The sequence below is a fragment of the Mesorhizobium sp. BHbdii genome, assembly GCF_053848045.1.
This window is the reverse complement of sequence record NZ_JBSPKX010000012.1, coordinates 1-52,302: the sequence shown is the minus strand read 5'-3', so window position 1 is coordinate 52,302 and position 52,302 is coordinate 1. Positions and strand designations below refer to the sequence as shown.

General features: G+C 60.8%; 41 protein-coding genes and 16 pseudogenes. 31 read left to right on the top strand and 26 right to left on the bottom strand.

Annotated features, from left to right (window positions below; all coding sequences use genetic code 11):
• The first annotated feature begins 205 nt into the window (after positions 1-205).
• Entirely contained in the window at positions 206-1,048 is an 843-nt protein-coding gene (locus ACWTU8_RS30020; RefSeq protein ID WP_455850982.1) for an aldo/keto reductase, read from the top strand.
• 24 nt (positions 1,049-1,072) lie between these two features.
• Here the strand turns inward: ACWTU8_RS30020 and ACWTU8_RS30015 are convergent.
• The 3 pseudogenes from ACWTU8_RS30015 to ACWTU8_RS30005 form a co-directional block, all read right to left on the bottom strand.
• Positions 1,073-1,918: pseudogene (locus ACWTU8_RS30015) on the bottom strand (aminotransferase class III-fold pyridoxal phosphate-dependent enzyme); the annotation flags it as partial.
• A gap of 151 nt (positions 1,919-2,069) precedes the next feature.
• Positions 2,070-3,147, bottom strand: a pseudogene (locus ACWTU8_RS30010) (IS5 family transposase).
• Between the two features lie 64 nt (positions 3,148-3,211).
• Positions 3,212-3,607 (bottom strand): annotated as a pseudogene (locus ACWTU8_RS30005) (IS630 family transposase); the annotation flags it as partial.
• Between the two features lie 53 nt (positions 3,608-3,660).
• Between ACWTU8_RS30005 and ACWTU8_RS30000 the strand changes: the two are divergent.
• From ACWTU8_RS30000 to ACWTU8_RS29920, 17 genes and pseudogenes are all read left to right on the top strand, one after another.
• Positions 3,661-4,180: pseudogene (locus ACWTU8_RS30000) on the top strand (ATP-binding protein); the annotation flags it as partial.
• Between the two features lie 79 nt (positions 4,181-4,259).
• Positions 4,260-4,466: pseudogene (locus ACWTU8_RS29995) on the top strand (IS110 family transposase); the annotation flags it as partial.
• Between the two features lie 832 nt (positions 4,467-5,298).
• Entirely contained in the window at positions 5,299-6,075 is a 777-nt protein-coding gene (locus ACWTU8_RS29990) for an aminopeptidase P family N-terminal domain-containing protein (RefSeq protein ID WP_455850981.1), read from the top strand.
• Positions 6,072-6,137 (top strand): annotated as a pseudogene (locus ACWTU8_RS29985) (hypothetical protein); the annotation flags it as partial. The gene ACWTU8_RS29990 and the pseudogene ACWTU8_RS29985, both read left to right, overlap by 4 nt.
• Positions 6,136-6,510 carry a M24 family metallopeptidase gene (locus ACWTU8_RS29980; protein ID WP_455850987.1) on the top strand — a complete coding sequence of 125 codons (375 nt, stop codon included), beginning with the start codon at positions 6,136-6,138 and terminating at the stop codon, positions 6,508-6,510. The pseudogene ACWTU8_RS29985 and the gene ACWTU8_RS29980, both read left to right, overlap by 2 nt.
• 23 nt (positions 6,511-6,533) lie before the next feature.
• Positions 6,534-7,283, top strand: coding sequence for an aspartate racemase/maleate isomerase family protein (locus ACWTU8_RS29975; protein WP_455850986.1), 750 nt, complete (start codon positions 6,534-6,536; stop codon positions 7,281-7,283).
• 93 nt (positions 7,284-7,376) lie between these two features.
• Positions 7,377-8,429, top strand: a complete 1,053-nt coding sequence (locus ACWTU8_RS29970; protein ID WP_455850980.1) for a CobW family GTP-binding protein — start codon at positions 7,377-7,379, stop codon at positions 8,427-8,429.
• A complete protein-coding gene (locus ACWTU8_RS29965; protein WP_455850979.1) occupies positions 8,426-10,081 on the top strand; it encodes an amidohydrolase in 1,656 nt (551 codons plus the stop codon). The genes ACWTU8_RS29970 and ACWTU8_RS29965 overlap by 4 nt, the downstream gene beginning before the upstream one ends.
• Before the next feature lie 139 nt (positions 10,082-10,220).
• Positions 10,221-11,801 (top strand): AMP-binding protein, encoded by a 1,581-nt coding sequence (locus ACWTU8_RS29960; protein WP_455850978.1) that lies wholly within the window; start codon positions 10,221-10,223, stop codon positions 11,799-11,801.
• A gap of 40 nt (positions 11,802-11,841) precedes the next feature.
• Entirely contained in the window at positions 11,842-13,047 is a 1,206-nt protein-coding gene (locus ACWTU8_RS29955) for an acyl-CoA dehydrogenase family protein (RefSeq protein ID WP_455850977.1), read from the top strand.
• Between the two features lie 27 nt (positions 13,048-13,074).
• Positions 13,075-14,163 carry an acyl-CoA dehydrogenase family protein gene (locus ACWTU8_RS29950; RefSeq protein WP_455850976.1) on the top strand — a complete coding sequence of 363 codons (1,089 nt, stop codon included), beginning with the start codon at positions 13,075-13,077 and terminating at the stop codon, positions 14,161-14,163.
• 73 nt (positions 14,164-14,236) lie between these two features.
• Positions 14,237-14,347, top strand: a pseudogene (locus ACWTU8_RS29945) (IS30 family transposase); the annotation flags it as partial.
• A gap of 822 nt (positions 14,348-15,169) precedes the next feature.
• Complete coding sequence (locus ACWTU8_RS29940; RefSeq protein ID WP_455850975.1) at positions 15,170-15,769, top strand: autoinducer binding domain-containing protein; 600 nt, start codon at positions 15,170-15,172, stop codon at positions 15,767-15,769.
• Positions 15,670-15,897: a helix-turn-helix domain-containing protein gene (locus ACWTU8_RS29935; protein WP_455850985.1), complete on the top strand. Its 228-nt coding sequence runs from the start codon at positions 15,670-15,672 to the stop codon at positions 15,895-15,897. Before ACWTU8_RS29940 ends, ACWTU8_RS29935 begins: the two co-directional genes overlap by 100 nt.
• Positions 15,898-15,980: 83 nt before the next feature.
• Complete coding sequence (locus ACWTU8_RS29930) at positions 15,981-16,649, top strand: acyl-homoserine-lactone synthase (protein ID WP_455850974.1); 669 nt, start codon at positions 15,981-15,983, stop codon at positions 16,647-16,649.
• A gap of 293 nt (positions 16,650-16,942) precedes the next feature.
• The gene (locus ACWTU8_RS29925) at positions 16,943-17,266 is read left to right on the top strand and encodes a transcriptional repressor TraM (RefSeq protein ID WP_455850973.1); all 324 of its coding nucleotides are present in this window, start codon (positions 16,943-16,945) and stop codon (positions 17,264-17,266) included.
• A 322-nt stretch (positions 17,267-17,588) separates the two neighbouring features.
• Positions 17,589-19,244 (top strand): MFS transporter, encoded by a 1,656-nt coding sequence (locus ACWTU8_RS29920; RefSeq protein WP_455850972.1) that lies wholly within the window; start codon positions 17,589-17,591, stop codon positions 19,242-19,244.
• A 49-nt stretch (positions 19,245-19,293) separates the two neighbouring features.
• Here the strand turns inward: ACWTU8_RS29920 and ACWTU8_RS29915 are convergent, their stop codons facing one another.
• Together ACWTU8_RS29915 and ACWTU8_RS29910 are read right to left on the bottom strand one after the other, a co-directional pair.
• A complete protein-coding gene (locus ACWTU8_RS29915; protein WP_455850971.1) occupies positions 19,294-19,983 on the bottom strand; it encodes an autoinducer binding domain-containing protein in 690 nt (229 codons plus the stop codon).
• A 92-nt stretch (positions 19,984-20,075) separates the two neighbouring features.
• Positions 20,076-20,386 (bottom strand): annotated as a pseudogene (locus ACWTU8_RS29910) (TrbI/VirB10 family protein); the annotation flags it as partial.
• Positions 20,387-20,391: 5 nt separating this feature from the next.
• Here ACWTU8_RS29910 and repC point away from each other — a divergent pair.
• A pseudogene (gene repC / locus ACWTU8_RS29905) lies at positions 20,392-21,585 on the top strand (plasmid replication protein RepC); the annotation flags it as partial.
• Positions 21,586-21,656: 71 nt separating this feature from the next.
• On the opposite strand, the gene ACWTU8_RS29900 reads toward repC, so the two are convergent.
• Together ACWTU8_RS29900 and ACWTU8_RS29895 are read right to left on the bottom strand one after the other, a co-directional pair.
• The gene (locus ACWTU8_RS29900; RefSeq protein WP_455850970.1) at positions 21,657-21,791 is read right to left on the bottom strand and encodes a hypothetical protein; all 135 of its coding nucleotides are present in this window, start codon (positions 21,789-21,791) and stop codon (positions 21,657-21,659) included.
• An 80-nt stretch (positions 21,792-21,871) separates the two neighbouring features.
• Positions 21,872-22,557: pseudogene (locus tag ACWTU8_RS29895) on the bottom strand (recombinase family protein); the annotation flags it as partial.
• A 100-nt stretch (positions 22,558-22,657) separates the two neighbouring features.
• Between ACWTU8_RS29895 and ACWTU8_RS29890 the strand changes: the two are divergent.
• From ACWTU8_RS29890 to ACWTU8_RS29880, 3 genes are all read left to right on the top strand, one after another.
• Positions 22,658-23,419, top strand: coding sequence for a hypothetical protein (locus ACWTU8_RS29890; RefSeq protein WP_455850969.1), 762 nt, complete (start codon positions 22,658-22,660; stop codon positions 23,417-23,419).
• A gap of 91 nt (positions 23,420-23,510) precedes the next feature.
• Complete coding sequence (locus ACWTU8_RS29885; protein WP_038655373.1) at positions 23,511-23,849, top strand: antitoxin Xre/MbcA/ParS toxin-binding domain-containing protein; 339 nt, start codon at positions 23,511-23,513, stop codon at positions 23,847-23,849.
• Positions 23,850-23,858: 9 nt separating this feature from the next.
• A complete protein-coding gene (locus ACWTU8_RS29880) occupies positions 23,859-24,428 on the top strand; it encodes an RES family NAD+ phosphorylase (protein WP_455850968.1) in 570 nt (189 codons plus the stop codon).
• 27 nt (positions 24,429-24,455) lie between these two features.
• Here the strand turns inward: ACWTU8_RS29880 and ACWTU8_RS29875 are convergent.
• Positions 24,456-25,685: pseudogene (locus ACWTU8_RS29875) on the bottom strand (site-specific integrase).
• Positions 25,686-25,810: 125 nt separating this feature from the next.
• Here ACWTU8_RS29875 and ACWTU8_RS29870 point away from each other — a divergent pair.
• From ACWTU8_RS29870 to ACWTU8_RS29860, 3 genes and pseudogenes are all read left to right on the top strand, one after another.
• Positions 25,811-26,818, top strand: a pseudogene (locus ACWTU8_RS29870) (DUF1403 family protein).
• Between the two features lie 2 nt (positions 26,819-26,820).
• Positions 26,821-27,512, top strand: a pseudogene (gene scpB / locus ACWTU8_RS29865) (SMC-Scp complex subunit ScpB).
• A 33-nt stretch (positions 27,513-27,545) separates the two neighbouring features.
• Positions 27,546-28,037 (top strand): hypothetical protein, encoded by a 492-nt coding sequence (locus ACWTU8_RS29860; RefSeq protein ID WP_455850967.1) that lies wholly within the window; start codon positions 27,546-27,548, stop codon positions 28,035-28,037.
• Between the two features lie 649 nt (positions 28,038-28,686).
• Here the strand turns inward: ACWTU8_RS29860 and ACWTU8_RS29855 are convergent.
• The 8 genes and pseudogenes from ACWTU8_RS29855 to ACWTU8_RS29820 all read right to left on the bottom strand — a co-directional run bounded on the left by ACWTU8_RS29855 (position 28,687) and on the right by ACWTU8_RS29820 (position 36,046).
• Positions 28,687-29,631, bottom strand: a pseudogene (locus tag ACWTU8_RS29855) (IS630 family transposase).
• An 18-nt stretch (positions 29,632-29,649) separates the two neighbouring features.
• A complete protein-coding gene (locus tag ACWTU8_RS29850) occupies positions 29,650-31,113 on the bottom strand; it encodes a helicase HerA domain-containing protein (protein WP_455850966.1) in 1,464 nt (487 codons plus the stop codon).
• Positions 31,114-31,278: 165 nt separating this feature from the next.
• Entirely contained in the window at positions 31,279-32,448 is a 1,170-nt protein-coding gene (locus ACWTU8_RS29845) for an SIR2 family protein (RefSeq protein WP_455850965.1), read from the bottom strand.
• A 111-nt stretch (positions 32,449-32,559) separates the two neighbouring features.
• Positions 32,560-33,552 (bottom strand): annotated as a pseudogene (locus ACWTU8_RS29840) (3'-5' exonuclease).
• Between the two features lie 116 nt (positions 33,553-33,668).
• Entirely contained in the window at positions 33,669-34,343 is a 675-nt protein-coding gene (locus ACWTU8_RS29835) for a hypothetical protein (RefSeq protein ID WP_455850964.1), read from the bottom strand.
• Positions 34,333-34,650 carry a hypothetical protein gene (locus tag ACWTU8_RS29830; RefSeq protein ID WP_455850963.1) on the bottom strand — a complete coding sequence of 106 codons (318 nt, stop codon included), beginning with the start codon at positions 34,648-34,650 and terminating at the stop codon, positions 34,333-34,335. The genes ACWTU8_RS29835 and ACWTU8_RS29830 overlap by 11 nt, the downstream gene beginning before the upstream one ends.
• A 2-nt stretch (positions 34,651-34,652) precedes the next feature.
• Positions 34,653-35,237, bottom strand: a complete 585-nt coding sequence (locus ACWTU8_RS29825) for an RES family NAD+ phosphorylase (protein ID WP_455850962.1) — start codon at positions 35,235-35,237, stop codon at positions 34,653-34,655.
• 2 nt (positions 35,238-35,239) lie between these two features.
• Positions 35,240-36,046, bottom strand: a complete 807-nt coding sequence (locus ACWTU8_RS29820) for an antitoxin Xre/MbcA/ParS-like domain-containing protein (protein ID WP_455850961.1) — start codon at positions 36,044-36,046, stop codon at positions 35,240-35,242.
• A gap of 336 nt (positions 36,047-36,382) precedes the next feature.
• Here ACWTU8_RS29820 and ACWTU8_RS29815 point away from each other — a divergent pair, with 336 nt between their 5' ends.
• The 4 genes from ACWTU8_RS29815 to ACWTU8_RS29800 are packed head-to-tail and all read left to right on the top strand — an operon-like array spanning position 36,383 to position 40,161.
• Entirely contained in the window at positions 36,383-37,009 is a 627-nt protein-coding gene (locus ACWTU8_RS29815) for a hypothetical protein (protein ID WP_455850960.1), read from the top strand.
• Complete coding sequence (locus tag ACWTU8_RS29810) at positions 37,006-38,382, top strand: 7-cyano-7-deazaguanine synthase (protein WP_455850959.1); 1,377 nt, start codon at positions 37,006-37,008, stop codon at positions 38,380-38,382. The genes ACWTU8_RS29815 and ACWTU8_RS29810 overlap by 4 nt, the downstream gene beginning before the upstream one ends.
• Positions 38,322-39,572: a helix-turn-helix domain-containing protein gene (locus tag ACWTU8_RS29805; RefSeq protein WP_455850958.1), complete on the top strand. Its 1,251-nt coding sequence runs from the start codon at positions 38,322-38,324 to the stop codon at positions 39,570-39,572. Before ACWTU8_RS29810 ends, ACWTU8_RS29805 begins: the two co-directional genes overlap by 61 nt.
• Complete coding sequence (locus ACWTU8_RS29800; RefSeq protein ID WP_455850957.1) at positions 39,547-40,161, top strand: hypothetical protein; 615 nt, start codon at positions 39,547-39,549, stop codon at positions 40,159-40,161. Before ACWTU8_RS29805 ends, ACWTU8_RS29800 begins: the two co-directional genes overlap by 26 nt.
• Positions 40,162-40,334: 173 nt before the next feature.
• On the opposite strand, the gene ACWTU8_RS29795 is transcribed toward ACWTU8_RS29800, so the two are convergent.
• Both ACWTU8_RS29795 and dgt read right to left on the bottom strand, forming a co-directional pair.
• On the bottom strand, positions 40,335-41,177 hold the full coding sequence (locus tag ACWTU8_RS29795; protein ID WP_455850956.1) for a hypothetical protein: 843 nt from the start codon (positions 41,175-41,177) through the stop codon (positions 40,335-40,337).
• Positions 41,174-42,598, bottom strand: coding sequence for a dGTP triphosphohydrolase (gene dgt, locus ACWTU8_RS29790; protein WP_455850955.1), 1,425 nt, complete (start codon positions 42,596-42,598; stop codon positions 41,174-41,176). The genes ACWTU8_RS29795 and dgt overlap by 4 nt, the downstream gene beginning before the upstream one ends.
• An 803-nt stretch (positions 42,599-43,401) precedes the next feature.
• Between dgt and ACWTU8_RS29785 the strand changes: the two genes are divergently transcribed.
• Positions 43,402-44,079: a transposase gene (locus tag ACWTU8_RS29785; protein ID WP_455850954.1), complete on the top strand. Its 678-nt coding sequence runs from the start codon at positions 43,402-43,404 to the stop codon at positions 44,077-44,079.
• Positions 44,080-44,475: 396 nt separating this feature from the next.
• Positions 44,476-46,437 carry a putative bifunctional diguanylate cyclase/phosphodiesterase gene (locus ACWTU8_RS29780; protein WP_455850984.1) on the top strand — a complete coding sequence of 654 codons (1,962 nt, stop codon included), beginning with the start codon at positions 44,476-44,478 and terminating at the stop codon, positions 46,435-46,437.
• Positions 46,438-46,466: 29 nt separating this feature from the next.
• Here the strand turns inward: ACWTU8_RS29780 and ACWTU8_RS29775 are convergent.
• The 8 genes and pseudogenes from ACWTU8_RS29775 to thiC all read right to left on the bottom strand — a co-directional run.
• A pseudogene (locus ACWTU8_RS29775) lies at positions 46,467-47,629 on the bottom strand (NAD-dependent succinate-semialdehyde dehydrogenase).
• A gap of 88 nt (positions 47,630-47,717) precedes the next feature.
• The gene (locus tag ACWTU8_RS29770) at positions 47,718-47,939 is read right to left on the bottom strand and encodes a hypothetical protein (protein WP_455850953.1); all 222 of its coding nucleotides are present in this window, start codon (positions 47,937-47,939) and stop codon (positions 47,718-47,720) included.
• 173 nt (positions 47,940-48,112) lie between these two features.
• The gene (locus tag ACWTU8_RS29765; protein ID WP_455850983.1) at positions 48,113-48,856 is read right to left on the bottom strand and encodes a hydroxymethylpyrimidine/phosphomethylpyrimidine kinase; all 744 of its coding nucleotides are present in this window, start codon (positions 48,854-48,856) and stop codon (positions 48,113-48,115) included.
• Positions 48,853-49,458 (bottom strand): thiamine phosphate synthase, encoded by a 606-nt coding sequence (locus tag ACWTU8_RS29760; RefSeq protein ID WP_455850952.1) that lies wholly within the window; start codon positions 49,456-49,458, stop codon positions 48,853-48,855. The genes ACWTU8_RS29765 and ACWTU8_RS29760 overlap by 4 nt, the downstream gene beginning before the upstream one ends.
• Complete coding sequence (locus tag ACWTU8_RS29755) at positions 49,455-50,228, bottom strand: thiazole synthase (protein WP_455850951.1); 774 nt, start codon at positions 50,226-50,228, stop codon at positions 49,455-49,457. Before ACWTU8_RS29755 ends, ACWTU8_RS29760 begins: the two co-directional genes overlap by 4 nt.
• Positions 50,229-50,232: 4 nt before the next feature.
• Positions 50,233-50,430, bottom strand: a complete 198-nt coding sequence (gene thiS / locus ACWTU8_RS29750) for a sulfur carrier protein ThiS (protein WP_455850950.1) — start codon at positions 50,428-50,430, stop codon at positions 50,233-50,235.
• Positions 50,399-51,406 (bottom strand): glycine oxidase ThiO, encoded by a 1,008-nt coding sequence (thiO, locus tag ACWTU8_RS29745; protein WP_455850949.1) that lies wholly within the window; start codon positions 51,404-51,406, stop codon positions 50,399-50,401. The genes thiS and thiO overlap by 32 nt, the downstream gene beginning before the upstream one ends.
• A 4-nt stretch (positions 51,407-51,410) precedes the next feature.
• Positions 51,411-52,302 (bottom strand): phosphomethylpyrimidine synthase ThiC (thiC, locus tag ACWTU8_RS29740; protein ID WP_455850948.1); only part of this gene is annotated, 892 nt, incomplete at its 5' end.

Sequence of the window (52,302 nt, the reverse complement as noted above, 5' to 3'; positions counted from 1 at the left end):
GCCGCAACCGGGGTTGCCCCCGGTTTCGGAGGTAGTCGGATGACGAACTCGTTGTCGCGCAGGGCAGGGAAAATCTCTATCGCGCGGCTCGGTTGCATTAACCTTGGCAGTTTACAGGATAGCGGCTAACTAAGGAGCCGCTGCTCCAAGCCATCATGGATATCAGCGCGGATGCGATCTCATTAGCAGATAGAAAGGGCAATTCATGAAGACTTCGTCCTTGGTGCTTGGGGGGCATTCCTTTATTGAGCAACTCGGTAATGAGCCTAGGCCATCGGAAGAGATGCAGTGCGACATTGTGGAGGCCTGCCTCGATAACGGTGTTCATTGGTTCGATACCACTTATCAGCCAGAGCGGGTCGCGCTGGGCAAAGCGCTCGCCCTTCTGGGACGACGTAACGAAGCCACAATTCTGGCTTGGAACTTCTTTGATACCTTTCGATCAGGTGAACCCGTGGGAACGCCAGACTACTACAGGGAGCACCACATCGAACTCATTCTCGAGCAGCTTCGGACAGACTATGTGGACGGACTGATCGTACATGAGCTCGACGATGCGGACGAGAATGCCCGCCAGGAGCAACTCGCCTTGTCTTGGGTGGAGAAAGGCTACGCAAGATTTCTAGGCTTATGGGTTTCGAGAGCTACGACGGAGACGTCCGAGCGGCTGAGTTCGCCCAATCCATACCGCTGCGTTGTTGCGCCGCACAACATTGTTGAGCCTGGCGCAGCTTCGCTTTTTAGCATCTGTCGAAGTCACGACATCGAGTTTTTCGCAACCTCGCCATTCGGGCGTGGTTGGGCGCTAGATCGGCTTGTGGCGAGTGCAGTACGCTTAACCGCCGGAGACCAAGCGGCAATACGTTCCCGGCTTGCCAATCTGATGCTTCGGTATGCACACTTTCATCCAAAGTCAGATCGTATTGTCGTGTCAATGAGACGCCCAGAGTGGGTGCAAACAAACATAGACATCGTTCGGCAGGGTCCACTGCATACTGAGGAACTGGACTGGCTCGAAGCGGTCAAAAACGCCGCATCGCCAGATTGAAGTATGAGCGGGTGATCTTCCCCCGGTACCGGTCGCTCGCACATTCTCGAAGCGCAGATCCTTGCTAAACCGCGCAATCTTCTCCGCCTGCATCCGCGACAGGGCGGCCACGCGCGACGCCACCGGCTCATCGTTCCAGATGCCGATATTGGCAAGCGCCGCCGCGCAGGCGATGGGATTGGCTGTGTAGGAGCTCGAATGGAAGAAGGTTTTTGCCCGATCCTTGGAATAATGCGCACGAAAAATCGCGTCGGTGGCAAGTGTGGCCGCAAGCGGCAACGAGCCTCCTGTCAGGCCCTTGGAGGTGCACAATATGTCGGGCGCTATTCCTGCTTGCTCGCAGGCGAATGGGGTGCCGGTGCGGCCCCAGCCGGTCATCACTTCGTCGGCGATGAGAAGCGTCCCGGAGCGCTGGGCGATGCGCTTCAATTCCGCCAGAACCGAGGCGGAATACATGAGCATGCCTCCGGCGCCGAGCACCAGCGGCTCGACGATCAGCGCTGCAACGCCGCGGTCGCGCGTCAGCCGTTCGAAGGCATCGAGCGTTTTTTGCTCGTGGCCTGCGGCGGGGAAGGGGATGGTGTCGACCTCGAACAGAAGGGGCTCGTAGGCGGCATTGAAGACGCCGCGCGCGCCAACGCTCATCGCGCCGATCGTGTCGCCGTGATAGCTGTGCTCCATGACGACGATGCGCGAGCGCGGCGCACCGTTGTTGCGGTGAAAGCCGAGCGCCATCTTCAGCGCCACCTCGACGCTGGTGGAGCCGCTGTCGGAATAAAAGACCCAGTCGAGACCCGCGGGCGTCATGTCGACCAGCGCGGAGGCCAATTGCTCCGCCGGCTCGTGGGTGAGGCCGGCGAAGATCACCTGGGCACCTCGAACTACCGACGTTTTCCGGACCGCCAGGGCCGCGCTGAGGTCCTCGCGGCCTTATGAGCGGCGATCGGTTCGGTTTCGGACGCTGGGGCTGATGCTGGTTGCCGATTTCGGCGTCGCGGCGGCGGTTTTGCTGTCTTCGCCGTCATGCGGGCGCAGTTCGCCCCCGATGCCAGACGAAGCGGATGAGATTGTAGGCGAGATTGGCCATGCCGATCTTCGTCCCGGCCCGCGCAATGCCGATGGTGCGCACGAACAGGCCCATGCGGGACTTCTGTTGCGCGAAGACGTGCTCGACAAAGGCGCGGATCTTCGAGCGCCGGCCATTGGCCCGCGATGTCGCCTCGCTCATCGGTCGGTCCTTTGGCTGTCTGGTGGATGTCGGAGACGTAGCCGTTCTTCTCCAGCCACGCCTCATTCGTCTTCGAGCGATAGGCGGTGTCGGCCCACACCATCGAGCCGGTGTTTCCGCGGTTGAGCACATTGCGAAGCTGCGCCCCGTCATAGGCTGACGCGCTCGTGACGTTCCAGCCGCGGATGAAGCCGTGCCGGCGATCGATCGAGGCATGGTTCTTGTAGCCGAAGGCTGGAATGGCGATGTCGCGCTGCTGCGCCTTTCCATCTTCGGCCACCTTGGCTTTCGAGAACTTTACCGTCCAGCGCGCATCCCGATCCTTCTGGCGCAGCTTGGCCGGCTTGTCCTTCCACGCGTCCGGCACCTTGCCCGCCTTGATGTCGGCCTTCTCGGCGTCGGTGTTGCGCTGCTTCGGCGCCGCCACGATCGTGGCGTCGACGATCTGGCCGCCCATGGCGAGATAACCGGCCTTGGTGAGGTGCTTGTCGAAGCGGGCGAACAGGTTCTCCACCGCGCGGGCCTGCGTAAGGTGCTCGCGGAACAGCCAGATCGTCTTTGCATCCGGCACCCTGTCGCCGAGCCCCAGGCCAAGGAACCGCATGAAGGAAGGCCGGTCCTGGATCTGGAATTCGGCCTGATCGTCCGACAGGTTGTAGAGCGCCTGCAAAATCATGATCTTGAACATAAGCAAAGCGTCATAGGGCGGCCGGCCACCCTTGGCGCCGTCGGAGCGCTTCAGCGCCTTTGCGAGTGGCTTGCGGAAAACTTCCCACGGAACCAGCGCGTTCAGCCTTTCCAGTGGATCACCAGCCCCGCTCAGCCGCACGTAGCGCTCATCAATGTCCCAGAACCCGGCCTGTCCCCGCATCCGTCTCCTCCCGGCAAATCACCGCAGAAGTGAATCAGAAACGGTCACCCCGGCGAGGTTCTTCGAGGTGTCCGACTGTTCTGGCGGCGGCTTTTCTGAGCAGGGCCTTGAGTTTCGAGAAAGCCATCTCGATGGGGTTGAAGTCTGGCGAGTATGGCGGCAGGAACAGGAGCCGCGCGCCCGCCTTCTCGATGGCGTCGCGCACGCCGCTAATCTTGTGAGCGGGCAGGTTGTCCATGACCACGATATCGCCGGAGCGAAGTTCCGGCGCGAGGACCTGCTCGGCATAGGCGAGGAACGCGGCGCCGTTCATCGGACCATCGAGTAGCATCGGCGTCGCCATGCCCGTCAGCCGCAGCGCTCCGGTGAAGGTCGAGGTCTTCCAGTGGCCATGCGGCACGCCGGCCCGGCAGCGCTCGCCGCGCGGCGCTCTTCCACGCAGGCGGGCCATCTTTGTGGAGAGGCCGGGGTGAGTAGGCCGGAGGAATTTCACCTGCCGGCCTCTCGCAGAACGGTGCGTTCGGCACCGGCAAGACACACCTGGCTTCCGCGCTTGCCATCGAGGCAGTCAAGGTCGCAGCGTCCACTTCTCGACCTTGGCCGACATCGTCGCCTCGCTCGCCCAGGCCGAGCGGGACGGAAGGCTGAGGGAACGCATCAGCTATCTGCGACGGCCGCAACTCCTCGTCGTCGATGAGATCGGCTACCTGCCGATAACCCGGGCGGCGGCAACCTCTTCTTCCAACTCGTCAATGCCCGCTACGAAAGGGGCGACATGATCCTCACCTCCAACCGCGGCTTCGCTGAATGGGGTGAGGTGTTCGGCGACCCCGTCGTCGCCACAGCACTGCTCGACCGGCTGCTCCATCACGCCGTCGTCATCCGGATCGAGGGCGCCAGCTACCGCCTCAGGCAGCACGCCGATCTCGTTCCCGAGCATGTTCGGTCAAAAGCCCTCATCACGCCGCCGCCGGCACCAAAACGCCGCGGTCGGCCACCAGCAAGGAAAGCAGACGATCACGAAAACGGCTGATAACCGACCAAATCCGAACCCGCCGAACTAGGGAAAATTGAACGCCCACAATCGCGGAAACTTCGGCGCCCATTGACAGCTGCTGATCCACGGCGCACGTGCGGCGCTGCCGAACCTCTCCAAATAGGCGACACCGTTGGGCGCGTGGCTTCGAGGTCTTCTGTCTCGAGCGCACCGCAACGTCGTCATTGTCGCGCTCGCCGCCAAGCTCGCCCGCATCGCCTGGGCAACGCTACGGCGCGGCGTACGCTTCGATCCAGAAATGGGTGCGACGATCACGGCGTGAGCGGAGCTGCCTAGTCGAAGGAATCGGTTCCGGGATCGCCGGAGCTATGTGAGGTTGGCGGAAGGAGGCTGATGGCCGGAAGGGTCGAACACCCGCGTACCTGGAAACCTGGTTCAAAAAACGGCACTTCGATGCCGGGAAGTTTTATGAGGACCAGGACGCGCGGATCTCCATCATGGCGAGGGCCAACGTGCCGCTACGCCGGATGCGTTTGTGCACGACCGAACAAAGCCTGACGCAACCGACTTGCCAACGGGGAGGGCCATACGTTTTTGAACGTGATGCCGCGCCGATCGAGGAACAGCCAGACCGTCGACGGCGCAGCCTGCACGCCACGCTCGGCAGCAAGGCGCTCCCCGATCTCGGCAAGGGTGACGTCCGGCGCCTCATTGATGAGGCCGCGAATGAAGGCTTCGTGCGCGTCGAGCTTCGAGCGCGACGGCTGACCCTGCTCGCGCGTCCGTCTCGCCGGTCTCGCGATAGCGCCGATACCAGGCCCCGGCCGTCGAGATCCCGATCGAGAAGCGACACGCCGCCTCCCGCGTTGAAACCCCACCTTCAATTGCGGCAATCACCCGACCGCGAAGATCGCCGCTCAGTCTCCTCGTCATCATCCCCTCCTGGCAAATCACCAGCAGCAGTGAATCAGACAAGGCCGACCGTACGGCGCACGTACACCATCCCCGAGATTCTGGCATCTCCGAAATTCTGGCCGAATTCGTGCAGATAGGAGCCGCGGCACGCCGCTTCTGGACGCGAAATCCGCAACTTCGATGCAATGCGTCCAGCTGGCTGAGCTAATGTTTCGCAAATGACAGTGGCGGCCTCCACATTGCGCGACGGCGGCCTAAAAACAACTGCCGGGAGCCGTCACGGCACCCAAGGGAAAATCATGATGCCTATAAAAAGGGGCTACCTCGCATTCTCCACTGACGAATACTTCGTTCGACTGAGGGCGGTAAAGGCGAAGATGAAAGAACGCGGCATCGACACGGTAATCGTTACTGTGCCGTCTAACATTACCTACCTGACGGGTTGCACGGCCAAATCCGGCTACGTTCCGCAGGGTCTTGTCATTGCGCTCGGCAAGGAGGAGCCGTCGTTTCTGACGCGGCGGCAGGACGCCCCGGCGGCCATCGGCAATGACAACGTTATCGGCTATTCCGAGAATCTGGTCGGCAACCCCGACAAGGACGGGTTCGATGCGGTGATCGCGTTCTTGCACGATGCTGGCCTGGCCACGGGGAGAGTCGCGCTGGAGAAGAGGTTCCTGCCTTATGAGGCAACCGAGAAATTCCGCATCAGTCTGCCCAAAGCCGATGTTGCCGATTTCTCTAACGTCGTGACATGGCTGCGGCTCATCAAGACGGATGCCGAGATCGCCATAATGCGCGAAGCTGCGGCCATCAGCGACGCAGCAATGAAGGTCGCCGGAGAGGTCATCGCTCCCGGCGTGACCGAAGCTCATGCTGCAGGCGAGATCATCCGCACTCTCGTGCAAGGTGCCAAGGGTATCCCTGATACTGATGTCGCGAGTTTCTTCCTCTGCGCCATTCCACGCCACATGTCAGATGGGCACAAGACACGCTCAGGACCGGATCGCAGGTGAACGTAGAACTAGGAGGCGTGCGTCATGGCTACGTGTCGGCCCTGATGCGGACCTTTATACTTGGCAAGCCGTCGGACCGGTTGCTCCGGGTACACGAGGGGGAACGCGAGGGACTCGAGGCGACGCCTAGCGACGGCCAAGCCGGGCGTGACCTGCGGCGAGGTGGCGGACGCCTTCTACTCGACAATACGCAAGCACGGGTTCGAGAAGGATTCCCGCTGCGGCTACGCCATCGGGATCGACTGGCTCGAACCGACTGCAAGCCTGAAAACCGGCGATCCGACCGTCATGCAGCCCAACATGACCTTCCACCTGATGCTGGGCAACTGGACCGACGAGGATTTCGGCTACGTCCTAAGCGAAACCTTCGTCGTCACGCAGACTGGCAGCGAGGCGCTGTCAAACACGCCGCGCGAACTGATTCGCATCGACTGAGCCGCAACGAAAGGGAGAGACCCATGCAGGGAATCGGAATGATCGTCCTGTCAACCGACCCGGTTGCCGAGGGCGCATACAAGTCTGAGATGAAAAGTGCAGACGCCCGGATCTTCACAACCCGCGTTTCCTACGATCTACAGAACCACCGGGAGGGGGGGTTCATCCCAATTCCCGACTGGAAGACCGTCACGGACACCTTGCCGCCAGGCGATCTTGTTGACATTATTGTCTTCACCTGCACCTCGGCGACAATGGCGCTCGGCAACGACGTGCTTGTCCGGCAGCTGTCGGAGGCCCGACCCGGCCTCAAGTACAGCTCGCCCGGTATCGCCAGCGTGGCCATGATGCAGCGCTACGGCCTTCGGCGGATTGCGCTTCTTAGCCCCTATGGTCCGAAGCTGCACAACGCGTTCACACCCTATTTCGCCGCCCATGGGATCGAGGTGGTGCAGAGCTATTCGCTCAATGCTGCCTTGAACATCAAGAGCGACGATGACATCTCCCGCATTCCAATGGACCGGATCGAATCCGAGCTCAAGCGCCTTTTGGCGCGGTCTGACCAGATCGACGCGCTGTTCGTGTCCTGTGCTGCCGTTTCGATCACGCAGACCGATCTCGTCCGGATCAGCGCGCGTTTGGGCCTGCCCGTTCTGGCTAGCATCCCAGCCACGGCGTGGCACTCACTGGACTTGCTGGGTGATACCCAACGCCGCGATGCGATGGCCAGCGCACTTGGTCTTGCACCGATTGGTAAGGAAGTCGTCGGATGATCGGAATCGGCGAGATTCACGCGGCCCGCGCTCGGATTGCGGGCCACGTGCGCGATACGCCGATGGTCATCTGACAAAAATTTACGTTGACAGATGAATTTGGCCCAACACCAACAACTTCCAGTCACGATCGTTTCTGGTTTCCTCGGCGCCGGGAAGACGACGCTCTTGAATAACATCCTGCGCGAGACCCCGCAAAAGCTCGCTGTACTCGTCAACGACTTTGCCGCGCTCAACATCGATGTGAGGCTCGTCGCATCCCAGAGCGACACCATCATTTCTCTGACGAATGGATGCGTGTGCTGCAGCATCAAAGATGACCTCTTGGGCGCAATTCTATCGATCGCATCTTCTAAGACGCGGTTCGACGGGGTTTTGCTCGAGACGAGCGGCGTATCCAATCCAATGGCCGTCGCGGAAGCATTTATGCAGCCGGCCGTATCCGGCCAGCTGAGGGTCGATCGCACGATTTGCGTTGTCGATGCCGAGAATTTTCCCGACCTCGACTTCGAAAATACCGAGCTGGCCATCGATCAAGCCGCCGTCGCAGACTATGTGCTGCTCAACAAGACCGACTTGGTGACCTCCGCGGTCCTCGACGAAGTCGTCGCGACGCTCCGCGGCGCATTGCCCCTCATGAGAATTATACCCACGCGGAACGCCGTGCTTCCGGGGTTCATGTTGCCCGGCGATGACGACCTGGATGGGGCCTGCCAGCCTTTGCCAAGTCGCAAGACGATCTTTCGGTGCAGCGAGGCGGAAACGCCTTGCCGCGATAGAGCCTGCGCCGCCTGCCGCGGCATCGGCTTGGCTCCTGAGCACTCCGGAACATTTGAGAGCTGGTCTTGGTCGGGCGATGTCGGAGACCGCGCGAACTTTGCCCGTATCGTGAAGGCCCTTCCTGCCTCAATCTTGCGGGCAAAGGGCATCGTTCGGTTTTCGGACTTCCCGAAGGAGTGCGGCGTTTTCCAGCTGATCGGCAAGCGCTCGACGATCGATCTGCGCCCGTCACCCTGGGATGAGCGGAAGAGCGAGCTCGTCTTCATCGGTAAGCGCGGCGAGCTGCCGACCGACACGCTTACGGAAATCTTCGAACGGCAATCCACGGCGCTTGACGCCCGATGCAAGCAGGAGGCGCGCAGATGAGCGCAAACACGATCTTTCACGGCGGACCGATTGTCACGATGGACCGCGACCGAATGGAGGTCGAAGCCGTCGCAACCTCGAATGGGAGGATAGTGGCCGTAGGATCACTGGGGACCGTAAGCAGCCATCGTGGTCCGGAAACCACGATGGTGGACCTCGCCGGCCGCGCGATGCTTCCCGGGTTCGTAGAAGCCCATGGTCATCCTCTCCTAAGTGCACTATGCTGGGGCGATCCTGTGGTCGATATTCGATCGGTCCACACGCCGACTTACGAGGCGGCCCTCGCGAAGATCAGAAGGCGCGTAAGCAAGGCCAAGGAGGGCGAATTCCTCTGGTTTCTAGGGCTTGACCCCCAGCTCCACAAGGGCGCGAGGGAGCCTAGCAAGGCAGAGCTCGACGAACTCTCGCCCACGATTCCAGTCGCCGTGCAGGTGTCGAACATGCACGGAATATACCTCAACACGGCGGCGCTTAAGGCGCTCAACATCACCCGAGATACTCCCGTCGTGCCTGGCGGCAATGTTCGCTTTGACGAGAACGGTGAACCTTGGAAGTTTGAGGAGCGCTCGCGCGAATACATCATCGAGAGTTTCTACGCACTCTGTGGTGAGCAGCGGGGTGTCGACTCCTTGCGCGACTGGCTGACAAAGTTCTCAAGGGCGGGGTACACAACTAGCGCCGAGATGGGACTGACGCCGATGATCAGCGTCTTCTACCAAAAGACGCTGGAGCGCGAGCAGATGCCCATCCGGGTGTTCTGCTATCAGAGAGCTGTGCCTGAAGGGGTCGAGACCATTCCGTTCGAGGGCGGCAACGATCGCTTTGCGATGGCGGGCATCAAGATGTGGGGTGATGGCTCCGTCCTGATGGGGAACGTGTGGCTGACCAAGCCATATCTCAATAACGAAATCACCCTTACCAGTATGGGTCTTCCGCGCGACAACGTCGGGCACATGAACTACAAGCCGGAAGATCTGCAGCGGATCATTCGAGCTTACGCGGCCCTCGGCCATCAGATGGCGGTCCATACGCATGGTGATCGCACGATCGACGCGGTCCTCGATGCGTACGAAATTGCGCTGAATGAGTTTCCTGAAGCGAAACGTCCATTCCGGCTCGAGCATTGCGGAACGTTGCGCGAAGACCAGATCGATCGCTGTAATGAGCTTGGGGTCGTGTGCAGCTTCTTCTTGCCCTACCTGTATTATTGGGGCGAACCCCTGCGGGACGCGCTTCTCGGACCGGAAGCGGCTGCCAGGTTTGTGCCGGCCGGGAGCGCCGTCCAAAAGGGGATGCGGAGCTCCCTTCATTGCGATGCGCCAATGACCTGGCCGCACGCACTGCTTTGCCTCCATCTCGCCACCACCCGTCGAAGCCGCGCCGGAAACGTCATCGGTCCAGATCAGATCATGGATATGGATTCGGCGCTACGCTCCGTGACAATCGATGCCGCCTTCCACCTCAGGAAGGACAAGGACATCGGGAGCATCGAGATTGGGAAGTACGCGGATTTTGTGCTCCTCGACAGAAATCCGCGCACCGTCGATCCCGAGCAGGTGCTGGATCTGAAGGTCCTCGGCACTTATGTCGAAGGAGAACGAATCTGGGAGTGCGCGGCCAACAACGCCCCTACTGGACGCGAGGCGGCATAGGGCGAGCCCGGCCGCGCGGGTGATGGCCGCAAAGCCTTCATTCGGTTTCAGCGGCCACGCGTGGGCACGCGCGCGTGTCGCGGACAGACAAGCGCCGAAATTCTAAAGCGATCGAGCTCGGGGAGCGCCTGGAGGGGCGATGCAAGTAGTAACGGAACGCGACAGCGTCTTGGAGTGGGCCGAGTCCGCGGCGACTGTCGGCATGACTTTGTCCGTATGGGCCGACGTGCAGCCGTCCAAGCCAGCCGTGATTGATCCGCAGGGCGGCATCCACACGTTTTTGGAGATCAACCGAAGGGCCAACCAGATCGTACGCCTGCTGCGAGATGCCGGTCTTCGGTCGGGCGATCCGGTCGCGTTGATCTGCTCCAACCGAAGCGAGTTCGTGGAGGTGCTGGCCGCCTGTCTGCGCGGGGGCTTCCGGCTCACGCCAGTCAACTGGCACCTGACGGCCGAGGAGATTGCATACCTCCTGAACGATTGTGAAGCGAAGGCGATTTTCGCTGAGGCGCGGATCACCTCCGTCTCGTCCGCGGCGGCTCAAGCACCCGGCCTGGTCTTGCGGCTCGCCATCGGCGGCGACATCGACGGCTTCATGAGCTTCGACACGACTTTGGTGGGCATCGAGGGCTCCGACATCGCCGATCCATCACCAGGCGCTACTATGCTTTACACCTCGGGCACGACGGGCCGGCCGAAGGGGGTCCTGCGTCCACCTTTGGTCATTCCACGAGCCACGCTGACCGCCCGCCGCTACGACGAGAACTCGGTGCAGCTTTGCGTCGGACCCGCGTACCATGCCGGCCCGCTGAACGTAGACGTCCAGGCCGCCCTGCGCGCCGGCGCGACATTGGTGTTTCGCGACAAGTGGGACACCGAGCAGGTCTTGCAGACAATTGCTGCCCGACGGGTAACGCATGTGCATATGGTCCCGACCATGTTCCAGAGGCTTCTCGCCCTGCCAGCGGAGGTCAAGGCGAAATACGACATCAGTTCGCTGACGACCGTGGTACACGGCGCCGCACCGTGCCCCGTGGAGGTGAAACGTGCCGTCATCGAGTGGTTCGGACCGGTACTGCTCGAGTACTATGCCGGTTCGGAGGGCGGGGCTGGCTTTTGGATCGACAGCCACGAATGGCTGAAGAAACCCGGGTCAGTGGGCAAGCGTCCAGAGCTCTTAGGCTCCAAGGTCGTTGATGAGAATGGTGCCGAATGCCCTCCAAACGTTGCCGGCACAATCTACCACCAAGTCCCGCCTGACGGCGGATTCACCTATTACAAGGACGAAAACAAGACTGCTGCTTCGCGACTCGGCGACTATTTCACTCTGGGCGATATCGGCTACTTCGACGAGGACGGCTATCTCTTTCTCACCGGACGGAACGCTGAGACCATCATCTCCGGCGGCGTGAACATCCACCCGCAAGAGATCGACAACGAACTCATCAAACACCAGGCAGTGGCGGACTGCGCTACCGTCGGCGTCCCGCATGAGGAGTGGGGCGAGGAGGTCAAGGCGGTGATCCAACTGGAGGCCGGCTACCAGCCATCCGATTTGCTGGCTGACGACATCCTGCGCTTCGCGCGCGAGCGCTTGGCTGCTTTCAAAGCGCCGCGTAGCGTCCACTTCGTTACCGAGCTGCCGCGATCGGAAGCCGGCAAGATCCAACGAAACAAGGTTCGGGCCCCGTTCTGGGGTGGTCGCGCGCGGCAAATCTGAACGCGCTGACGAGAACCCGCAAGTACCGAGGAGAACTATCATGGCCGATGCTGGATGCGCAGAGCTCGCAACTTTTCGCACCGAGGTCAAAGCGTGGTTGCAGGCAAATTTCCCCGCGCGCCTTGCGAATGCTCCGCAGGCTGTCTTCGGCGCGGAGGATGCATCAGATGACGCCTCTCCGGATCAGGTGATGTGGACGGAGAGAATGGGGGCGAAGGGCTGGGGCACGCCCACGTGGCCCAAGGAGTACGGAGGGGGCGGGCTTTCACGCGCCCAAGCCCAGGTTCTGCAGGAGGAGATGGCTCTCGTGGGCGCCGTCAATCCGATCGGTGGGATGGGCGTCTCAATGTTGGGTCCCACGCTGCTGGAGTTTGGCACAGAAGCACAGAAGCAGCGGCACCTCCCACCTATCTGTCGGGGGGAAATCCGCTGGTGCCAGGGCTACTCCGAACCGGGCGCAGGGTCCGACCTGGCCAGTCTGCAGACCAGGTGTGAGGACGCGGGCGACCACTGGAAGGTCACCGGCCAGAAGGTCTGGACGAGCGGCGCACAGTACTCAGACTGGTGCTTCTGCCTTGTCCGCACCGACCGGACAAAGAAGCACGAGGGAATAAGCTTCGCGCTCATCAACATGCACCAACCGCCCGTGGAAGTGCGACCGATCAAGTTGATCAGCGGGGCCTCACCGTTCTGTGAGATCTTCTTCACGGAGGCGAGAGTCGAGAGGGATGACATAGTCGGCCCACTCAATGGCGGGTGGGCTATCGGCAAGCGCCTTCTCGAGCATGAGCGCCACAGCCAGGGCGGCGCCAGGATGGCCGGCGCCAACGGACCCTCACTCGTCGAGATAGCGAGGAGGTATGTGGGGGTGGATGAAAAGGGCCACCTTGCCGATCCGGATCTACGGGCAAGAATTGTTCGACATGAGATCGACCAACGCGCGCACGTGCTGACGGTAGCTCGCGCCGCGGCCGAATCGCAGGGTACAGCCAACCCTTCCGTCGCGCCGTCGATCATGAAGAATTCATCCACCTGGATTGGCCAGGAACGCGCGGAGTTGCTGATCGAGATTCTCGGACATCAGGGCGTGGGATGGGCCGGTGAGGAGTTCGACAAAGACGAACTTGCCGCTGTTCGCGCCTGGCTGGCAACCAAGGCCACAACGATCTATGGCGGAAGCCAGGAAATCCAAAACAACATTGTGGCGAAACGGATTCTGGGGCTGCCGGACACCATTCGGCGTTGAACAAACATCTCGCGGGAGAAGAGACAAATGGCCGTCCTTAGCCAAGAACAATCCATGCTCCGCGACGCGGCGCGCTCCTGGGTGCAGGAGAAGAGCCCCGTGACCGCCTTCCGCAAGATGCGCGATAGCGGCGTCGAGCTGGGCTACGACAACGCTGCCTGGAACGAGATAGCCGAGATGGGCTGGGCCGGGGTGATCATCCCGGAGGAGTACGGCGGCTCCAACTTCGGCTACCTCTCGATGGGCCTGATTCTGGAGGAGACCGGCCGCACGCTCACCGCCTCGCCGCTGCTGGCCTCGGGCCTGGCGGCCGCCAGCGCGCTGGTGCTGGGCGGCTCGGAACCCCAGAAGCAGAGATGGCTGCCGAAGATTGCCGACGGCTCGGTGGTGGCGACGCTGGCCGTGGACGAGGGTCCGCACCACCGGCCGGACGAGGTCGAGGCCAAGGTCTGCGGAGGCAAGCTGACCGGCAAGAAGACCTTCGTGCTGGAGGGTATGGCGGCGAACCTGCTGGTTGTCCTGGCCCCGGGCGACGAGGGGAATGGCCTCTATCTGGTGAGGGCGGACGATGCGGGCGTGAAACGCATTCGCCTGCAGCTCGCCGACAGCCGCGGGGCGGCCAATATCGAGTTCAACGGCGCGGCCGTCGAGCCTCTCGAGGGCGGTGCGGATCTCGTCGGGAAGGTGTTGGATCGCGCCCGCGCGGGCATGGCGGCCGAGATTCTGGGCGCGGCGACCCAAGGCTTCGAGGTCACCCTCGACTACTTGAAGACCCGCGTGCAGTTCGGCCAGGTGATCGGCTCGTTCCAGGCGCTGCAGCACCGGGCGGCCAAGATGTTCATGGACCTGGAGCTTTCCCGCTCGGCGGTCGAAGCGGCGCTCACTGCCATCGACAACGACGCGCCGAACGTGGCCGAGCTGGTTAGCCTGGCCAAGGCCAAGATGGGCGATACCTTCCACCTGGTGTCGAACGAGATGGTCCAGATGCATGGCGGCATCGGCATGACTGACGCCCACGACGCCGGCTTTTACCTGAAGCGTGCCCGGGCCGCCGAGGCCGCCTTCGGCAACCAGGCGTTCCACCGTGACCGCTACGCGCGGATCAACGGCTACTGAGTTCACTCGTGAGCGGGCCCCAACCAGACGGCGACGATGTCGCGCCTCAGCTAGCGACAGGTGAGGCGTCTAGACTTGGTTTTGCGACCCACAGGCGCCATGGCAGAAAAGCGCGGTTGAAAACACCAACCGGCGCGCCAGAAAATGGCTGTCGAGAGACACCGATCCCTCGTCGATCGAGGACCCGCGTCATCTGGCCAGTTTCCTTCATAACCGGGAAATCCGTCCATCGATACCCAATATTTCCGCTGCGCCGCGGCAACGTTAGGAGCCTGGCAAAGCAGTGCAGCGTGACGAACCGTCGAATACACGAGGCGCGCCCGATCTGGGATTAAAAAACAGGGAATGACAACATTGTCCGCAATATCCATTCGCAGAGCCGAGCTGTCGGACGCTCCACTGTAGCCCGCTTCGTTTATGCTCTCCTTGACGAGCTTCCCGAGTGCTTGCCGATGTCAGCGTCGTCGCGCTGATCGCCCAGAAAGACGGAGATGCAGTACGGGCGCAGCGAGAACAGGCACTGGCAAAGTTGGCCGCTGCCGAGTGAAGCGGCTTTCAAAGCTAAAGCCAGGGAGTCAGGCTGGATCACACCCGATCGGGCTGCGCAACCCCGGCCAGCTTACGCCCGATCGGGCGCTTACGTCGGAGCCCGGAAGCGCGTCACTGTCGCATTTCTTACTTGCCGCCCGCCCTGCCCTTTGAAGCGTCCGATGCGACATTTCTACTTCGCAGAGCGGACGACGTTTCTACACCGCCGCCGCTTGCAAGTATAGAATCAGATGTGCCATGAATATCGTGAATGAACTCAAATAAAGGTGGCATTGGATACATCGTCTACAGCGATAGCAATGCCTTAGAACCATCACCGGCGCTGTCCGGAAGCCATGCGGCGCCCGGACTTTGGCGCCGCCTGCCCTGCCGGCGTCCTCCCCGCCGGCAGTACTATCGTTTTCGTTGGCCCGAGACCCACCCGCTTCACGACGCCTGTCGGAGAGGAATTTGGATTGTGAAAACCGTGCGCGCGACACCTCTGTTCGACATCCTGACCGATCTTCCCGAACTCAGAGAGGAGAAACAGATCGATCGCGTCGCCGCGCGCATTCGTGACCAATATGACCTCAAGTCCGTCGCCTATCTCGGCGCGGGCCTGAAACCTGAAAGGGGCGCCGAGCCCTACCTCGCCGTGACCTATTCGGCCGCCTGGGTCGACCATTACAAACGGCAGCGCTATGTTGAGATCGATCCGGTTGTCCAGCTGGGTCTGCGCCGGATCCTGCCGCTCGACTGGGAAGATGTCGACAGACAAGGCATCAGACTCAGAACCTTCTTCGGAGAGGCCGGCGAGTTCGGCCTCGGCAAGCGGGGCCTGTCGATCCCCGTCCATGGCCGCCAGGGCGACCGTGCGTTGCTCTCGATCACCTCGGATCTTCCGAAGCGTGAATGGGCCCGGGAAAAACGCCACTTAATGCGTGATTTCCAGCTGCTCGCGACGCATTTGCACGAAGCATTGCCGGGCAGGCGGACGCGCTCCCGACTCTGTCGCCACGCGAGCGCGAATGCCTGGAATGGGTCTCCGAGGGAAAGACGGCCTGGGAATGTGCGATGATCCTCGGCCTCTCCGAACATACGGTTCGCTGCTATCTGGAAAGCGCTCGCTACAAGCTCCAGGCCACGGGCAACACCCACGCCGTCGCCAAAGCCATCAAGTCCGACCTGTTCGGGTTGCCGCTGTAAATCCGGCCGATCAGCCGGATAACCGGTACCTCCACCCATGGCTAAGTCCCGTCGCGTTCCAAACAAACGCGAGGATCGCAGCCATGATCGTAACTATCGAAAGTGCAGACCAGGAGCGGTACCCGGAGCTGATGGACGCAATGTTCCGCATGCGCGCCGATGTCTTTTCCGGAAGGCTCGAATGGGAGGTCGACGTCGCTAACGGGCGCGAACGCGACCGGTTCGACGACGAAGACGTTCTCTATCTCCTATCGCTCGACGACGACACAGGCGCACTTCAGGGCGCCGTGCGGCTTCTGCCGACAACGGGGCCTAACATGCTGCGCGACGTCTTTTCAATGCTTGTGCCGGAGGGGGCGCCGGAAAGCCCGCTGATCTGGGAAAGTTCGCGCTTTGCCATCAATCCGAACATTCTTAGAGGCGTGCAACGCGCCGAGGCCAACCACATGGTCAACAGGACAACCTTGGAACTGCTGTGCGGGATCGTTGAGGTGTGCCAGTCCGCTGGTATCGGGACGATTGTTTCGGTGTTCGACGCCCGCATGGCCCGGATCTTTCGAGCGGTAGACTGCCCGTTCGACGTCATCGGAACGCCGACCCGCATCGGCAAGACCATGACCTACGCCGGGCTGTTCGAAATGACGGATCAGTTGCGCGCCCGGCTCGGAACAATTGGCGGCCTGCCAACAACCGTTCTCGGGAAATTGCCCGTTGATGCCGACGGATCGATGCGCCGAAGAAGCGCCGCCTGATCCGAAAGAGCCCGCTATCGGCTCCAATGACTGGCGAAGAATCGCTTGATCAAATATAGAAGTCCCGGGGCGGTACGCGCCGCCTCGGGGCTTGGAAACCCCTTCACAGCGGTTTGGTGCCGGCCGTCACGGCACCGAGGATCCTTCGGCTACGGCCGGGGGCCTGTGACGTATGTCCAGGTGCCTCGGTGCTAAAGGTCGCAGGGACCGTCTGTGACGGTTTTCCAACCCCCGGCTTGGGGTCGAGATCTTTTGTCGTGGGGGCGCACCGCGGCCCAAGCCGCGGGTCGCCCATGTCCAACCGTCATCCGATTGATCAACCTTCCAACGGCCTGACCGACGCCATCTCAGCCCTTCTCTCCGAATTGACCATGGAGGAACTTGCGCGAGTCGCGGAGGATGTGGTTCGCGAGAACCGGCGACGCGTCAGCCTCGCCCAATCGCTGTTCGACAAGCTCCAGACAACTCGGTCTGGCGCCACGGAAAACGGCGAGGAACTGCTTCACGCCTATCGCCTGTCCTTGCTCAAACTCAGGATGCATCACGAGCTCGTTCGCATCGTCATAGCCGAACTGGGTCATGTGCCGGACATAGGCGCGGCAACGAATTGCCACTGACGGCTCGCCGGTCGGCTAGCGAAGCATGGGACCAACGGATCACCCTCGCCATCATCGGGCTGCCGTCGACCACGGCGTGGCGCGGCTAGTTCGCCCTTCCCCGCGGCGCACTTTTTCAGCGTCATTTGCGCAATTTGAGGGTTGAACTTACCGGCAAATCGCAGTTGAGTGCGTCACTCGTAACATATTCTTCCCGAACAAATATTTGTTGCGGTGCTGTATCGCACACCGAAGACAATCGGACCCCAGTCAACTAACCATAAGCGCGACCGAGGCGCCGGTTTACGCACGACCAAAAACAGGATGAAAAGGCTTTAGAGAAATGAGCACCGGGGCGCGCGCGGATACCGACGCAACAACGCCATCCGCCCTTTCTCCTCTCGGTAATAGGACGTTCCGCTCTATCTGGCTTTCCACTCAGGTATCGTCGCTGGGATGGATGATGCACACAGTTGCCATCGGCTGGTTGATGGCGACCCTCTCCACCTCCGACCAACTGGTCGCTCTGGCTCAGGCCTCCGCTACATTGCCGGCCTTCTTCCTGTCGGTGTTTGCCGGAGCGGTTGCTGACAGCTTCAGCCGGCGCGGCGTGCTGTTGGTCGGCCGCTCGCTAATCGCACTGGCATCGGCGATATTGACGGGTTTCGTGGCGCTCGGTCTCGCCGATCCTTGGATCATCCTCGGCGTCAGCTTCCTGATCGGATGCGGTGTCGCGCTCAGCGACCCGGCATGGCAGGCATCGGTCGGCGACATCGTCGACAGGCGGGATGTTCCGGCAGCCGTTACGCTGATCAATATCGGCTTCAACACCGTGCGCAGCGTCGGCCCGGCGCTCGGCGGCATCATTGTCGCCGCGTTCGGCCCGCTGGCAGCGCTCACTATGAGCACGCTCAGTTACATGGTCCCACTAGGTACCATCTGGCGCTGCAACTGGACGGTTCGCGCCTCACCGTTACCGCGCGAGCGGATGACGACGGCAATCTATGACGGCGCGCGTTTTACCGCGATATCGTCCGAGATCAAGGCGGCGATCGCGCGTGCAACGCTTCTCGGTCTCGCCGGAATTGCCACGTTGGCACTGCTTCCGCTGGTCGTCCGCGACCAACTGCATGCTGGTCCCTTCGCCTACGGCGTTCTGATGGGCGGTTTCGGCGTCGGCGCTCTGTTCGGAGGAGTCAATGCCGGACGCTTCAGACGGCTGATCTCCCAGGAATGGCTGATCAGGCTCGCCTGCGTCGCCTGCGCGGCCTGCTCGGTTGCCCTCGCCTTCGCTCCCTCGATTACTGTTGCGGCTGTCGCGCTCGCTCTCGGCGGCATGGGTTGGGTCACCGCCTGGTCGGGGCTCGGCATCAGCGTGCAACTGGCGAGCCCGCGATGGATCGTCGGCCGCACAGTCTCGATCTACTTTGCTTTCACATATGGCGGCATCGCGGGCGGTAGCTGGCTCTGGGGTGCGGTGTCGGACGAATACTCGCTGACGGCGGCGCTGGTGGGCTCGGGCGCTGCGCTTCTCCTGGTTGCCGCGACGGGGTTCTTCCTGCCCATACTCGAGGACAAGGACACCAACGACAATCCGCTGGAAGGGTTCAAGGCGCCGGCGGTCGCGGTCGAACTCAGACCCCGAAGCGGGCCTATCGTCTGCAAGATCGAGTACCGGATACCGGATGAACACACCGAGGCGTTTCTCGCCCTCATGCTCGAACGACGCCGGGCGCATAGCCGCGTCGGCGCCCGGCATTGGACGGTCGAGCGCAACCTTTTGGATCCATGCCTCTGGACGGAGAGTTTCCGCACCCCAACCTGGACGGACTATTTGCGCCTCAATCACCGTCTGACGACATCCGACAAGGAACTCGACGATAGCATCCGGGCCCTGCACGATGGCGCGGTTCCGCCTGTGACGAAACTGTCGATCGAGCGGCCGACCGGACATCCCCGCCGGCCCGACCACATCACGCCTTTCGTCGCTCGGATTTGATTGTTTTGGGGCGCCGGCTTTGTCGATGACAGTGCAAGCTCCCGCGTCATCAGATCAGTCCCAGCCTGATCGCGATCGATGCGGCCTGACGGCTGTTGGCGGCGCCAAGCTTGCGTGCGGCCTGGTCGAGATAAGAGCGCACGGAGCGATAGCTGATCCCGACCGTCAGCCCGATATCGGCGAGCAACATCCCTTCAGCGAACCAGCGCAGGCATTCCGCCTCCCGTGGCGACAGACGAATATCGGCCGCGAGCGATGTGTCCTGCGCCGCGCCGGCAAGGCGCGAATGAACGAAGGCAACGGCGACCGCCGCGGTCACGGGATCGATGGCGCCATCGATGGAGGGCTCTTCGTCGCCTGTTGCGAGCGTGAACACCATGCGATCCGTGAAACCCACCGGCACCGAGATCGAGAGGCCGGAGCGGATCCCGAATTCCTCCGCGGCCTCGAAGAACCTTATCACGTCGCTCCGGCCCATACGCCGCGCATCTGTAGCCGACCAGACAAAGACCGGCGGGCCGTGCTTTGCCTGGGTGATGACGGGATCGGCGCGCAGAAATCCTCCCGCGACATAGATATCCTGCCACCGGCGCGGATAGTTGGAGACGGCGAAGGTCTCCTTGCCGCGCAGATGGAGATAGGCGAAAAAGTCGAACCCGGCGCCAATGGCGAAATCGCGCAAGGCGCGCCGGGCCGCTCGCTCCTCGAGCGGCAGCGACAATCGGTCGATCAGGGTCAAGAGAAGCTCATTCAAATCGATCCGGGCGCGACGCCATCACATGCAAGCGGCAGCCCCTCCAGCAACATGTTGCGATCGCGACCAGTGTCGCGTCACCGATAGGCGCGCGGAAACACGATGTCCTGGTCGACCAGGACATTGAAGCGGTAGCCCGGCCTGATCTTCAGGGTCGGCTGGACGTTCAGGTTCTTGGAGACGGTCTGCTCGGCAACTTGCCCGAAACTTTGGGCAAAGGAGCGGCGTGCGGCGTCCTCGGCGCTGTTGGCGCCGCCGAGCGCGTTGCGATCCAGCGGGATCACCAGTCGCTGCCGGCGCCGATCAGCGCCACCAGGATCGCCGAGCCGAAGGTCCTGAAGAAGTGATTGTCGACCTAGTCATGGAAGCCGCTGTTGCCGCTCTCATCGGCATGTCTTCAAATCGATCCGCGAAGCCAGAGACCTGATCGGCGCCACGGACCGCTCGTTGGCAACCTTGAACGCGCTTTTGTCGTTCCACCCCGAGGCCGAGCTCGCGGCCGACGGGGAACTGATCGTGTGGCCATCGAACGAGCAGCTCATGGCAAGGGCGAACGGCATGCCGGCGACGACGCTGCGGCGCCACCTGACCGTGCTGGTCGATTGCGGACTGATCATCCGCCGCGACAGCCCGAACGGCAAACGCTTTGCGCGCAAGGGCAGGGGCGGGCAGATCGAACAGGCCTACGGGTTCGATCTCTCGCCGATCGTCGCACGCGCCGAGGAGTTCGCCGAGACGGTCCAGGCCGAGAAACGCGCCTACAAGGCCGCCAGGGAGCGCCTGACGCTGTTGCGCCCGGGACATCGTCAAGAGATGATCGACGCCGGCATCGAGGAGGGCGTGCCGGGCAACTGGGGCAAAATGACCAGAACTTATCAGGCGATCGTCGGCCGGCTCCCCAGGACTGCACCTCGACAGCTCCTTGAAGACATCTGCGAAGACCTCGAGCTGCTTTGGAGCGAAATCCGTGAGGCAGTGGAATCCTTCACGAATACGCAGAATCCGGACGCCAATGAGTCCCATTCCGGTTGCCACATACAGAATTCAAACCCAGACTCCCTATCTGAATCTGAAAACGGCTTAGGAGAAAAAGAAGAAGCGGGCGGCACCGCCGCGGAAACCGACAACCTGCGCAGCTTGCCGAAACGGAAGTTGCCCTTGGGGATCGTGCTGGACGCCTGCGCCAACTGGCGCGAGCTGGCAAAGGACGGCGAAATCCGCAACTGGCGGGACTTTCTGGCGGCGGCGGAGGTCGCCCGGCCGATGCTGGGGGCCAGCCCGAGCGCCTGGCGGGAGGCCTGCGAGGTTCTGGGCGAGCGGCAGGCGGCGATCACCCTGGCGGCGATCTATCAGCGCGCCGACCAGATCAACAACGCCGGCGGTTATCTACGCAGCCTGACAGATCGCACCCGGGACGGGAAATTCTCGGTCTGGCCGATGGTGATGGCGCTGTTGCGCGCCAAACTGGACGCCGAGAAGACCGCTGCGCAGACTCGCGGCCGGCCGCCGGAGAATGGCGACCATGGGGAAGGGCGCCTCGAGGGCTCCGACGCGCTTCTGAGAAGCCTGCGCAGGCCGAGGTCGTGATGCCGGACGGATCTGTGGGCTCGCGTTTCGGGCCCGGGGGTGCAGCCACTCGTGTGGTTCGTACCGATGTCTCAGTCACCGCCCACAAGGCCGTCAAACGTCTCGAGCAACGCGTCAACGATCGCCTGACCCAGCGCCTCAGCGGCGCGGTCGATCGCCGATTGCGCAAAATCGTCTCGGCTGTCGATGATCCTCGTGTCCATCATGGAAGCGCGCTCCGGCGTTTCCCGGCTACGGTCACGGTGCGCGATGGGTATTGCGTTCGCGCCAATTCAATCCTTGCGTCTCAGGCCTCGCCGAGCAAGCCGTTCCGCTTGGCACGGTCGAGAAGGTTCTTGACCGATGATGGCGCCCATTTCGTCCCGCCGCGGGGCGTGCGCTCGTGCAATCTTTCCAGCTGGCTGGCGATTTCGCGCAGCGTTAGCTGCGGATTGGACGATTGGAACCCGGCAACCAGCGTCATCAGTCGATCCTCGGGAAGGCGGGGCGGGGATTTGGTCAGCAGCGCCGCATCCGCCATCCCCTCGGCGATCATCCATTTGACGGCCCGGCGCGGCGTTCGGGCGACCAGTCCAACCCGCGTTGCTTCAAAAACCGCGCGATGTCGTCCCAGGTGTGGTCCGGACGCATGCGCTTGACCGTCGGCAGCCATTGCTGCGCGCTGTTCTGAACGCGGGCACCATAGGCTGCCTGCTGTGCAGCCCTCATTTTGGCCAGCGCCTCCGGCTGGCGTTCGCGGATGCCCGGATTGCCGGGCAGGAGGGCCTTTTGCCTTGGCTGCCCTGATGCCGGCTTTTGTGAGCTCGGAAATCAACGCACGCTCGAGCTGCGCCACGGCGCCGAGGACCTGCAGGGAGAACATGCCTTGTGCCGTCGTCGTATCGATCGGATCCCTGAGCGACCGGAAATGCGCGCCTTTGCAGTCAAAACCTCGATCACCTCGAGCAGATGGCTGACTGAGCGCGTTAGGCGGTGACACATCTTTGGTGGCTCACCGGCTCTTGGTTTCATATTGATTGCACATCTTGACGTACGTGAAATCAAAACGTAAGTTGTGGCCAGGAGCACGAAGATGAACCAGAACGTCGTCTACCTGCATGGCCAGCCCAAACCGGTCGGCCATTTTTTGCGCGTGGGGACCAGTGGTCACCGCCAGCTCGAAACTCTGTTGGGCTCGGGAAAGATGATGGTCGACCGGGTCGTGGTGGAGGCGTCAGCTGCGCTGAGGCAACATGATCTCCTGACAGCGCTTGTCGAGGTTGGTGGCGAACTGATCCTGGACACCAATGTGGCTGAGCTTTCGTCGATCGGTCGGTTTGGTGGAGCGGCCAAGTCCGCGCCTTGGGCTAATCCGGAGAGTGTGCTGACACCGGACGATTTGCGACCGAACGCGAACCGGGACGTAATCGGGCAGATAGCCCGCTTTGCGGTGAAGCAGGGCTTCCACGCCGACCAGGCACCCGCGCATGTCCTTGAAGGCTCGACAGACCACCTTTTTGCTCTGGACTGCGGGGCTACCATCGCGCTGCGCCGGGCGCTCGATGCGGAAGGAGGAAAGCATGTTGGCATTGACTATCCATTGATGATCAAGAATGCGTCCCTTCGCGATCCCGCCCAGCGCCGGGCGTTCATCACCGCGTTGAAAAATGTGCCGTTCGACAATCTGTGGTTCAGGATCTCGGGCTTCGGCGCTGACGCGAGAAGGAACTGGCTACCGCGGAACGGGTCGCGCGATCGGCCGCGAAGCTCAAGGTATCGGATGAAGGCTTGTCGGAGTTACTGCAGCGCAGTAGCGATCGGCTGGAAAAGATGCATGCGGTTCTGGAAGCTTTGAATAGCACAATTGCTGGCCAGCCAAGGGCGGCGGTCCCGCCGCGGCGTCAGGGGAGGGGTGCGAGCGCAGCTTCGCAACGCAGGTAACGACAATGAGCACAGCTGTAGCACGAATTCTGGACGATCTTCGGTCTCGCGGAGGCCTGCAGGGCAAGGACATTGCCAACATTGTCGATGTGTCGACCGCAACCGTGTCCCGGTGGTCGCACGGAAACGGATCTCCTAATCTGCGAACCCAGACGGTTATCGCCGATTTGCGGTACGTGGTTGACCGGCTATCCGACTTTTACACCGCTGATGAAACGCGACTTTGGCTGCACTCGCGCCATCCGCTTCTTAACAACGAACGGGCGATTGATCTCATCAATGCGGATCGTACCCAGGAAGTCTTGGCGGTGATCGAACGCCTCGATGCCGGCGCCTACATCTGAGGCGGTTGAGTGGAGCGGCGGGCGCGAGATCTCGAACTGCTTGATCTGCTCGACACCCATCAAGGCGTGTCGTTTGAAGGGGATGTCTGGCGTATTGTCCGCGAGGAGCGCGAGCCGCTGCTTGGCTATCCGGCCCGGGCTCGATGGGATCCGGGCTCCTTTGACGTGCTTTATACCTCGCTGGAGCGGGAAGGTTCGCTTGAGCAGATTCATTTTCATCTGAGCCGCCAGCCGGTCTTTCCGTCTAAAATTCGATCGGTCCTTCATCGGATCTCGGTTCGTACCCAACGGACGCTTCGGACTGCCAATCTGACCGAGTTAAAGGGTCTTGGGGTAACGCCGGAAATCTATGGCTCTCTCTCCTATCAGCGCACGCAGGAGATCGGAGATGCGGCCGCGTTCCTCGGATTCGATGGCATTCTTGCGCCAAGCGCGCGATGGCCGTGTCAGAACCTCGTTCTCTTCACTGAGCACTTCACCCCGGCGGACCTCAGTGTCGTCAGCTCGGAGCCGGTCGATTGGGACGACTGGAAAAGGCGAAGAGACGCGGAACGAAAACAACGAGAGCGCACATCCTGATCCGGCCCGGGGGAGGGGAGGCGACTTTCAAAGCCCTGAGGCCTTGGTGAGGTTGACCCGGAACCGATCGCGGCGGCGCTGGTATTTGCGAGTCATCTCGGCGCTCGTATGCCCGAGCTGCTTCTGTACGAAGCGTTCGTCGACCTCGGCCGAGGACGCCAGGCCGGCGCGGAGCGAATGGCCGGCAAACAGCTTCCGCGCTCACCCTCCGGAAGATCGCCGCGCACGCCGGCCGCCAGCGCGGTGCGCTTGACGAGGCGGGCGACCTCCTGGTCGTTGAGCCGATTGGCGCCGACCGCCTTGCCCTGGCCGGTGACACGCCGAAACAGGGGCCCGTGGCGATGCGCGCCAGCCTGAGCCAGGTCTCCAGCGCCACGACAGGGCAGGTCGCATCGGACGAGCCGCGTCCGACCTCGACCTCGCGCCAGCCGGTCTTGCCGCGCAGGCGCAACAGCATGCCCTTGTCGAGGACTTCCACCCAACCGGAGGAATCTTCGGTCTGGTCGCGGCCGCAGTCGAGGCCGACAACCTCGGAGCGGCGCAGTCCGCCGGCAAAGCCAAGCAGCAGCATGGCGCGGTCGCGCAGGCCGCGCAGGGTGCCGCGGTCGAGTGTTTCCAGCATGGCGATCAGATCCTCGGGCAACACCGCCTCCTTCTGCCGGGGCGGGGTGGCGTGCTTGTTGCGGATGCCGGCCATGACGGTGGCGATGTGGCGGTCCTTCCTGTCCAGCGGCTGGCCACGCTGCGCATAGTTCCACGTCAGCGAGGAGAGCCGGCGTTCGATCGTCGACACGGAGTTCGGCTTCTTGTCCCCGGTTGCCTTTCCTGAGGCGCAGGCGGTGATGTAGAGGCCGACCACCTGCGGATCGGGTGGAAACATCTCGACGCCTTGCCGACGGCACCAGCTCGAGAATTGCCGCCAGTCCGAAGCGTAGGCACGGCGGGTGTTGGCCGAGCTCGCTGCCTCAACGTAGTCGCGCGCGCGATCGGCGAGCGCGTCGAGATGCGCCGGCAGGCGAAGATTGGCGACGGCCGGAAGGGTGAGGAGGGCGCCTGAACTTCAGCGGCCGGCTCCTCGGGCGCACGGCCCATTTCCAGGACGACGTCGACAATATCGGGGAGATCGTCGCTGATCGGCGTCTCGCCCGCGGCCGAGCCTGCCGGCGCGCTTTGGTCGACAACCGGCGCCGTCTGGTGTGATCGAGCGGAGCGATGCCGAGCACGGTTTCCGGGGTTTTGATCGACGATAGAGGCCATTTTCTATATAAAGACAAAACGACTGATAAGGCAACCTTATCATTCGTTATTATTCCCCAGACGGGCGCGGCGGTTTTGTCGCTTCTCGCTTGTGAAAAGCGCCGCTCTGATTCATCCTCTTGGCAATGATTCTCCGGCCAAAATCTCTCTCGCGCCACCCCGGTTCGCTTCCTGAAGCGATAACCGCCGTCCTCGTCCCGGCATGGCTGCGCCGGGCTGTCCCGATGCGCAAAGCCTTGCAGGAAAGGGTGTTGAGGATGTCACGCTTCTCGCCGGCGCCGCCATCGGCGCGCTCGATGCGGTGGTCCGCCGGCAGGAGCGCTGGGCCGGCGCCTGGCGGCAGCGACTGGCGCTTGCCGCGGCAGCGGTAACGGTTAAGCAAGTAGGCCGGGCCGAGGATGAGGCGGCGCTGCGCGATGCCTTTCTGCTCACTACAACCGGCGACGATGTCGGCCCCGCCGGTTGGATGTTTTTGGGCTGGCGCCGGCTGGCCGCACGCCCCACGGAGGATCTGCTGACGGGAAAAGGCCTCGGCGCGATGCTGGACGAATTCGGCCACGCTCCGGATGATGAGATGGTCGGCGATCTGGCGGGCGAGCTCCGGGCGCTCTCCGCAGGGGGGATGGTCGGTATGGTGACTGGTGCCTTCATCGCGGCCGAGCTAATACGGGTTTGGGCGTCCCGTCGGCGCCTGGCTCGCCGATGCTCTTGTCGCGCAGTGCCTGGGCTGGCCACGCGCCGTGCCGCTGCTGGGCGGCGAGAATATCTCGGGTGCGAATTCGGGCCGATCGCGTCGCGTGGCAACTGCCTCTCCACCTCTCGGGCCCAAAACAGAACCTGACCAGACGAAGATCTTGCTTGCTGCGCAGGCGCGCGCCGCGCTCCGGGCTGTCGACCTTTCCGCCGAACTCGGGCGCCGGGCGGACAAGCTCCTCGCCGTCGCGCCGAAACTCAGGGCGAAAGCGGCCGACCTCGTCGTCGAAAGACTCCTTTCCGACGACGCGATTGTCGCTTCGGAAAAGATCGCCGGGATGAGCGACCGCGGCCTGCGCCGCCTGTTCGACCGGCTGGTCGAGTTTGGCGCCGTGCGTGAGCTATCCGGTCGCCCGACCTTCCGCATCTACGGGCTGTGAAGATGGCGGCTCGTTCGACGAAGGCTCGCCGAGAAAATGGGGATGGGCAACGACCGTTGCTTGATCGCGAGCTGGATCACCTGCCGCCGGAGGCGCGCTGGCGCGAATGGATGCACCGGGTCGAGGCGACGATCTTTGCCGCCAGCGAACCGGTCGGCCGCGAAACGCTGGCGCGCATCGTTGGTAAGAGCTGCAGCATCGATCTGCTAATCGACGACATCCGCGAGGAACTGCGCGGCCGGCCCTACGATCTGGTTGCCGTGGCCGGCGGCTGGAAGCACCTGACATCCGCGGTGCATTTGGCAGTGCATTTAGCACCGCCGTCGGCGGCAACGGGCGTGCCGCAGACCTGACGCAGTCCGACGTGCTGGTGCTGATGTGCATCGCCTACTTCCAGCCGATCACCCGCGCCGAACTGTCGTCGTTCTTCGGCAAGGAAATCAGCCGCGACCTGATCGGCCATCTGCGTGGCGCCGGCCTGATCGCCTCCGGGCCGCGCAGCCCGACACCGGGCGCGCCCTACACCTATGTCACCACGAAAGAATTCCTGCTCGAGTTCGGCCTTGAAACGCTGCGCGATCTGCCGGATTTCGAGGCGCTTGAGGATGCCGGATTGCTTTCGAAGGAGAAGCTGTTGGCCGGCGACATCATGCCCGGCAGCCAGCAGGACGTCGGCGTCGAGATAGAGGCATAGGGGGAATAGGTTCGTCGGAGGTGGAGGGAATCGATGACTGGGAGGTGGTTGCGATCGGGAATTCCGCATAAGGGCTGGACCTGTGTCAATGTGGAGGATCTCGATGAACCGTCTGAGATCTGCGAAATGTGCGAAACCCAAGAGATCAGATACGTCCATTACATGACTCATCCTGACCATGCCGAAATGCTTGGCGTGGGACGTGTCTGTGCGGAGAAGATGGAGCAGGACTACGAGGCGCCGCGAATGCGCGAACGTACGCTCCGCAGTGCTGCACACCGCCGACGCAATTGGCTCCAGCGCAAGTGGCGCGTCTCGCACGCTGGCAACAGCTATCTGAATACCGACGGGCTGAACATTTCCATATACCGAAAGGGATCGGACAGTTGGGGCGGCCGGATCCTGGAGCGCTCATCCGGTCGCTCCGTGGAGTCTCGAAGGCGCTATGCTACCGAAGCCGCGGCCAAACTCGGCGCATTCGATGGAATGATGTTCTTGAAAATGAAAGGCTGGCCAAAGACATAGAGCTCCTCAGTATTTGCGGCTAGTGTCACAAAAGATCTGATAATATGTCCTCCGGATCGGGTACCAGCGGGGCGAGTCGGATGTTCGCTGGGCGACCTTCCTCATGGAACCAGAGATCAACGATTTTGGTGTCGTCGCTGGATGGCCGGGGAGATGCGTCCCTGACGCGGAACGTCGTCGGCAAATTCACGGATGTTCCGAACACCAACGCGTGCTGCTTCGGGAGGGATGGCAACCGTTTGAGAACGGCGTCGGAGATAAATGGAGTCATCTGACGGATTTGCGACAGGTCGTCTGGGTTCTGAATGCGGTGAACGACAAAGTTGGAACACTGAGACAACACGGTTTTTGAAAGCTCGCTTGGCCTCTGTGATGCTACCATCAGGAACATACCGTATTTGCGACCCTCCTTGGCTATCCGCTCAAAAACCTTCGCTGCGTCCAACGCATAACGGGAGGGTGTGGAGGCAATATAGCGATGAGCCTTCTTCAAGCAGCAAGTGAACTGGGAAGCGGTTGCGCGGATCGGCTTGCCGCAGCAGCCTAAACGTCATGCGTGGCAGAACCGAGCAAAAAAGCTCGACGACGTCATCCGATACGGCGTTCATATCAACGATCACGATCTGATTAGTCTTAGAGCCTTTCGCATTTAGGTTGATTTGTATCCGGCATTTTCGATGTAGTTTCGGCATTCCAGTGGGGTGACGGCATTCAGGGTTGCGGCGATGGCGTTGTGGACGGCCTCGACACTCCGTCTGGCGGCGCGGCGCATGAAGTGCTTGAGCTTGGCGAACAGCTGCTCGATCGGATTGAGATCGGGCTGTAGGGCGGCAGGAAGAACAGCCTTGCGCCGGCGGCCCTGACGATGTCGCGGACGGCAGCGCCCTTGTGGGAGCCGAGATTGTCGAGCACGACGATGTCGCCCGGCTTCAAGGCTTTGATGAGTTGCGTTTCGACGTAGAGGCGGAAGGCTTCGCCATTGATGGGCCCATTGAGGACCCAAGGCGCCTCGACGCGATCGAGCCGCAGCGCGGCGATGAAGGTCATGGTTTTCCAATGGCCATAGGGTGCGTGGGCAACAAGTCGCTTGCCGCGCACGCTCCAGCCACGCAGCGGCGCCATGTTGGTCTTGACCCAGGTCTCGTCGATGAAGACCAGGCGTGTTGGATCAATGCGGGTCTGATAGCGGGTCCACTGCGCGCGTCTGCGCGCCAGCTTCGGCCTGAGCTGCTCGGCAGGCAGAACGGTTTTTTTTGAAGCTCCTGCCCTCGCGATGCAGGAAGCGCCCGACACTCGCGGGATGGACATGCAAGCCACGCTCGGCAAGCGCGGCCGCCAGCTCATGCAGCGTCACATTCGGGTCGCGTTCGACTTCACCCAGCACGAACAACCGATGCCCGCCGCTGATCAGATACGGCCGGTGGCCGCCCATCTTGCCGGGCGCCACGCTGCCCAAACGGCGCTTGCGCGCCGCCCACTTGATCACGCTCGAAACCGCGACCTTCAACGTCGCAGCCACTTCGTAGCTCGTCTCCCCCGCCTCAAGCCGAGCCATCGCCCGCTCGCGCAGATCCATGGAATAAGGTTTCGTCATCTCCCGACCTCCAAACGGTCAGGACATCGAATCTGATTTGCGCAAACTTGGGAATCCAGATTCAGTCAAAAGGCGAAGCGCTCTAGTGAGGTCACTGCCCTTCGCGGTCAGCCCGAGGATTCGGGCGAGGAATTCATTCTGACCTTCACCGGTTTGTCCCCCGACTGGCAGTGAGTGGCGCAGAAATTCATACTCCCGACGCTCCTCAAGCGATTTGAGGCGGGTGACCATCTGCGACCAGTAGTCACGAATCTGGCGGTTGCCGTGTGCCTCCTCGTAAAGGATGGCGAGATCCATTGCCTCTCCTAGGGAGCGGAAATCGAAAGGGATGTTTTCGTAGTCCGGCAGCTTCAACTCGTCGATAACAAAGGCATTCTCGCCGACGAGAAATTCGTCCAAACCTTGGGCATCAGCTAGCTGACCGTAGCTAACTGTAATAAAAGGTTGGATGGATTGCAGATTGATTTCACCAGTGTTGAATCGCTGCAGGATGCCAACTATCCGGTCATGCTTGGACGGACTGCTGGAATCGTCGCGCATGATCTGCGTGATGCACTTGGCGAGGATGTGGTTCTTCACGCCGCCGAGATCGTCCGCACCAGCTTCTGAGAACATCGTTGAAAGGCCAAGCGCCATACGTAGTATGGGGACCTGCGTGCGTTCGCTCGCCTGGAGCAGAAGTTCCCACTCTGAGAGGTCCAGAAACCAATGGGGCAAGCGGAAACCGGTTGCTGTTCCATCGAGTAGAACCCGGTCGACCCCAATACCGCCCGGCATTGCCAGTGGTTCGAGCGCCTGCCGATACTCGCCGTTGACGTCGAACACCACAAACGTGGCACCGCGGGCATGATGTTCGTCCGGTTTTCCAAAAAGCTCCTGTAGAATCGAAGCGACTGTGCACGACTTTCCGCTTCCCGTGTTGCCAAGCACTGCAACGTGACCACCGAAGAAATCGTCGAGGCGGACCTTCACCGCATAGTCCTCGAACACGACGGACTGGCCGATGCTCAAAACACGAAAGCGGGTGGCGTTCGCCGGCACACAAATTTGCCCGTCAGGTCCGATACCGGCCTCAGCCTCGGTTTTCGTCTCAAATATTCGGTCGAGTTCGCTGTCGAGGGCATACAATGCGTCGGCATAGAGCGAAGGGAAGACCGACACACCGAACCGGAACTTTCCGTCCCCTGAAGCAGGCAGCATGCCTACGGGCACCACGTCGAGGAATTTCGCCGATCCGGCCTTGTCGAGGTCGCCTCTTGAGGATGCAGCGACATCACGTTCGCGCAGCCCCACAACTTCAGCGACAACATATTCGGCGTGAGTCGGTATCATCAGGAACGAGCCCAAGCGTGCGACGTAATGCACATCGTCAAAGCCCACGACCGTGAAGTTGTCGGTTCCCGCGTGCATCTCGACCACGAACCTGTCTGCTGCCACTGACGTGACCTTGCCGACGGCGCGTTTGCGATCGTCGTGACTCATTCGGTATCGTCCTTGTCCGGAGCCAATTCCTTCATCACTTTGCGAACGGCGTCGTCGATACGCTCGCTTGGTCGCTGAGGCATGAAACGATCGACCATCGTGTCGAAATAATGTGCCCTTGTACCCGGCTCGGGACCGTCGCCCCCGATTATCCAGATTCGCGGATCACCGAGGGCGCGCAGTTTGGCAATCTCTCCGGGTGCGTCCGGTGACGCAAAGATAATCAACCGGAAGGTCGGAATTGTCAGCGCCTGGTAAATGATGTTTCAGGTGCTCATCCCCGAACCCGTAGCCCGAAGTCACAAGCACGCTTTGCTCCCGGACGATGCGCGACTGGAATTCGCGAAAGAGGTCGGCATACGGTGACCCTAGACTCGAGTTCTGCTTTGCCGGCGTGGGAAAGATCATCATCTTGGCACTGCCGTCGGCCGGCCACTTCTCACGGATTGGGAACAGGCCGTGATCGTCTTCTGTCCAGCTGATCGATCCGTGCAACTTACACAAGTAGACAAACGCATCGACCGCCGACCATTTGCGGTTTGAAAGATCGAGCTGCTCAGCCAAGGCGTAGCGAAATGTGGAGGGATTGAAACGCCGCTCTATGATGCCGGAGAAACCGTTGGCATAGGGAATGCCGAGGCGGTCCATCGCAGTTTCATTGAACAGATCATAATTCGTGGTGAACACCGATGGCCGGGGTAGGCTTCGGTCGCGCAACACTAATTTTCGGTAAAACTTCTCATAGAGGTCACGGACAGCTGTATCCCCTTTCGCGAAAGCACCGTCAGTGCACCGTTCCCAGATGAATGCCTGGACCTTGTTGATTACCACCGTAAGCTCTTTGGCTCGCGCCCAATGGGATGATTTCGCGCTGCGTTGGGAGACGAAACGAAGACTGTGCAATACCTCCATCAAGCGCTCAAGGTTGCGCGCGTACTCATCTTCCAGTTCTACGCCCGCCTCTTGGAGAATGGCTACTTCCTGTTTGGTTAGAAGCCAGTCAGGTGGCTCTACAGGCGGCACGTCGGCGCTGCCTTCGCCCAATAGATCCTCGTCTTCCGCAGCCTGCTGTGCGGCTGCCAACGCTTGAGCGGTAGTATTGCAAAATATCTCGGCGAGGGGCTGCATGGTTGAGATGCCTCGCTCCTCTCCATCGACACGCAACGAGGAACAGCCAGCGCCCAACAGGAACGACACGTTGCGAGCATTCAGGGCATCGGCGATGCCTTTTTGAACGGTCTCGACTCCTTGGGACCAATCTATGTTGGCCGGTGTCGAATCGCCGTTGCGGACAATCTGGAATTGGCGCCGCAGCGCCACATCCTCGTCAGCCATCCCTCTTCTTCCCCCATATATGCGAGCACCAAGAATATGCCGCAGTAGTGACCCGCCATTAAAATTAAAGCAAAGATGATTTGTAACGATCGGCAGGTCATCACCTGCAATCTAAGCTGCTTTGAAGCGATCGGCTGCTGAAAGCCGTTGCATGAGCGGCTCAGCTTCGTGCCAGCGATAGATGTCCCCGCGCAGAAACCGAAGTTCGTCGTCGAGATTCTCCTCAGCGATTTCGGCCCACCAGGCCTTTGGTCGACCGTCGCTGCCATCCGACCATCGATATCCACGCGCCTTCAGATGATCCTTCATCTCGAAGGGGCTGTTCTCAGCCCACACGCGGACGCGGAGTCGTTGGCTTGCAGCATAGAGCTCGGCGAATGGGGTACGTCGCTGCTGGCGATCGGTCTTGCAAGAATTTCGAGGAGGGCATGGCAATCATCGGTCGCGCGGTGTCCATTCATGGAACAGGCCTGATTGCCCGACGAGATAACCGAGTTTGTTGCCCTCAAACCCGTGATCCGCCCAGCGGATTTCAGTCACAGAGCATGCCCACGGTTTTGGGATGAACGATGGCGACAGGCGCTCGCAAAACGGCCTGTCGAAACCGACATTGTGGGCAATGACGAGATCGGCCGGCTCGATAAGGGCGCCGAGAGCGGCGAGATCCACAGAATGTCCAGCTACCATCTCGTCGGTGATACCGGTGAGGCGGGTGATCTCCGCCGGTATCGGACCTGACGGTTGCCGCAACGCGCTGAATACGCCGACGACATCGCCGATCATTCCTGCATCGTCATAGGTGAAGGCGACAGCGCCGATTTCAATCACCTCGTCGCGGGCATGATTGAGACCAGTCGTCTCGACATCGACCAGGACGGCAAGCCTCGGAAATCTGCTGCTGGCGCGATCGATGATCGGACGGGGCACCAGCTTTCGCAAAACCTTGAATCGCCCAGTGTCTTCTAGGAGCTGCACCAGATCATCCTCAGTTCCCGGCGCAACATTAGGCTGTTTCCGCGCAGGCCGAGCCGCAACGCGTCGCGCTGCTTCCCTATAGCCGGGATCAAGGTCGAACAGATCGAATTGTCCAGAAAGTGCGTTCATCAAATTGTCCGGCCAGGAGAGTAACAACCAATTCCGACAGGCTAAGATGGCATCGCTGACTGTTCTCCATGCAATTAGGACGACTCGAGCCCAGCCTTGCAATCGCTATTTTGCAATTATCCGCTGTCTGTTGGGGGGCGTGATCGACGGTCGATGAGTATGGTTCCGTCCGGACCAGACGAAACGTTCCGCTCTTTCCGACCCTCGTAAGATTGCGAGCTGCCGGCTATAATTTCGAATATCTCAGTTGTCCGACGGCGTCGTTCTTGCTCACTGTCGGGCCGCTCCTGTATGGCAGCGAAGACTTTCTGGTCGAGGCCGAAATAGACACCGTCTTCAATTTCGCGACCAACGTATCCGTCAACAACTTCTGCCGGCAGATCCGTCGTAGGTTCGTCGAGAAAGAAGGAGTATGCCTTGGCGAGCGGATCAAGCACGTCGAAGTTGACACCGCTGCCGGTTCCATCACCGGGAGGGTCGGACACGAGCCCCTCGGTGCCAGCGCTCCTGAGCATGAAGAAACTTGCACACCGGGTCTTTGGCGCCTTGCCATTGACCGAATGAAGGGCGGACACTTGCCCGAGCGCCTTGCTCACAGCACTTACCGCCGGCCGCCGAATCCGGCCCATGCTTTCGAAGACATGACTCTTCGTGCGACGTATGCCGATGAAATCGGGACGGCTCTTTGCGGCTGGCGGGGACGCGCCCGTCTTCGGGGCAAGCGGAGTAGTCGGTGAAGTCCACGAGCAACTCGACAGCCCACCCACATGGACGAGATATTCAATCTTCATCCTGTCCTGCGCGTAACCAGTGGGTGAATGCCTCGCCGAGCAGGAAGGAAACACCGACCTTCTCCGACTGCTCGAGATTGCGGAAGTAAAGCGTCGTGTTTAGCGCATTGTCGAGATAGCCAGTCGCCATCGCGACCAGCATTCGTTCCCTCCACCTACCCACGACGCGCACGGCCGCCCTTCGGCTCGGATACCCTACCGTCAGCAGTGACCAAATAATGTCCGCATGCGTTGCGGTCAGTGCGACGGTTCCGTTCAGCTTCTTGAAACGTCCCGAGAAATTCACCGACGTAACGTTCCCGGCCATCGTCAGGCACCTCCCCGAAGGGAGACGCCAATAGACTGCAGAGCTGTTATCAGGTCTGGGTGCCGCACGAGATTTATTGCTGGCGACGCGTCCAGCTTTCCCTCAATGGCTCTATCGTAAACGGCCACACACTCGGCGGATGTGAGACGGGATGCGTAAAGCAGGCCGTCAATCGCGAAGGCGCCATGAATCGCCGCGCTGAGTTGTCGCCCCTGCCGGTGCTTCTTGGCTCGAGCGGCGTCAGTGCTGACTCCCAACCTGAGGAGGCCCGTGGTCCGCAGATCGAGTACCGTGAGCGGAGAAGTCGCCGTAATCTCCGCTACGGCCCACTCTTCGATCTCGCTTTGATCAAGGACACGCTTCATCCTGCCCTCGAACCTGTCCCGGACGATGGTCTCGGCAATTGCCGTTGCAAGGTCGCGGGCGATGTAGACGAGTTGAAACGTCCTATCCGGACTTGAGAAGCGTGTGTGTCCAAAACCCGTCCCCAGCGGCGTCGCCATATGCGCGGCGCGCATCACGCGTAGGTATGAACGCGGCTGAAATTCGAGAGCGAGGTCCGCGACTGTCTTGGGATCAAGCTTCACGTTCAGCTGAAGTCACGTTCGGCGGCGGCAACTACCTCGTTCACCCGTCCAGCCTTGAGAAGGTCGAGGGGGGCGCCCCCGATGCTGGGCTTCGGCTGAATAAGCCATTGCCAGGCCGCGCGAGAATTACGGATGATGCTGGTGACTTCAGACATCCCCTCGACCGGCCGGCCGTCCACAAACTGTGCCAAGGGAAAGACATGCTTTCGTTCACCCTTCAGCAAGCCGATGACGGCTCCCCGTTTTTGCCAATCATGGAGTGTGGATCTTCTTGTTCCAAAGGCCTTCTCAATATCGCTCGGCCCTGCAACCGGCCCGGCCCAGTCTTCGAGGCGAACCGCTGTTACATATTCCGCGACCCTTCGCCGACCTTCCTCAAGATCTACTACGTTGCCGAGTCCCGCGCCGTGGCTGACCTCAACAGGCCTTTCAATGTCGAGCTTGATCAGGCTGCTGTCGCCTCGACCAGCGAGATCCGCGACCACTGTTTCCATTGCCTGGGCAAGATCCTTTTCATGGACCAGAATCTGACGCTGGTTCTCCTCCGAAAGCCGGACGGCTGCCGCAGTGACCGCAGCTACCATTTTGCTCTTGCCCTTTAGCGCTGATCGGGAGATTCCTGGATTGTGCCGTGCTAACACGTCAAGAATGTCGGCGACGGCCGCGCTACTCACATTAACGTGCACGCCTGTTCCAGATTTTCGAACTGTTGCGACCATGGCGGCCTCCATTTCTATGACATAGACATAGTCCGGATCGTCCGCATTGTCCAGATCGTTTGGAGGCGGCTTGTCTTCTGGCTGTCGCAAGAGCCGCTCTGCATTCGCGAGAGGATGGGGAGAAGCGCTATGTTGTTTAGGTGCGCACGCCGAGACATCAGAAAAGGTCCTCGATGTCGCTTTCACTGCCCTTGCGGCGCGGCAGGCGCAGATCGATTTTGCTGCCCAGCGCGCCCTGCGTGAGGCCGGTCTGCTTGCGTCCGCGGCACAGTATAGGGCCGAAAGCTTTTCGTTGCGGGCGTCCGGTCGGTCATGGCGAGCTTCCAGAGAGACTGCCGGCTTACCCGTGTGATGTGTGGCGCGGTGTCGTGAGAAACCCACCTCTAGCGGTCATCGCTGATTAATACACGTCGCCGCACATTGACAATGTCAGAAAAAAATATCAACATATCTGACATTGAGGAGATTCCAGTGAGTGACGGTCCGCATAAAAGCCTGCCACTGCGTCCGAAATATCGGCGTGTCGCTGAATGGGCGTACAAGCCGGCATTTTCTATCTCCGAGGTCTGCGAAGCGACCGAATCCGCGCTAGTTCAGGACGCCAATATGGAAGTGCGCGGTGTGATCAGGCAGCTGATTGACATTGTTGACGGTGGCGATCTTTTCAGCAGGCAGCCGGATGAATTGCAGCGGCAGCTGCAGGAGCTGCGCGCTGATCCGGCGGTGCATCCACTGGCCGCAAACGCGATCGAGTGCACCCAAATGGCCGTCCAGCAAGGCTTGCAAGGACGTGATGCGGTCCAGGACGGGATTGTCACGGCCTTGAGCGAGCGTCTGCATGCGAACGCGCGAACTACTGAGGAGCACTACCTCGTCGAGCGCGGGCCAGGCGCAAGCCGCACTATCCGCAATCGCATGGGCGAAGTCAGCGCTAGAATGAACGAGAACGGCTCGTTCGCCCGTATCGCTCGTTCGCTTTTCGGTGACAGCACGGTCGCCATCACGAGAACTCCCGCGGCGCGCAACGGTCTTGACGATGGGGTTTCCCTATGAAGGTTCTTCAAGGGGAATGCCCCGCACTCAAGGTTGCAGTTATTGAGGCCGGCGGGAAAGCCAAGGAAAGTTGGCAACCGGTCGAAATTGGCAAATTCATCATTTTCAACATGAAGGATTTGGACGACTACCGTACGAAGAATTGGGACACTCGTATCTTCGACACCTTGGTCCTGAGCGCTGCAGTTGAATATTGCGACAAGACGTGCAAGCGCTCGGCATGGGGCTGGATGCGGAAGTTCGATTTAGCTGTCCCTGTCCATGATTTGGCTCGCTGGCAAGAACCCGAGGTCATCGCGGCGCTCGTTTCCGTTTTGAAATTTCTAACTGGCGATGAGTGGAGCCTCTCTTTCTACCAGCGCCGGCGGGCGCCCGAGGAAGATGTCGGTCAGCAGAGCCGTCTGGAATTTGGTGATGCCACGCGCATAGTGACGCCGTTCAGCGATGGTTTGGATTCTCGGGCGGTGAGCGCTTTGCTTTCGGCAGGAGGGCGCCCGGATCGGTTGATCCGTATCAGGGTGGGCTCGAAAAAAGATGATCGCCCCCGTCGCGACGCTCGAAAGCTTCCATTCCTGAACATTCCCTTCAGGGTCAAACCTGGACCGGACGGCTTCAACGAGTCCTCCGCTCGGAGCCGCGGCTTCAAATTCACTCTTTTGAGCGCGATCGCAGCCTATCTGCTCGGAACTCATGACATCGTCATGCCGGAAAGCGGTCAGGGCGCGCTCGGGCCTTCGCTGGTACAAACCAGTCATGGCTACGAGGACTACAGAAACCACCCACGCTTTCTCACTAAGATGGAGCGTTTGTTCGCTGCGCTTTTTGACTACCATGTCGCCTATCGGCTTCCGCACTTGTGGAAAACGAAGGGCGAGACGCTTCGCGAGTTCGCGGCTCTTCCCATCGAGCCGAAGGAGTGGATCGAGACGCGATCGTGCTGGCAGCAAAACCGTAATTCCTCCGTAGATCACAAGTGGCGCCACTGCGGCATCTGCGCTGCCTGTATGCTTCGCAGGCTCAGCTTTCATGCGGCCGGTGTTGACGAGCCAAAAGAGAATTACATCTGGGAGGACTTGTCAGTCCCCAAGTTTGCTCGGGGAGCTGCCAAGGATTTCAACAAAATAACGGGGGCGATGGAGCAGTATGCCATCGCCGGCGCACTGCACCTTGATCATTTGGCTGATTTGGGCTCTTCACCCGCCCATCGGAAACGCATGAGCCGTCACGCGTGGCAATTGTCCGAAGTACTGGACATGTCGCATGCGGACGCGGAAGGCCAGCTCTTGGGCCTGCTTGAACGGCATGAACTTGAATGGAAGGCATTTATGAAAGATCTCGGACCCAAATCGTTCGTCGCTCGGTGGTTGGCCTGACAGCGATGAGTGAGGCCAATAATCAGCTCTCACTAGTGGAAGTAGGCGAGAGAATTCGCATCGCGCGTGAAAGTGCGGGCAAAACCCAGGCGGAGGCTGCAGAGGCAATCGGTGTGGCACGCACTACCCTAGTTGCGATGGAAAAGGGTACGCGGCGCGCAAAGATTGGGGAGTTGCAGAGGCTGGCAGGGTTCCTAGACACGAACACCAACGCGTTGCTCCGCAAGGAAGCGGTCCACGTCGAGCTAACGCCAAGATTTAGGAAGCTGACCGAAAACGAAGAGCCATCGGTTGCGAAAGCCGCCGACCTTTTGACGCAACTCGTAAGGGCTGAGGTTGAGCTTGAGGCTCTGCTCGGTGTCGAATATGCGCGCAACCTGCCGCCTGAAAGACGCATCCTTGTTGGCGACGTTCGCCAACAGGCAGAACAACACGCTTTGGAACTTCGCCATTGGCTCGGTCTTGGGCTTGCGCCGATCGCAGATATAGTCACTCTGCTCGAGCTGCAGATGGGTGTCCGTGTTTACGCTCGACGCCTAGCGGCGAAAATCTCCGGCTTGTTCGCCTATGATGAAAAGGTGGGTGCCTGCATACTTTTAAATGCGAACCATCCAATCGATCGGCGCACTCAAACGGCCGCGCATGAGCTTGGTCATTTAGTAGCTACGCGCGGAGACGCAGAGGTCTATGAGATCGACGAACTGGAGAGTTCGCGCGAGGAAAAATATGCCAATGCCTTCGCAAGGAGCTTCTTGATGCCGGCGCAGGCTGTTCGGCAGAAATTTGTTGAAGTTACGGCGGGTGCTACGAGCCTCACTCGCCGGCACGTGATCGTTATTGCCCACTATTTCCATGTTTCGCGCGAAGCGCTTGTCCGGCGCCTTGAAGAGCTCCAACTTACGAAAAGAGGAACTTGGGATTGGTTCGTTCAGAACGGAAACATTACGGATGAGCAAGCACAGCAAGTGTTAGGTGACGTTTCGAGGAGTGATAGCCTGAAAGACGACGCGACCAGACCAGTGTCGCTGAAGACGGGCCTGATGGCTTATGAGGCGGCAAAGCGGGGGCTCCTTAGTGAGGGGCAAATTGCACGGCTCCTTCATATCGACCGGATCCAGGTGCGCGTTTTGCTAAGTGATATTGATGCCGAGGAAAGTGGGGCCAATGCGGCGACCTCAATTCTCCGGTGATCTTCCACCGAACCTAGTTGCTGACGCCAGCGTCATAATTAATCTCAATGCCACTGGCGCTGCGCATGAGATCATTCGATCACTGAATGTCAAGCTGAGTGCAAGTACGGTCGTGAGAGATGAGCTCATCCATGATCGGATTAGCGGGCGCAATGACGCCGACCTCGCTCAACGGCTGGTACAGGATGAAGTGCTGCAGTTTGCTGAGTTTGACGAAAAGAGCGGGGCGATATTTGAAAGCCTGGTCAGTGGCACCGCGGAGACGACTCTGGATGACGGTGAGGCGGCGACATTGGCCCTCGCCGTATCGTCTCAGGGATTGGCAATCATTGATGAACGCAAAGCAATTCGCATCGCCACTCATCGCTTTCCAACTCTCCAGCTGCTCGCCACGGTGGACCTTTTGCGACTTGATCGCGTCCTTTTAGCGCTCGGAAACGAACGTCTCGCAAAGGCCGTGATAAGCGGCCTGAAGGATGCACGGATGGCAATCCCGGAGCGACACCATGGTTGGATTGCAGACCTTCTTGGTGACCAGATTGTCGAGTGCCGGAGCTTGCCAGCGGCACTGCGCCGAGCACCGGCCTGATCGCTTCCCAGCTTCCGTTTGCTCTCTTTGCGGCCTCAGACAGACAGTTGGGCATCGCGAAGCAAGAGATCGTCCTCGACGATCGCGGAGAAAACGCCGAATCTTCAAGCTCTTCGGCCCGAAGCCGAGGCTGTGACTGCAGGGTTGTGGTTCGACTTCTTTCAAGACCAACTTCAAGGGTTAGTATCTGGAATCACGAAAGCCGGCCGTCCTCGCCTGCGAACCGGACCCTCGGGGTGGCTCGCCAACGCCCGGGTCGGTAGACGCGCGGTCGATACCGACTTGCACTCGAGGAGGGTCTTTCCGACACCGTGCTCGTAGAGCGCCGAAATCGCGGCATCGAGGTCCGCTCCAGACGCTAGGCTAAGACCGGCGCCATTATGCGTGGCATAGTCCAGGATCTCGTTGCGGCTACGCGCAATACCCTCTGCCAGGTAGTTGGCAAGCCGAGGCGTGAGTTGCTGCCGCCAATCGAACAGGATGCGCAAGGTGCGCGCAAGCGTGCCGATGTAGTGGGGGTTGGCCTCGAGATTGATATCGACGATGCCATGCTCGATGCTCGCCCAGAACCGCTCGGACCGGGTGATCTCCAGCGTGCGGCAGTGGAACAGGACTGCATCACAATCGAAGAACGTGGTTTTGACTAGGTCAGTCAGCGAGTGGACCGCGACGTAGTCATTGCTGGCCGCCCATGTCGTCTGCAAGGCCCAGACGTCAAAGTCGAAGCGGCCATACTTCAAGCGATACCCGCCGAACCGGTTACGCTCACCGCCCAATTGCCCGAGCAGCGCCTCCAATGCTCCAGGGACGGCGTCAACCACGACATCGACATCCGACCTGAAGGAATTGCGGCCGTCGCGGGCGAAATCGCGTGGCAGGCCGCCGAAGATCGCACAATCCCCGACCGGACTCAGACGGTCGATCAGATCGCCGATATCGTGCCCTTGCGGCCCTCGGATGAAGTCGGCAATGTCCGAGCTGAGACCGTGGTCCAGCATATACTGGGATGTGGTCATGCCGCGCCCCGTGCCCGCAGATCTTTCAGCAGCGAGATCGCGAAGCCGTCCGTCATGCCCGACACCATGTCCGTCATCAGCTGCAGTTCACGATAGCGGATAGGCATGCGGTTGTCCGAAGCCTCAGCGACGCGGCGATAATTCTCCGAAATTCGGGAATAGACATAGCTGTGAAGGGGCGATGTTCGCTTCGAGGCGATATCCAGCGGATCTTTCCGGTTGGTGATGGCTGCCCAGAAGATGTCCATGAGCCCGTGAATCGTCTGATGGCCCGTCAGTTCAACCTCAAGCACCTGGCGGTGCGGGTAGATGTGCTTGCCGGCGAATTCCTTGAGCAAACGCCATAGGCGTGCCGCTTTGGACACTGCCATCAGTTCCTTGTCGAACGTGCCGGCCATAATTGCGTCCAGGTTTGTCACGAACGCATCTGTCGCTGCGACGATCATCACACCAATCGCGTTGACCCGAAACATCTGCATTGTGATGTCGTCAAGCTCTGCCGCCGACAGGGATTTCTCACGGAATTCTTGGTGCTGCTCCTTGGCCTTTTCGGCTACCTTGAGAACGGCCTCGTCCTCCTCTGCCTTGTGCATCAGGTAGCCGACGAGACGGTCGAAATTGACGAGCCCCTTCTTCGCGGCATCTTCAACATCGACGACGGAGTAGGCGATGTCGTCACAGGCTTCCATAACGAAGGTAAGCGGGTGCCGAATACCTTCGGCAAGCCCGGTTTCAGCCCAGACTTCCCTGGCGATGTTGGCTTCTGACTGGAAGAAGTTGAACTTCTTGCGAGCCAGCACCGACTTGTTCACCTTATCTGACGGACTGGGGTATTTCATTAGAGCTGCGAGGAACGCGTAGCTCATGTTGAGTCCGAAGTCATCGTTGACGATCTGCAGCCGGGTTAGCAGCCTGAATGCTTGAGCGTTTCCTTCGAACCGAAGGAAATCTTCGCGCAATGCGGCACCATCCAACCCTTCAAAGATCTCTGGTCCCTTGGACTTCACCCAAGATTGGATCGCATCCTCACCTTGGTGACCAAAGGGCGGATTGCCCAGGTCGTGGGCCAGCCCGATCGCTTCTAGCAGGGCAGGGACGTTACGCCCGGCATTTACGGCTTCGGGCAAATTCAACTTGTCGGGATAGACGTGGACCAGCGCGGTACCAAAGCTGCGTGCCATGTTAGCTACTTCATGGCTATGGGTCAGGCGCGTCCGCACGCTGTCATGGGGGTCCAGTGGAAAAACCTGCGTTTTGTCCTGCATGCGTCGAACAGGTGTCGAGAACAGAATGCGGTCATGATCGCGCTCCAGCTCGGTCCGGTGTTCGGCGGTTTTGGCGGAGCGCTCGGCGGCCTTGCCCTTGGCCTTATCCTTGCGCCGTTGCGCATTGAGTAACTTTTCCCAATCTAGGTCAGCCAATGTCCGTCGCCCCCCATCTTCGCTCCGGTATCGGCTCGGTGCTACGATTCGTCAATTGGCAGAACCTTGTTGCTGGAAAAACCACGCTACAATGATCAAGCACAAACCATCATTGGCTCTCCACCCAATTGGCGCATCAAGTCCTATCAATGACGTTCTCTATTTGTTCTAAATCAGAATAATCGTAGGGTCAACGGTACCCGCCGCGCTTAGCCCATTAGTCGACTTCTTCCGCGATGTGGCCTCTCATGTTCTGGCATCGAAAGTCTGGTTTCGGGAATCGCAAATGGGTGATGACTCCGATAGGGTCGTCAGACGAATGGCGGCTTCTTGCTGCTGAGCCGAAAGCCAAGCTTCCACACATGGCCCGACAGTGCCGCAATACTGATCGGGTCCTTCGACGCGAATGACTTCTGGGGCAGAGAGCAAAGACAGTGCTTTCGGGCTCGATGTTCACGCTTGGTGCTTCGAAAGTCGCATAAGAGGCAGACTGGAACAATCTGAGGGCTCTCGCAATGCACGACAGGGCCCGCGCCTTCGCGGCAGTCCATGCCATTACCGCACACGCTTTCATTCCAACACCGGGCCGTGGCGGTGGATTTCGGTGCTTCGTTGGCGTGAGCTGCCATGCCTTCACATGCACCCTTAAGGAGAAGCTTGGTGCCGCTGCAACGCGAGTAGCGTCGCTTGCTAAGAGGCACTCTCATCCGATAGAGCACGGCGCAAACGAGGGAAACGTCAGCACGTTCGATCCTCTTCAGTAGCAACTTTCCGAGCAATTCGCGTCCAAGAAGGAAGCAAACATGAGGCGGCAGACCCGACCGTTCACTGTCGAGATCAAACAGAAGCGCAGCTCTCAGAGAAGCAGTCGTTCGATTTGGGGCGACGTCGATTTGTCAGCAGCTATGGCCGAGACAACGAGGGAACTCAAGGAGATGGAGCTGCCAAATCGGCATCTTGTTGACTCCAATGTCGTAGCCTTGGATGCTGCACACGCGCACGAACCCCGAGCGGAGCATCTCATGGCAGCTGAATCAGAAGAAACCGCAACGGAACCTGCAGTCACAGTTGTGACGCCTGATGCGAAGAGGAAAACCCAGCGATCGCGGAAGGCAAAGGCCGAACCGAGAGCGCGGACTCGGAAGAATGGCCCCGATGCGGGATCGTCCACGGGGGAAGCACCAGCAGCAGCCGTGCGGACTGGCCGGAAGGTGTATTCCGAAAAGGAGCGCGCCCAAAAGCTTGATCAGATCGCGAGTTCGATCAGCGGCGGCGCCACGCTCAAGAGCGGCGTAAAGCAGGCCGGCATATCGGAACAGACCTACTATCACTGGAAGAAGGCCGCGGCGCCCTCAGTAGCCAGTGACGAACTGACGGATCTGCTCGCGCTTGAGAACGAAAACAGGCGTCTGAAGCGCCTGCTCGCGGAACGCCTTCGCAAGGAGAACGCGGAACTGAAGAGGAAGCTGGGACTCCAATAAAGCTTCGGAAGTCTGCCGGATCGCTGATCCGAGCGGCGCGCCATATCGTCCTCGCCGAAACGTCACCCAAGAACCAATTCTGGCGTCGCCGCAAACGTCACGTTCAGCGATACCGCGCAGGCAACGCACCATGATATGGCCGCAACCCGGGCCATGTCATTGCGATCGATGCGTCGGATTGGTCGATCTGCCGGTCCTGACGGAAGTTATGGCTAGCGACCTCACATTCGATGAACTCTTGGAATCGAACGATGCTTTAGATTTTGGCAACCCCTTTGACTCCCACTGAACTATAGAAACCTGCGGTTGAAGTGTTGAAGCTTACTTTTTCCGAATTGTTCGGTGCTAGGGAACCCACACGCAGCGACTACTCTGGTGTGGGGGAGTGAAAGAGTGATGCAGCGTCTGTCTGCCGCAGGAGTGGGTGACCTTCTGGCAGGAGATCTGCGGGCTTTTGGCGGGCCCTCTACGGTCGAACCGCTCGCCGGCCGAATCAGGGCGGAGCAGGTCAGTATCGTGCTTCGCAACACGCCTCTTGTGATGGTTGCGAATATGCTCAATGCGGCCATCTTTGTTATGGCGATTTGGGGCTCGCCCGAGCAAACGAAAGCCATCCTCTGGGCGAGCGGCATCATCGTACCCGCTGCTGTTGTGGGCTTCCGAGCGAGATCATCGTTTCAGGCGGTCAAACCAAGATCTGTGTCTCGCCGCACGATACAAAACCTGGTGCGGAACGCCTTCTTGTTCGGCACCTGGTGGGGAGCGCTTCCCGTCCTGTTCTTCAGCGGGGCAACAAGCGCGGTCCAAGTTGTGATCACCTGCCTGAGCGCGGGGATGATCGCAGGCGGCGCCGCTTCCTTTTCCACGATTCCCATTGCGGCCGTCGCCTATACGCTACCAATCTTCATCGGTTCGGCGGTTGCGATTGCGTGGGTGGAAGCCGCCGTCAACCTGCCCGTCGCAATCCTGATAATCACCTACGCCACCACGCTGTTGCGTGCAGTGCTTGCCCACGGGTTCGAATTTACCCAGCGACTGATTTCGCAAGCGGAAAGCGAACGTGCCGTTCGGCGAGACGTTCTGACGAGACTACCAAACCGGTTCAGCTTCAATGAGCGGCTTGAGAACGCGATCGTAAACGCGGCGCAATTCGATCAGAAGGTTGTGCTGCTCTTGTTCACTCTCAACAACTTCAGAGATGTTAACGATCATTTTGGCCGCGCGATGGCGGATGCCCTTCTCGTCGAAACGGCTGCCAGACTTCGAAAATCGACACGGGAGAGCGACAGCATTGCGAGGCTCGAGGGGGCGGAATTTGCAATAATCGCGCCCCGCGACTGCAGGCCGGATCAAATCAGATCCCTTGCTAAACAGATCACAGATGCCATGCGCGCGCCGTTCCTGATCGAAGGACGAGAATTATATTGCAAGGTCTCGATCGGCGTCGCTTTCGCGCCCTCTGACGGCTCGGATGCCAATCAACTCCTACGCTGCGTCGACACAGCACTACACAGGGCCACCACACTGGGAGCGGGCCCTATCCAGTTTTTCAGCGCAAATGACAACGAGGCTGCCGCGAGGCGCCATGCGCTTGAACGCGATCTGGCATCTGCGCTCGCCAACGACCAACTCTCGCTCGCATTCCAACCGTTTCTCGACCTCGGGAGCGATCACATCCGAGGTTTTGAAGCGCTTCTGCGGTGGCACCATCCGACGTTGGGCGCCGTCCCGCCGTCGGAATTCATACCTATCGCTGAAGACACCGGATTGATTCACGACATCGGACAGTGGGCCGTCAGAACGGCTTGCCAGAGCGCGGCGCAATGGCCGTACGACTTGCGGGTCGCCGTCAACTTGTCGGTGGTGCAGCTCAAGAACAAGGCACTACTTGATGGGATACGAACGACCTTGTCGGAGGCCGGCCTGGAGCCAAGTCGGCTCGAGGTCGAAATCACGGAGTCCGTGCTGATTGCGAATTTTGAAGATGCGATCGCATTGTTACAGTCGTTGAGTTTTCTATCCGTCACAGTGGCTCTTGACGATTTTGGCACCGGCTATTCATCACTCACTTATCTTCGTAAATTGCCTCTTTCGCGGCTCAAGATCGACCGCTCCTTTGTCCAGGACATGCTGACCGATGCCGACTGCGCCGCAATTGTCAGATCATTAATTGATTTGGCGCATGAGCTTCGAATCGACGTAACAGCCGAAGGGGTAGAAACCCCCGAACAGCTCGATTATCTGCGTCGGGTCAGGTGCGATGAAGCTCAAGGCTATCTAATCGGGAAGCCAGTCGCTGTAGATGAGATTCCTGCATTGCTGCGAGGCCGTTTGGTCAGGAGCGAAGCACTTGAATAGGAGCACTCAACCTTTGGCATGCTGATGCTTCAGATGCCGCCCATGCAGAGGTATTTCATCTCGAGGTAGTCCTCGAGCCCGTGCCGGGAGCCTTCACGCCCTATTCCGGACTGCTTAATCCCGCCAAACGGCGCTGCCTCCGAAGACATGCGTCCGGTGTTGATGCCGACCATGCCATATTCCAGGGCCTCGGCCACACGCCAGACGCGCTTCAGGTTGGAGGCATAGAAGTAGGCAGCGAGGCCATAGATCGTGTCGTTCGCCTCATGGACGACCTGATCTGCGTCTTCGAAACGAATGATTGGAGCCAGCGGCCCGAATGTCTCCTCATGCGCCACTGTCATCTCGCGGGAGATGCCGGTGAGAACCGTGGGCTGGAAGAACGTGCCCTTCTCGCCGATGCGATTTCCTCCGCATCGCACAGTTCCACCCTTCGCAACGGCGTCGGCAATATGGGATTCGATCTTGGCCAAAGCATGCCTGTCGATCAGCGGTCCGATAGCCGCTCCTGGTTCGAACCCGTCGCCTACCGAAAGGTCGCGGACTTTCTCCACGAATTTCTCGACGAACTCATCATGAACACTCGACTGGACGTAAAGGCGGTTAGCGGAGACGCAGGTCTGGCCGGCATTGCGGAACTTCGCCTGGATCGCCCCGTCGACGGCCGCATCGATGTCGGCATCGTCGAAGACGATGAAAGGCGCATTGCCGCCGAGCTCGAGGCTGACCTTCTTGATCTGGTCCGAGCACTGGCGCATCAGCAGCCGGCCGACCTCGGTCGAGCCGGTGAAGCTGATCTTGCGGACTTTGGAACTTGCACAGAGTTCGCGACCCACCGCATCGCCCTCGGAGGCATAGATCAGGTTGACGACGCCTTCGGGAAAGCCAGCGTGGTGGGCGAGGGCGAACATCGCCCCCGCCACGAGCGGCGTCTGTTCGGCAGGCTTGAGCACGATTGCGCAGCCGGCCGCCAGGGCCGGCGAGATCTTGCGCCCACCATTGAGGCCGGGAAATTCCATGGTGTGATCGTGCCAACGACGCCGATCGGCTGCTTGATCACCAGCAGGCGCCGATCGGTCGAGGGCGGGAGAATCGTCTCGCCATAAATGCGGTTGGCCTCTTCGGCGTACCACTGCAGGTATGCGGCCGCATGCGACACCTCGGACCGGGCTTCGGCAAGCGGCTTGCCCATTTCCGCCGTGAGGATCGCTGCGAGGTCGTCGGCGTGGTCGACGATCAACTGGTGCCGCGCCAGAGAATGTCGCTGCGCTCTCGTGCGGTTAGCGCCGCCCATCCAGGCTGCGCGAGATAGGCTCTATCGATCGCGGCACGCGGCTCAGCGACGCCCATGTCGGAAGCTCCGCCAGCAATTCGCCGGTCGACGGGTTGAAGACCTCGAATGTCCGGTCGCTCGCAGGCGCGCCAAGCGCCAGCATGCGGTCGATGGTGCGGAACATGTCGGGGGATTTCAGGTGGCGGATCAGTGGCAGGCGCAGGGGCAATACCGGATTCCTCCTCAACGCGGCAAATGCGTCTGTTGGTTAGGGGTGGATGTTTATCCCTGCTGCCCGGCTTGCCATAGGGCCTCGACAAACACGGGCTAGACCCAAGCTGAGTATTTCTCGACCGGAAGGGGACGGTCGCAGACGAAGCCGATGGCCTCGTCTTTCCTCTGTCACCCCGATCTCGCAAGCGCATCGAAAACATGTTGCTTGGCGCTGCGCACGCTTTCTTCCAGTGACACCCCGAGCGCAAGAGAGGCGGCAATGGCGCTGGATAGCATGCAGCCTGTTCCGCGCATTTCGCGCGGCAGGCGGGGCGCCACAAGGTGAAGAGGGAGGCGGTCCGGCTGCAACAGAATATCGACTGCCTCGTTGCCCTGCGCATGTCCGCCCTTGACGAGCACAGCGGTCCGTATGGCGCTAGACAGTTCCTCGCCCTGAAGACGGGCGCCTTTTTCGTCCGATGCCGGTGCCGATCCGTTCAACCTTGCCAGCTCGATCAGGTTGGGCGTCACGAGCCGGCAGGCCGGCATCAGATCGCGGCGCAACGCATCGATGGCATTGTCCTCCAGCAATGCTCGGCCCGAGGTCGAGGCCAGCACCGGGTCGAGCACCACAGGCACTTGGCGGTTGCTCGCCAAAACAGCGCCGACCGCACGAACCGCCGCTGCCGTGCCCAGCATCCCGATCTTGACGGCTGCGACAGGGTTGGCGGCAAAGGCCGCACGCATCTGCGCGGCGATAAGCTCCGGCGGCATCTGCTCGACGCACTCGACGGCGGCATGCGTCTGGACAGTCACGACCGTGACGGCGAGGCAACTGCGCAGCCCGAAGGCGGCAACCGTCTCGATGTCGCGGACTATTCCCGCGCCGCCACTTGAATCCGAGCCGGCGACGATGAGCACATGCGGTGTCATCGCCACGGGGCGGTCGCCGCCAGCCATTTCAGGACACGAACTTCGGGACGAGCATTGCGGATAATGTCGGTCACCACCGCGGCACTTTGGGCGCCCTGCGCGAAGACGCCGGCCAGGCGTTCGACGGTAAGCCCGCCAATGGCGACAAGCGGAAGGTTGCCGACCCGCTGCTTCCAGACGGCTATGCGGTCCAATCCCTGCGGAGCCCATTTCATCGCTTTCAGGGTGGTCGGGTAGATGGGACCGAGCGCGATATAGTCCGGCTCGGCGGCAAGCGCGGTTTCGAGCTCGGCGTCGTCGTGGGTACTTAAACCCAGCCTCAAGCCCGCCCTACGGATCGCCTTCACATCGGCGGCGGCTAGATCCTCCTGGCCGAGATGGATGAAGTCGCAGCCCTCGTCGATGGCGAGCCTCCAATAATCGTTGACGACAAGCTGACAGCCATGGCTTTCACATACCGTCTTTGAAGCCCGAATCTCCTGGCGCAGCGAGGCTTCGTCCTTGTCCTTGATGCGCAGTTGCACCAGCTTCACGCCAAGCGGCACAAGACGCTCGATCCAGGCAGCGGAGTCAACAATCAGGTAGAACGGATCGAGTTTCATGAGAATGCCGCCATCCCGATGACCGGGGTCGAGGGGACCGCCATGTCGCGCGGCTCGAGCAGGCCGGCGCGATATGCCCCGCGACCCGCCTCCACCGCCTTGCAGAAGGCCGCGGCCATGGCAACGGGGTCGCCCGCCTTGGCGACGCCCGTGTTGAGGAGCACCGCGTCGTAGCCGAGCTCCATGACGATCGCGGCATGCGACGGCCGGCCGATGCCGGCATCGACGATCAGCGGAATATTTGGGAAATGTCCGCGCAGGCTGCGCAGCGCATCAAGATTTTGCGGCCCGCGCGCCGAACCGATCGGGGCGCACCAGGGCATCAACACCCTGCAGCCGATCTCAAGCAGGCGTTCGGCAACGACAAGGTCGTCGGTCGTATAGGGAAAGACGTCGAACCCCTCCGAAGTGAGGATCTTCGCGGCGTCGACCAGCCCGAATATATCAGGCTGCAGCGTGTCGTGGTTGCCGATCACCTCGAGCTTGATCCAGTTGGTGCCGAACACCTCGCGCGCCATGTGCGCCGTCGTCACCGCCTCCTTGACCGAATGGCAGCCGGCCGTGTTGGGCAGGACGCGAACGCCCAACGTCTGGACCAGCGTCCAGAATTGGCCGCCGCTTTTGCCACCGGCGGTTTCGCGGCGGAGCGAGACGGTGACGATCTCAGCCCCCGAGGCCTTCACCGCCTCGGCCATGACAGCTGGGGAGGGATAGAGCGCTGTACCAAGCAGAAGGCGTGACGATAGTTTTTGTCCGTAGAGTTCGAGCATAAGATCAGCCCCCCTTCATCGGTGTGAGGATTTCGATGCGGTCACCCTCGGTGAGCCGGCAGCGGTCACGCTCTCTGGCCGGCACGACTTCGCTGTTCAGCGCGGTGGCAAGCCAGTCGCCTTCAAATTCGAGGTCGGCCAGGAGCTGCGACAGCGTCGTGGCTGTCACCTCACACGCTTTGCCGTTGATGGTCAGCTTCATTTCCCCTCTCCAATGACTGCGTGCGGTTGAAGATCAGGTCGGCCGCCTGGCGCGCCATGGCAGGCGCCAGCAGGAAACCGTGGCGGTAAAGCCCGTTGACGGTGACCGTGGCGCCTTGCCTTTGAACACGCGGCAGATTGTCGGGAAAAGCCGGACGCACCCCGGCGGCCGTTTCCACGATCTCGGCCTCGCCAAAGGCGGGGTGCAGGCTGTAGGCGGCGTTCAACAGCTCCATTGCCGAACGGGCCGTCACCGGGCCTTCGGCCTCCGTCTCGACCATGGTCGCACCCACCATGTAAAGGCCGTCGCCGCGCGGCACGACATAGACCGGGATGCGCGGGTGGAGCAGGCGGATCGGCCGCGAGAGGGTGATCTCGCCAGAGCGCAGCAGTAGCATCTCGCCGCGCACGCCGCGGAGTTCGGGCAGCAAATCGCGGGCGGCGAAGCCGCGGCAGTCGATGGTGACGTCGAAGCCGCTTGGCGGATCGCGACCGTTTCGGCTGAAGTGGAATTTCACGCCCATGCCCTCAAGCCGCCGGACCAGCGCCTTCATGGCGCCGCGCGGGCAAAGATGCGCCTCTGCAGTAAACAGCAACCCCGCCCGAAACCGGCCGGCAAGATCAGGCTCCAGCCCGGCGATGCCGTCGGCATCGACCCACTCGAAATGCGCGGTTCGGCGGGCGAAGCGATGAAGCTCGGCCTGGTCGCGCGGCGGAGCAAGGACGAGGCTCCCTTGCCGCTCGACGCCGGGCACGCGCGCTGCCCACCAGTCGGCGGCGCCGGCACCGAGGCGGGCAACCTCGGGTTCGGCGCTTTCCAGTTCGCACCAGGGCGCCAGCATGGCGCCGGCAAGGCGTGATGCGGCGCGCGCACCGAGGGTGGCGCGCTCGAACACCTCGACGGCGGCGCCCCGTTCGGCGAACTCCGTGGCGCAGGCGAGGCCCGCGACGCCAGCGCCAATGACGGCGACGCGCATGCCGCTACTCCCCGGCGATTTCCGAGGCCACCTCCGCGGGCACGTAAAGATCGCCGCCCTGGCGATATTTCGCCGCCATCGCCGCCATGCCCTCCTTCTGCGCCCCCTCTTGGCGGGCAGCGTCGCGGATGTCGTGCGAGATGCGCATCGAACAGAATTTCGGGCCGCACATGGAGCAGAAATGAGCGACCTTGTGCGCCTCCTTTGGCAGCGTCTCGTCGTGCATGGAGCGCGCGGTCTCGGGGTCGAGCGAGAGGTTGAATTGGTCCTCCCAGCGGAACTCGAAGCGCGCCCGAGAGAGCGCGTCATCCCTGGTCTTTGCGGCCGGATGACCCTTGGCGAGATCGGCGGCGTGGGCAGCGATCTTGTAGGTGATGACGCCGGTCTTGACGTCGTCGCGATCAGGAAGGCCGAGGTGTTCCTTCGGGGTGACGTAGCAGAGCATCGCCGTACCAAACCAGCCGATCATGGCAGCACCTATGGCCGAGGTGATGTGGTCGTAGCCGGGTGCGATGTCGGTCGTCAGCGGCCCCAGCGTGTAGAACGGCGCCTCGCCGCAGATTTCGAGCTGCCTGTCCATGTTCTCCTTGATCTTGTGCATGGGAACATGGCCCGGTCCCTCGATCATCACCTGGCAGTCCCTGGCCCAGGCGATCTTGGTCAGTTCCCCTAGCGTTTCGAGCTCCGCGAACTGCGCCGCGTCATTGGCGTCGGCGATGGAGCCGGGACGAAGGCCGTCGCCCAGTGAGAAGGAAACGTCATAGGCTCGGCAGATATCGCAGATGTCCTCGAAATGTTCGTAGAGAAAACTCTCGCGATGATGGTGCAGGCACCACTTCGCCATGATGGAGCCGCCGCGCGAGACAATACCGGTCACGCGGTTTACCGTTAGCGGC

Coding starts and splice junctions, on each gene's coding strand:
- ACWTU8_RS30020 (WP_455850982.1), top strand. CDS start 206: ATGAAGACTTCGTCCTTGGTGCTTGGGGGGCATTCCTTTATTGAGCAA.
- ACWTU8_RS29975 (WP_455850986.1), top strand. CDS start 6,534: ATGCAGGGAATCGGAATGATCGTCCTGTCAACCGACCCGGTTGCCGAG.
- ACWTU8_RS29970 (WP_455850980.1), top strand. CDS start 7,377: ATGAATTTGGCCCAACACCAACAACTTCCAGTCACGATCGTTTCTGGT.
- ACWTU8_RS29965 (WP_455850979.1), top strand. CDS start 8,426: ATGAGCGCAAACACGATCTTTCACGGCGGACCGATTGTCACGATGGAC.
- ACWTU8_RS29960 (WP_455850978.1), top strand. CDS start 10,221: ATGCAAGTAGTAACGGAACGCGACAGCGTCTTGGAGTGGGCCGAGTCC.
- ACWTU8_RS29955 (WP_455850977.1), top strand. CDS start 11,842: ATGGCCGATGCTGGATGCGCAGAGCTCGCAACTTTTCGCACCGAGGTC.
- ACWTU8_RS29950 (WP_455850976.1), top strand. CDS start 13,075: ATGGCCGTCCTTAGCCAAGAACAATCCATGCTCCGCGACGCGGCGCGC.
- ACWTU8_RS29930 (WP_455850974.1), top strand. CDS start 15,981: ATGATCGTAACTATCGAAAGTGCAGACCAGGAGCGGTACCCGGAGCTG.
- ACWTU8_RS29925 (WP_455850973.1), top strand. CDS start 16,943: ATGTCCAACCGTCATCCGATTGATCAACCTTCCAACGGCCTGACCGAC.
- ACWTU8_RS29920 (WP_455850972.1), top strand. CDS start 17,589: ATGAGCACCGGGGCGCGCGCGGATACCGACGCAACAACGCCATCCGCC.
- ACWTU8_RS29900 (WP_455850970.1), bottom strand. CDS start 21,791: ATGATGGACACGAGGATCATCGACAGCCGAGACGATTTTGCGCAATCG.
- ACWTU8_RS29890 (WP_455850969.1), top strand. CDS start 22,658: ATGAACCAGAACGTCGTCTACCTGCATGGCCAGCCCAAACCGGTCGGC.
- ACWTU8_RS29885 (WP_038655373.1), top strand. CDS start 23,511: ATGAGCACAGCTGTAGCACGAATTCTGGACGATCTTCGGTCTCGCGGA.
- ACWTU8_RS29860 (WP_455850967.1), top strand. CDS start 27,546: ATGACTGGGAGGTGGTTGCGATCGGGAATTCCGCATAAGGGCTGGACC.
- ACWTU8_RS29850 (WP_455850966.1), bottom strand. CDS start 31,113: ATGAGTCACGACGATCGCAAACGCGCCGTCGGCAAGGTCACGTCAGTG.
- ACWTU8_RS29845 (WP_455850965.1), bottom strand. CDS start 32,448: ATGGCTGACGAGGATGTGGCGCTGCGGCGCCAATTCCAGATTGTCCGC.
- ACWTU8_RS29835 (WP_455850964.1), bottom strand. CDS start 34,343: ATGAAGATTGAATATCTCGTCCATGTGGGTGGGCTGTCGAGTTGCTCG.
- ACWTU8_RS29830 (WP_455850963.1), bottom strand. CDS start 34,650: ATGGCCGGGAACGTTACGTCGGTGAATTTCTCGGGACGTTTCAAGAAG.
- ACWTU8_RS29815 (WP_455850960.1), top strand. CDS start 36,383: ATGTCAGAAAAAAATATCAACATATCTGACATTGAGGAGATTCCAGTG.
- ACWTU8_RS29810 (WP_455850959.1), top strand. CDS start 37,006: ATGAAGGTTCTTCAAGGGGAATGCCCCGCACTCAAGGTTGCAGTTATT.
- ACWTU8_RS29805 (WP_455850958.1), top strand. CDS start 38,322: ATGGAAGGCATTTATGAAAGATCTCGGACCCAAATCGTTCGTCGCTCG.
- ACWTU8_RS29800 (WP_455850957.1), top strand. CDS start 39,547: ATGCGGCGACCTCAATTCTCCGGTGATCTTCCACCGAACCTAGTTGCT.
- ACWTU8_RS29795 (WP_455850956.1), bottom strand. CDS start 41,177: ATGACCACATCCCAGTATATGCTGGACCACGGTCTCAGCTCGGACATT.
- ACWTU8_RS29785 (WP_455850954.1), top strand. CDS start 43,402: ATGAGGCGGCAGACCCGACCGTTCACTGTCGAGATCAAACAGAAGCGC.
- ACWTU8_RS29780 (WP_455850984.1), top strand. CDS start 44,476: ATGCAGCGTCTGTCTGCCGCAGGAGTGGGTGACCTTCTGGCAGGAGAT.
- ACWTU8_RS29765 (WP_455850983.1), bottom strand. CDS start 48,856: ATGACACCGCATGTGCTCATCGTCGCCGGCTCGGATTCAAGTGGCGGC.
- ACWTU8_RS29760 (WP_455850952.1), bottom strand. CDS start 49,458: ATGAAACTCGATCCGTTCTACCTGATTGTTGACTCCGCTGCCTGGATC.
- ACWTU8_RS29755 (WP_455850951.1), bottom strand. CDS start 50,228: ATGCTCGAACTCTACGGACAAAAACTATCGTCACGCCTTCTGCTTGGT.
- thiS (WP_455850950.1), bottom strand. CDS start 50,430: ATGAAGCTGACCATCAACGGCAAAGCGTGTGAGGTGACAGCCACGACG.
- thiO (WP_455850949.1), bottom strand. CDS start 51,406: ATGCGCGTCGCCGTCATTGGCGCTGGCGTCGCGGGCCTCGCCTGCGCC.